The organism is Chryseobacterium sp. HNCC26DJ238, from assembly GCF_057180465.1.
Genome location: NZ_JBXUGI010000007.1, coordinates 1 through 57,671 on the forward strand (window position 1 = coordinate 1; position 57,671 = coordinate 57,671).

The window sequence follows — 57,671 nt, forward strand, 5'->3', positions numbered from 1 at the left end:
GATATGACAAAGTTTGATCTGTATTCTCATTGATTGTTACATTAAAACGATTGATCCATTATTACACTATTGTATTCTGATGAGTTGTTTCACCTACCCATTGATTGTTACATTAATATGATTGATCCATTGTTACACTATTGTTACACTATTGTATTCTCTTGAGTTGTTTCACCTACCCATTGATCGCTACATTAATAAAATTCATCCATTGTCACACTATTGTATTCCCTTGAATTGTTTCAACTAATCATTAATTATTACATTAATATGATTGATCCATTGTTACACTATTGTTACACTATTGTATTCTCGTGAGTTGTTTCACCTACCCATTGATCGTTACATTAATACGATTGATCCATTGCTACACTATTTTATTCCGATGAGTTGTTTCACCTACCCATTGATTGTTACATTAATATGATTAATTCATTGTTACACTGTATCAGATATAAGCTTAAAGAGCACTTATCGTAAAAACAATTCTGCTGTTATAGTTTGCTGCCGGTATAGTTACTGACACCCCGCTGAGTTGTATCTGTACCGGAATATTGCTATATGATGCTAAAGCTAAAACAGCCTGAATTCTGAATAATTCTACAGCAGTCTGCGTAAAAGGAAGATATGTTGTCCCTCCTGTTATTGTGCAGAGGGCACAGACTGTTGTACCGTTACCATTCCTTCTGGCAGATAAAATCAGTGCACTATTCCAATTTGGGTTGGGCTCATAATGAACCGTTACTTTTGCATTTCCCAATAGTAGAGGGACAGTGGCTGCTAAAATAATCTGATTAGTCGAACTTTCATATGTTCCGGAATAATTACTTCCAGCCTCGGTAATAGAGGGTAAGGGAACAGTCCAGTTCGCTCCGGTTACTATAATCGTCTGAGATTTGATTTGTACCGCAAAAATCAGTAAAATAAAAAAAACTGGATTAAATATAGGTGATTTTTTAATCTGCATGATTTCTGTTATTCGGTGATGGTATAAGTAATTACAATAGGAGTATTTGTTCTTGCAGATAAATTAGCATAAGTGTTTGCTGATAAACTGATCGTAAGACGATGTCCGTTATTTGCTCCATTACCTGTAAATGCACCTCCAATTCCACTGATAACTGTCTGTGAAGTTGCTGAAAGTGTAACCGCTGCAGTCGGTATTCCTAATATTCCCCCTCCTGTCCCGCTGGAAGCAGCTGCCTGTATCCTTATGGTGATACCGGGTATAACCTGATTTACAGACGCTGTAATTCGTCTGCTGACTCCGCCGGAGGTAATAGCTGATGTATAATTAATCCATTTGGTGGTATTGGGTGCAGGAACAATTATTGGGCGTCCTGCATCTGCAGGTGCTGTAAAACTCATTGTAATGTTTCCTGCAGGCTCAATATCCAATAAAGCAAGTACAGGTAATGTAACATCAACTGCACGGTTTCCTGTAGTTTGTGGAAAAATAAAGCAGGAAAATAATAAAAAAGGAAAAAATAGTATATTAAAATAATTCATTTTTGCTTTTTAATTTCGTTATAGCTTACTTTAATGCTCTCCAGCTGATATTTTATTTCGGTATGCTGCCTGATTACATTGATGGTTATTTTTTTTGATTCTGAATCTTTTAAACTGATGTTAAACTGGTCAATCGGAATTTTATATTTTTTATCTAAACCGTTTCGGTATACTTTAATTTTCCAATCACCGGGACGCAAATACAGGAAATCAAAACTTTCTCCTATAACTGCCATTTTTCGTAAAGTCTCACCTTCGCCGGAAATCTCAATAATTAAATTTTCTTTTTTCTTTCTGTCTCTTTTTGGAGGTAAATGTTCAAAACTTACGTTATCCTCGGGTTCTGTGTACTCTATTTTGCCCTGAATGTTTGCTGCATGGGTCAAACCAAAATTAAATATATTCTCTTTTTCATTGAGAGCCAATGAAACCGGTAATATGGTATCAGGAATATCATTGATCTCAGTAGTTGATCTGTCTATTTCCAAAACATATTCTCCCGGATTAATGTTTTTAAATGTATAATTGCCGTCTCCGTCAGTAACAGAAATATGATTGCCCAGGATCAGCCGTATGCCGTCTGTTTTTTTTACCCCCAGATTACTGACTGTTCCTGAAAGTGTTACGTAATCTGCAGTTTTTTGTGTAGGGACATTTATTTTTAATGTATAACGCAATGAAAAAATAAAATCTTTATTTCCAAATTCTCCACGCTGCAGATTATACCGGGCTGACAGATCAAGGTCATGATTTTTAAAAAACTGTTGATGAACAATCAGCTCAAAAAGATTTCTGTCTTTATAATAGTCTTCAGGCATATAATTGTTCTGATAAAACAAACTTAAATAGTTTCGGTCCGAAAATCTGCTCATAACCCTAGCACCATAATAAAATTGTTTCTGATTTTGCATCTGATATCGTGAAGTTACTGCATAGCTTCCATATAGATTGAATGATGTTTTAAATTTTTCGAGTCCGATGTTTGTTGTATAAAAACTTGAATTACCCGAAAAACCGGAGAGAAAATTATCTGTTTTACCAAACTGTCCCTCAAAATTCAATTGGAAAATTCCTATCTGCTGATTCAGGCTGATCTTTAAAAATACTTCTTTGTAATCAAATTCTTTCGGCATCAGACGATCTTCAAATCTTTGATATCCATTATAAAACATGACAGAACCCCTTTCCAGATATTTATATTGTATTCCATACTGTAAATATTTTCGATAGGGTGCTGCCAAAAATAAAGTATCTCTCCGGAAATTTCTTGCATCTTGGGTATATGTTGAATGAAAATTCAATTTATCAGATAATTTTAATTGTATATTTCCATTCAGTGTACTTGTGTTATTAAAATACCCGGCAAAGTCAGGACTTACTTTCATATACATCAGGTTTCCGTTAATTTTTTTAAAGTTTGCAGTGGTCTGCAGCATAAAAGCTATACCCTCTGTTTTTTGGGTCTTACTGTAGGAGGTCTCTCCTGAAACTTCGATATGGTCTTTGATCTTGATTTTCCCTGTGATATAAGGTAAGTGCGCATTAGAATCTAGTGCAATATTGCTAAAACTAAGATTTACGTTTTCTTGTCTCGGGATTTTGTAAAGGTATCCTGCTGTGAATTCCGATTTGTTGGCAATTTTAAATTTCGCATAAAAATTAAATTCATCTTTGATATCCCTGAAAAATCTTGGATGGTTGTAAAAACCACCCAAACTTATTTTTTTAAAATCGAAACGGATTTCAGCTCCTCTGCCATATCTAGCATATTCTGTTAAAAATGAAGAAGAATAATTTTTGTCTCCAAGATGAATCGATAAATTATCACGTCTGTAATTCACAAAATATTCTTCATATTGTGTAAAAGAATTCAATTCTACCGGATTTTTTGTGACAGCGCGAAATTCGAGAAGATTTTTATTTTCCGCATCTAAACTTCCTTTTGCATATATCTCTCCCTGAAAACCGTCTCTGTATTCACCTCTGTTTTGCATGCCTGTCATAGAAATCGAAGCTGAAATAGGCAACCTGTGGAAAATGTCATTTTCTACCGGTTTTACAGAGATGATTTTTACGCTGGTGTAAGCGGTTTGGTATTCTTGAGTATCTTTTTCAGAATACACTGAAAGATTCAGGTTTATATATTCATTTTGCGGTAATTCGGGATTGGTCATCATTGTGACTTTTATTAATCTGCCCTCACCTGGTAACAGATGTAAAGATGCTCCTTCACTAATTACTGCATTTTTGCTTTCTAAAATTAAACTTTCAGGAATGTTACCGTTATTTTTTATAAGAAAAATAGATTCTATGATTTCTCCGGCCTTAACAAATTCAGCTGAATGAATTGTGGTTAAGTCGACTTTTTTATTTTTTGAAACAATAAAATCAAAGGTCTGAAAGAGAATTTCGCCAGTATTATTTTCAATTCCTTTGAGAATAATTGTATGGTGGCCCTGTGGAGTTTCTGTGGAAATTTTTAAAGGAACGATATAAATTTTGGTTTCGTGAGGAGCTATTTTTATCTGACTATTTTTCAGAATAGGAATAATTGATGGGGTGGTAGACTCAACGGTTGATTCATATATTTTAATTTCGGCAGTCCTGTTTTCTATAGTAAATGAAATAGAAGATGAAGTTCCCGGAAGTATACTGTCTTTTTTTTGTGAAAAAATAAATATCGGGAATAAAGTCATTAGATATATTATCCATTTTCTATTCATTTTTTATTTCCAGCTCAACATTGAGCGCAAATGCATTCTCATCTTCATCAGTAGCTATCACAACTGCGGTATATTTTTCAGGTGGCATTTTGCTGATATCAATATAAAAAGACTTTGAAGTATTGGGAAGTAAACCCATGGCCTGGCTTGAAAAATTTGCGATCTTCTCCCCGTTTTTTTTATTGTAAATTTCAATTGTGGCGGTAGGCTTACAGTAGAGATTTCCTTCATTCGCAATGGCAACTTTCAAGACCTGTCTCTTATCTTCCTTTTCGATTTTGATTTCTTCAAATTTTAAATCCGGTCGAGCTTTTTCAGAATCAATATCAGTAATTACCTGAATAGCGTAGCGGACAACAGATGTTATATTCACACCTTCCCTTTCGTTACTTGGTTTAATATTATCTAAGGGTTCTACAATAATTACACTCCAATAGCTTCCTGCACCGTCTACAGTTTTAGGAACTAGAATTTCATACATAACTTCCGTCTTCTGCTTAGCTTTTAAATTAATAAGATTGGTATTTAATGTAATCCATTCCGCATTGGTTTTTACATTTGTACCAGGAGTGGTATACAATATTGATCCATCTGACTGATAGCTGAAATCATGCAAAAACAATTTGACTGTCTGTAGTTGATCACCTGTATTCTCTATAGATATTTTTCCTTTATAAACCTGACCGCCTTGTACATTATATTGATGTGAAAGCCCGTTAAGTATTACAATATTAGACTTAGCAAAATAATAAGGTAGCATCAGAATAAGGAACAAAGTTATACGCTTTAACATAATAATGTAAAAGTTTTGAAGTTAAATGGCAAATGTGAAATATGGAGAATCCTGAATTTTTAAGCTTTCTCCCTCTTATTTACAGACTGGAATTTTTCAGAAGTTAATTATCTGAAATGGTATATGTTACTGTTGCTACCGCGGTGGTAGTTGCCTGTAAGTCTGCATAAGCAGCAATGGTTCCCGCACCACTTCCTGCTGCAAGTGCATAGGTTAGATTATGACCGTTGTTAGCTCCGTCTCCTGTGTATGCACTACCAATTCCTGAAATAATAGTCTGGTCTGCTGCGCTCAAAGTAAGTTGTGCAGCCGGAGTTCCTAAAGTTCCTCCACCTGCGCCTGTTGCTGCAGCTGCAGTTACCCTGATATCGATACCGGGAAGTAATGCATTCACTTTTACCGAAACTGTACGGGTAGCATCTGCGACAGATTTAATAGATGAATAATTGAGCCAAAGCGTATTATTGGTACCGCTCGGGATAATGGGAAGACCAGCTTCTGTCGGAGCTGTAAATCCTAAAGTGATATTTTTCGTAGCTGCAGGTTCGATGTCAACTAAAGCAACTTCAGGAATTGTGATAGCAATGGTGTGATTGTCTGTGTTGGTGTCCTGAGCCTGTACAGTTGCGCATAAAGCAAAAGCGGCTAAAGACAACATTAAGTTGAATTTTGTTTTTTTCATGGTGGTTATTTTTGTAATTTGAAACTGATTAAAATTTAAATTATGTGAAATAGGCAATAATAATTTTTTATCATTATTTATTGCATTTCAATAATTTAAAATATTTAACAATATTTTACATAGGTAGTAAAATTTTATATTCAAAATACATGACTTCACTCAATAAAGAAAAAAGTCTTGAACCGAAAGAGAAAAATATTTATTTTTTGAGGATCAGTACAAAAGAAAATGACTGTCGCTCATTATTAAATATAAAAAAAGAAGCCCCGGATTTCTGAGTATTTTATCATTTACAGAAATAATAAATTGAGTTCGATTAGAATCTGCTCAGTATTCCCCAATGGATTTTAATGTCGTTAAACTTAAAAGGATTTCCAAATTCATTACCATTGGATAGCTGAAAACTCATAAGGCCTATAGGAATAAAGAAATTAAAGCCAAGTCCTACACTGTACAATTTAGGTTTTACGTTAAGCGACTTGTTGTTGAGTTGTCCGTACTGTCCGAATACATCAAAAAACGCCTGATTGCCGATCAGATAGCGGTACTCTAAACTCCCGTAATAATAAAAGTCTGCAGCCAAAGAGCTTTCATTGAAGCCCCGCAGTGAATTCCAGCCTCCAAAACGGTAGAGTTCATTAGCTGAAAATTCGACCTTCGAATCCATCATGGCGCCTTCTGCTTTAATATTGAGAAAATGATTTCCATTGATGTGATAATTGTGTTCTCCGAAAAAGTAAAATTGATTTTGAGGAGCTGTAATATTATCTTTTGTATAGATGGTTGTCAGGTAATCATAGCCGGCATTGATTTTTGTTTTATAAAGAAACAGATCTATATCTGTAGGTTCTATCATTTCAAACCAGATTCCAATCCCTTTTTTGTTATAATCCTTACCCTGAACATATAGTGAATCGATGATCGTAGAGCTTTCGAAAGTACCCCGAAGACCAATTTTGTTACGGCTGTTCATATGATAATATAAAGCAGGAAGGGCTTTTACATTGGCAAAAGTTGAATCCTGTCTGAAAATGTTTACTTTCATATTCAAACCTACATTCGATTTGAAAAGATACGGGATGTCCGTTTGTAAATCAAAATTCTGTCCTTTGTCCGGATTACGCTGCCAATATAAATTAACCGTTTCAAAACCGTTAAACATATTTCTGAAATTGACATTCAGCGTTCCATTTAAAGTAAATTTCTCTGTTTTATCATTTCCAAACCCAATCACACCATCAAAACTGTTCGTCTTTTTCTTCTCCATAAATAGATAGATTTGTGTAGAATCTTTCGTGAAGAGTGTTTGTGGGGGACGCTCAAGGCTTACAAATGCATGGCTCTGAAAGTTTTTATTGATGGAAACCAGGTTTTTATCATCATACGTTTTTCCTTTAAACTCCTTTTCCAGATTTTTCATAAACCTTTTGGGAACTCTTGAGTAACCTTTCACAATAAAACCGTCAATTGTTCTTCTGTCATTTTTGTTAATGTCCAGCTCTACAATAGGATAACCATTCTTTTGACCTTTATATTTTGATTTGATCCTGCTGAATGCAAAGCCGTCATCAATATATTTTTTGTTGATAACTTTTTTCGTTGAATCTAAGTTTTTAGTAAAAAAATCTCTGTCAGTTTTTTGTCTTTTGACAATAGAATCAGAAAGTGTGACGAAGGTTTCGTTAAAGTTTTTTCCTTTGTCATATATGATTTCTGTACTGTCACCTTTTATTCTGACATCTTTTAATTCTGTGAAAAAGTAATTGCTCTGTGCCAACGAATCCAGAAATTTTACGGCGGAAACAGAATCTTTTACTTTTTTTCTGATCTTGGTTTCAGAATCGATCAGAAAATAATTTTTCTTCTGCGCTTGTGCAAAAACGCAGAACAGGAGAAAAAATATGTTTAAAAATAACTTCAATTACGATAAATGCTGTTTTCTTTTAAAAGATCTAAAACTTGTTTAATAACTGAATCTAATCCAGTTTATTATACTTCTTCATTAAATTCTCGTAAGTCCCCTGAGGCAGGATCCATTTTAGAGGCACACCAATTTTCTGCCCGAATTTACCGAAATAATAATGAGCTTTCCACTTGTTTTTAGCTAAAAGTACATCGATGTATTCTGCAACTTCCAAAGGTTCAGTTCCGTCTCCTACATGTGAATTCATCAGAGCATAGACTTTATCGAAAACATTTTTATAGGGTTCGGAAACTTTGGTTTTGAGTCTGTTCTCTGCAATATTGGTTTTAATATCTCCTAAATGAAGCGAACATACATCGATATTCCATGCATAAACTTCATATCTCATCGCTTCAGTTACCTTGTCTAAAGCCGATTTAGATGCAGAATAAAATCCCCGGAAAGGAAGGCCCATTTCACTTCCGATACTGGAAATATTGATGATCTTCCCATATCTATTTTCACGCATTTTGGGGATTACTGCACTCATCATCTGAACGGCACCGACAAGATTAAGATTGAATAACTTTAAAATATCCTCTTTGGTAGAATCTTCCACAGAACCTACCATTCCCATCCCTGCATTGTTGATCAGAACATCAATTCTTGTTTCTGTTTTTAAGATTTCAGCAATCGTACTGAGCACTGCCGTGTTATCTGTAATATCGGTAGGGATCGATTTGAAATATTGGCTCTCTGTGAATTTCCGGCTTAAACCGTAAACGCTGTAACCTTTCTTTCCGAAATATTCTGCTAATACGAAACCAATTCCTGAAGAAGTTCCGGTGATGATGATTGTTTTTGACATTTAATAATAAAAATATTTATTTGAATTCGGGATCCTGAATTTATTTTCACCAATCCTGAAATTATTCATCTTTTTGAGGGGTGTAAATTTATGGATAAGCTCCGTATGATAATCTTTTGGTATTGTTCTGTTTTCATCTCCGTCACATTCAGAATATTGCTCATCAATGATCACTTTTCCTGTTGAGAAATTGATTTCAGTTGAAAAATTATATTCACAAGTGTCATTCATCTGATAATGTGCTCCAATCAGATAGAAATCTCCATTTTGAAAGCGAAATGTGTATTTTGAAGCATCCGAATGTCTGGAGTTGGTGAAAAAAAGTTGAGAAATAATAAGACAGTTATTTTTTATCTTTACATCAAGCTGATTGTCATTTGGATAAAATCCGTATTGGCTGTTAATAATTACTGATGAGTTTTCTTTCCAGATTTTCAGATTTCCCTCAATATTCTTTAAAATATAAAATATTCTTTCAAACCCTTCGGTTTTTGTAGGATTGTTGCTGTTAAAAACAATGACGGTTTCATCCTGCCCGTCTTTATCCAGATCTCCCTTTACCTCCATGATTTTTTTATATTCGCCGGGAATAACAAGGTTTTTCAATTCCTGTGAATGAAAATTTGTGAAAACTAAAATAATGAGAAGGGAAAAGCTCTTTTTCATTAATGATGATTAAAAACTTAATCCAATATCTTCTTTCTGAATCATTCCTGTTTCTTCCAGGTTACAGATACATCCTTTTACTGTTTTGTAGTTCCCCATAATTCGTGGTCTCTTTACCTTTACTGTCTTTGATCAGTATGCCAGCAGAAAAGTCTTCGCCTTCGGCATGATATGTTCTGAAAATAACATATTCATATCCGTTGTTTTTAAATAAAAGATTGTCGACTGCCATTCCGGCATTATCTTTTCCGCCTCCTCTCATATAGGAATTGTAATGGAATTTTTGCCAGCTTTCCTTTGTTTTTCTGGCTGGGAATTCCATTTCAACTTTGTTTTTTGTTCCAAATCGGTACTGAATGTATTGATTTGCTTTATCTTTCACTAACGACATGATCCGTCCGTTTTTGGTTTCAAATGAATAAACAATTTCTTCATTGGATAAAAGATATTGCGCCCAGCAGGTAACCGGAATCAGAAAGATTAAGATCAGAAGGTATTTTTTCATATTTTAAAATCTGTCAGAATGGTATTCAGATCGTTCCAAAACATCGGATACGATTTTTCTACAACATCCTCGTTCTCTATATTTAATTCGGTAATCAAACAAAATGGAGCAAAACTCATCGCCATTCTGTGATCTTGGTACGTTTTGACCGATATACTGTCTTCCGGATCATTAAAGCGAATCGATTTAATCGTTGAATCAGTAATTTCAGTTTCCGTACCCAGTTTTTTCAATTCATTATATAAGGCCAGAAGCCTGTCGGTTTCCTTTACTTTTAAAGTTCCTAATCCTGAAATTTCGAAGGGTATTTTTAATGCTGCCGCAGTTACACAGAGGGTCTGTGCAATATCCGGGCAGTTATTCATATCCAATACGATTTTATCCGGATAAGAAAAGGACGGATCAGGTTGAAGGGTCAATTGATTTGCGTTTTCTGAGAAAAAAGTTTTAATTCCGAAAAACTTTTCATAGATATCCACGATCACAGAATCTCCCTGAGTCGACTCTCTGTAAAAACTTTTAAGATCAATAGGTTTTCTTCCTATAGCGGAAAATGAATAGAAATAAGATGCGGAACTCCAATCGCTTTCAACTTCATAATGAAAGGTTGATGCATGATGGTTGATGAATGGTTTTACTGTTATCGTATTTCCGCTAAAACTGTTTTCAATTCCGAATCTGGTTAGTATATCCAAAGTCATCTCAATATAAGATCTTGATGTAATTTCTCCCACCAGATTAAGTTCCAGTCCGTTTTCTAATTTCCCGGCAATCAGCAGGAGGGAAGTGATAAACTGGCTTGAAATATTGGAAGGGACATTTACTTTCGACTGAGTGATTTTTTTTCCTGTAATTTTCAGAGGCGGAAAACCTTCATTTTCCAGGTACTCAATTTCCGCACCCAAATTCTGTAAAGCAGTGACAAGGTTTTTAATCGGTCTCTCTTTCATTCTCCCAGAACCGGTAAGAATTGTAGTTTTTCCTTCCCGAATGGAATAGTAAGAAGTCAGAAAACGCATTGCTGTTCCTGCGTGATGGATATCAACTGTTTCAGATTCTGAAGATAATGCCTTTTTAAGTAATTGAGTATCCTGAGAGTTGGATAAGTTCTTAATTTTTATATTTGAAAATAAACTTTCCAAAATCAATAAACGATTCGAAATACTTTTTGAACCGCTGATTTGAATAGTTTTATTTTCCTTTAATTTTGATTTTTCTAACTTCATTATTTATTCACATTTTCATAATTCAGACATCATATTTCAGACTTTAATAATCCAGTGTCTGAAATCTGAAATCAACAATCTTATTTTAATTTTTCATTATTCTGATGGCGATCTTTGTCACGGTCAGTTTTTATCTTCATTTTTTTGTCAAAAGCTTCCTGTAGATTGGTTCCTGTCTGATTTGCCAGGCATAGGGTCACAAATAATACATCAGCCAGTTCCTCGCCTAGATCTTTGCCTTTATCACTTTCTTTTTCGCTTTGTTCACCATATCTTCTTGCAATAATTCTGGCAACTTCACCAACTTCTTCGGTCAGCATTGCCATATTGGTCAATTCATTAAAGTAGCGGACGCCAACAGTTTTTATCCACTTGTCGACTTGTTGCTGCAGATTGATAATTTCCATATTTTATTAGCGGGATTAGAGTTTAAACAGATCAACTGAGATAATAAAAGATAGTGATGTTACTGATAAGCTCCCAAAGTTGGGCCTGCAGTTCTTGTAACGCCTACAATATCCGTAGGAACAGTTGCAGCAATCGACAATGCTCCTTTATTTCTTGCAGGAGAATCTGTTTTTACCCTTAAATTCATCTGCGCTGCAAAATAATTGACAAATTTCGGATCTTCGTTTTTTATACTCTGTATAACATTCATAGGATTGTTATCAAAAGTGAATCCTGCTCCGGAAGCTCCGGCATATTTTATAGATGAATTTTGAATCAGATACTGAAACTGTTGTCCGGGAGTCTGCTCAAAATTGACAGAATTATCACGGTCTGAGTATACAATACTGTTGAGTATATTCAGGTTTTGTAATGCTCCCTGTTCGGTTTGTCCGCTTTCATTTTTCCATTCATTGGTTGCGAAAATTCCCATCCTGTTACGGGAGCCCATCGTTGCCGAATAGTTGGCAATGGTAGCATGTGTGTAAGTATGATTTCCGCCTTTGAAAATTCCAATTGCAGATTCTCCGCAATTATTCATGACCAGATTACTGCCGTTTATTGTGGAAGCTACTGCGTAAATGCCGTAATCCTGAAAAGTATGGATAAATGAATTTTTGATCGTAGCACTGGCTTGTTTCATGTCGAGACCTACCGTGCCTCCAAAGAGCCTGGTGTGATTCATATTCAGAATAGAAGCAGGCTGCATTTTAATAGAATTCCAGTTTCTTGGAATCGTATCATAATAAGAATCATTTCTGTCACCGCGGATAATCACCTGTTCATTCTGGGTTCCGTTGATATTCAGTGATGCTCCCGCGGCTATTTTCATTCCGCTGTTTTTATGAAAATAAACTTTTGTTCCTGCCTGGATATCCAAAGTTACGTTCTGATCAACTGTAAGATTACCATAAATGATTTTTGCTTTATTTTTCGTCCAGACTGTATGACTGTTTAATACATTGGGATTTGTAGGAGTCTGAATGAAAAATTCAGCGTCCTGAACCACAGAAAACAAAGTAACGTGTTGCTGACCTGCCGGGCCAGTAAAAAGTATCCGGTCTTCAGCAATCGCTTCAGGACCCGTCGCCTGAGGGGCAATTTCAACAAAAATAAACAGACTGTCTTTTTTTCTCAAAGGCACATTGGTGAAATCATGACCCGCTTTTCCATCTACATTGATTTTATATAAAGAAGCAGCACCTTTTTCAAGGCTTATTCTTGGGATCAGTATATCTTTATCTTCATTATTGAAAACCTTTACAGCGTAAGTTTCTGAACGGACCTGATGATAAACGGTATCGCAGAATACAGTGTCTCTGGAAAAACTGAGTTCCTGAGACTGAGCATCAAAGAAAATCTCGTCTTTATTACAGGAAACAGCAAGAATGAGCATCCAGAAAGAACAGAACAGTAATAATTTGAATTTCATTAGTAATGAAGTTTTATATAGATTCCAAATTTAACTAAAATACTTTAATTTTTCATAGGTTACTAATATATTGTTTTTTCAGGGCTTACCATCTTGCTGTGTTTATGATAACAGTTTTCAATTAAGATTATCAAAGTAATTCCTTGTCCTTAAAAAATTATTGTATAAGTATTTGTATATTATAAAAAATATTGTATTTTTGCAACCTAAAATTTAGCAGAGAAATACCATTACTATTTCGAAAGCAAAACTTTAATTTTTTTAAAAAATTGTATTATGAAAAAAGGAATTCACCCAGAAAATTATAGACTTGTTGTTTTCAAAGATATGAGTAACGACGAGGTATTTGTAGGAAAATCTACTGCTGAAACAAAAGACACTATCGAGCACGAAGGTGTAGAATACCCATTGATCAAAATGGAAATCTCTTCAAGCTCTCACCCTTTCTACACAGGAAAAACTAAATTAGTTGATACTGCAGGTAGAGTAGATAAGTTTATGAATAAATACAAGAAATTCTCTAAGTAGTTTTTTGTTTTAAAATATGTAAAGTCTTCCAAATTCTGGAAGACTTTTTTTGTGATAAAAATTAATCAGAATAAAAATTCAGATAGCAGAAATTTATTCAATGATTTGTACTTTTGTAATAATCGGATTTTGGAACTATACAACATCGTTTTAAACAGCAGTCTCTATCATCCGGCTTTCAACTTAAAAAACTTTACTCAAATGCAGCTAGTATTTTCAGATGCGCAATACTGGGAAGATTTTCTTCCTCTTACCTTTACCCGTCCTGTGGCAGAAATGCGATGCGGAATTTTAACATTTTCGGAAAGATGGCAGAAGATATTGGAAAATAAGGAAATTTCTTTTTTCACTGAAAATTATCTTCAGGGTAAATTTAAAAATCCTGAAGATGTTGAAAGTCTTTTTTTAGTGACCAACTTTTTGCCTACTGAAAAAGTCATTCAGCAGATACAAGATTTAAAACTAGGTGAAGCTCTGGTGTATGAAGATGAATTGATTGCTGCAAAAATCAATATGAAGGGTTTTTCTCTTAATCAGATTGAGAAAATGACTGATATTAAGGAGGAATTAATATTCTTTAAAAAGGCAACTGATCTTTTTACTTATAACGAGAAAGCTATTAATTTTGATTTTGAATTAATGACGAAAGGAAAGACTTCACAGACATTGTCTCCGACCAATGGGTTTTTAGGTGATCCTCAGGATCTGTTTATTGAAGAGGGGGCTCAGATTGAATTTTCTACCCTTAATACAAAAACAGGTAAAATCTATATTGGAAAAAATGCTGAAGTGATGGAAGGTTGCAATCTTCGTGGTCCAATAGTATTGTGTGAAGAATCCAAATTTAATTTAGGATCCAAAATCTATGGAGCAACAACCATTGGTCCGTATTCTAAAGTGGGAGGAGAAGTGAATAATATTGTTATTTTTGGATACTCCAATAAGGGGCACGATGGTTTTGTAGGAAATTCTGTTATAGGAGAGTGGTGTAACCTGGGCGCAGATACCAATTCTTCCAACCTTAAAAACAATTATGCAAATGTGAAACTCTGGAGTTACAGAACTAAACATTTTGAAGATACAGGTTTACAGTTTGCCGGACTTATTATGGGGGACCACTCAAAAACAGCCATCAATACGCAATTGAATACTGGAACGGTAATCGGGGTAGCTTCAAATATTTTCAAAGAAGGCTTTCCTCCGAATCTGATCGAAAATTTTTCTTGGGGTGGATTTAAAGATGATGAAAGATTTAGATTAGATAAAGCTTACGAAGTTGCCGAAAAAGTGATGGCAAGGCGAAAAATGCCTTTAACGGACGATGACAAGGGTATTCTCAGACATATTTTTGACGAATATTAAACGAATATTACTGAAACTTCAAACTTTTTTGAAGTTTTTTTGTTTTCGATGTAATAAATTTCAGTTTTCAGATGTCATACTTATAGAAACAAACTTATGACCCACGATACTTTTAAGAATACGGTTTTCATTCTCAAAGATGAGATGTATCGTTTTGCAAAGAGATTTGTCATGAGCAGTGATGAGGCAGAAGATGTGGTGCAGGATCTGATGATTAAGTTTTGGCAGAAAAAAGATGAGCTGGCACAATTTGGGAATTTAAAATCCTATGCATTAAAATCTGTGAAAAATGAATGCCTCAACCGATTGAAACACCACGATGTGAAGTTAGGGTTTGCAGATCTGCAGCTTCACCGGTCGGAACTCTACAGCATGGATATTAATAATCTGAAGGAGCATATTATTGGTTTTATCAATCAGCTTCCTGAGAAACAGAAAATGGTCATCCATTTGAAAGATGTAGAGGAGTATGATGTGTCTGAAATTTCTGAAATGCTGGAAATGGAAGAAAATGCAGTAAGAGTCAATCTTATGCGGGCAAGACAAAAAGTAAAAGAACAAATCTCTCAACTGATGAGCTATGAACAACGATCAATATCAGAATAAATATAATAAAGTCATTAATGACTTAAAAGAGGAAAAAATGAACTGGGATTTTGAAGATTTTCTTCAGAAAGCAGAAGGTAATTTAAATAATGAGGCTGAGATTATTCCTATAAGAAAAGCTAAACCTTCTTTCCCTAAAACCTTTTGGATGGCAGCCAGCGTAATTCTCCTCTTCAGTGTCGGATTTATTTTTAACTACACTCAAAATGACAATGTTGAAAATCAGGCACAGTTGGTGGCCAATGAAATTCAGAAGCAGAAATCTGATTTTATTAAAGAAAACCACGAGCATCAGGCTCAGGTTGCAGTACTCAACAGCGACTCGATCTCAGGAGCAAAAAAAGATTCCATATTTGAGGAAAGCTCTTTGGCTGAAGTTGATGTTTTAGATAAAATCCTTTCTAAAAAAAGCAGGATTAAAAAGCAGACAAAACCAAGATATGTCAATAATACCGAAGTTAAAAGCATAAAAGATTCAACCGGATACAGGGATTCTTATGTCATTGTAAACGGAAAAAGAATTGATAATATGGAAGAAGCAATCAATGTTACAAAATATTCATTTCAGGTAGTTGCCAATAATGTCAGTCAGGCATTGACGCAGCCCAAAGTAATGGACAACGTAGAATACTAATAAAGCAATAATAGATTACGCAACTGATCAGGCTTGTAGTCAACTAAATTTAAATTAAAGTCATGAAAAAAATATTCATCATATTTGCGCTCGCATTTACTCATTTTTTCAATGTGTACGGGCAGAAAGAAAAATTAGACCAGCTTTTTGACAAGTATCAGGAAGTGGAAGGAGTTACCTCTATCAAAATTGCAAAACCTATGTTCGGGATGCTCAGCAACCTAAATATTGCTGATTCTGAATTAGATCAGATTAAACCTCTTCTGGCAAAAATCAACGGACTTAAAGTTTTGATTACTGAAAATTCTGAGGGTGGAAAAACTCAGGATAATCTGATCCTGCTGAATAAAGAGATCTCCTCGTATCTTAAAAACATGAATTACAGCGAAATGATGTCTGTGAAAAATGGAGACAGCAAGATCAAATTTCTTTCTTCCGAAGCAAAAAACGGAATTCTCGAAGATATTCTGTTAAGAATTGACAGTGGAAACGGTGAAAATATCCTGGTCATGCTTGATGGTAAACTGTCAATGGATGATGTGAATAAAATTATCAATTCCAGTGAGACCAAAACAAGTTCGTCAAGTGCATCAACTGTTCGAAGCAGTTTTAATTCAGGAAATGATTCGTCGTATTTAAATGGAGAAACCAGAAATGTGGGTGAATTTTCAGGGATTGAAGTAAGTACCGGTGTGAATGTAGTTTTCAAACAGGAAAATCAAACGAGTCTGAAAGTTCTGGCAGATTCTGATAAACTTCAATATGTCATCACTAAAGTTGAAAATGGTGTATTGAAAGTATATATTGACAACAAAGGCGCTAAAAAGGTAAAATTTAAAAACCTGAGTGTCAATATTTCTTCTCCGAGAATGGATAATATTAAAACATCATCAGGAGCAAATTTCACCGTAGTGAATTTAATTAGAGAAAATAATATGAGAATTGATGCATCTTCAGGGTCAAGTGTATCAGGAAATTTTACAGTCAATAATACATCAGATTTAAATGTAAGCTCAGGATCCAATTTGAAGTTGAATGTTACTTCAGGTAAGATTGTATTAAAAAGTTCAAGCGGCTCCGGTGCCAATATCGAAGGAAATGCTGACATCGGAATGATTGACGTAAGCAGTGGAGCTACTGTTAAAGCCGAAAATCTTCATTTCAATGTAGTTGAAGTGGAATCTACATCAGGAAGCAGTGCTTCAGTCAGTGTAAAAGATAAAATGAGCGTAAAGGCGTCTTCTGGCGGATCAGTCAGATACAGAGGAAATCCTAAGATAAATTCTGATATCAGTAAAATGTCCGGCGGAAGCCTTTCTTCAATCAACTAAAAAAATATAATCATGAAAACTTTTAAAATACTTTTTTTACTGATCGGTGCAATTTTTATGACGCAGTCCTGTGTTGTATCGCACAGACCTAATATGGCATTTTTCTCAAATTCAGATTATGATTACAGGGGAGCAAGGTTTATAAGTTTTAATGTACCGGTATTTTTAGCTAAGCCCTTTATTAAAAAAGCATTGAGAGAAGATAAAGATGGCGAAGCTGTTTATCAAATGGTTAAGAAAGTATCAAAAATAAAAATACTAACTGTAGAAAATGGAAATAAAGCAATGCTGAATGATTATGCCAATTATCTGAATGATAACAGTTATGAAGATTGGGCAACGATAAAACATGACGGGAATAATGTGAACATCAGGGTAAAGCAAAAAGGGGAGTCCATCAGGAATATGCTGATCACCGTAAATTCAGATAAAGATTTGGTTTTTGTCGATGTAAAAGGAAATTTCACGCCTGATGATATTTCAAAGATGATCACCAGCGTTTCAGACAAATAATTTCATCATATCCTATTTAATATTGTAAAGCTGAAATCTACAAAGATTGCAGCTTTTTTAATGAAATTTATTGATTGTTAAGTTTTATTTAAACTATTAAAAAGGATTTTTGTATCTCATTAAAAAGCCTTAATTTTGCAAGAAAGTAAAGATGTCTATTCATAACAAAATTGTAGAGACAGCCATCACTTTCGATGACGTTCTTCTCGTACCTTCTTATTCAGAAGTTTTACCTAATCAGGTTTCTTTAAAATCAAGACTTACCGATAAAATCACGCTTAATGTTCCAATAGTTTCTGCTGCGATGGATACTGTTACGGAAGGCGAACTGGCTATTGCACTGGCAAGGGTCGGAGGTTTAGGTTTTATACACAAGAACATGACGATCGCCGAGCAGGCTGCGCAGGTTAACCGTGTAAAACGTTCAGAAAACGGGATGATCTCTGATCCTGTGACTCTTACAAAAGATCATACTTTGGCCCAGGCTAAAGAAACCATGGCTAAATATAAAATTTCCGGTCTTCCTGTTGTAGATCCGGATAATGTTTTAATCGGAATTATTACCAACAGAGATGTGAAATATCAGGAAAATCTTGATATGAAGGTTGAAGAAATCATGACCAAAGAACATTTGATTACTTCTGATAAAAGTACGAATCTGGAAAAAGCAAAAGAAATTCTTCTGAAAAACCGGGTTGAAAAGCTTCCGATTGTAGATAAAGAATATAAGCTGGTTGGTTTAATTACTATTAAAGATATTGATAACCAGTTAGAGTACCCCAATGCAAATAAAGACGACAACGGGCGTTTAATCGTAGGTGCCGGAGTTGGAGTTGGAGAAGATACAATGGACAGAATCGCTGCTTTGGTGAAAGCCGGCGTTGATATTATTGCTATTGATTCTGCGCATGGGCATTCTAAAGGCGTTTTAGATAAAATTTCAGAAATCAGAAAAGCATATCCGGATCTGGATCTTGTAGGAGGAAATATTGTAACAGCGGAAGCTGCAAAAGATCTGATTAAAGCCGGAGCCAATGTACTTAAAGTTGGTGTGGGGCCCGGATCAATCTGTACAACGAGAGTTGTTGCAGGAGTAGGAGTTCCACAATTATCCGCAATTTACAATGTCTATGAATATGCTAAATCTAAAAATGTTACCGTAATCGCTGACGGAGGGGTTAAACTTTCAGGAGATATCGTTAAAGCAATCGCTAGTGGGGCAGGAGCGGTAATGGTAGGTTCACTTTTAGCCGGAACTGATGAATCTCCGGGAGAGGAAATTATCTACCAGGGAAGAAAATTCAAAGCTTATCAGGGAATGGGAAGTCTTTCTGCAATGAAGAGAGGTGGTAAAGAAAGATATTTCCAGAGTGAAGCCAAGAAGTTTGTACCGGAAGGTATTGAAGGAAGGGTTCCGCATAAAGGAAAACTGGAAGATGTAATTTTTCAGTTGACAGGAGGTCTCAGAGCCGGAATGGGATATTGCGGAGCAAAAGATGTTGAAGCTTTACAGAAAGATACCAAAATGGTAATGATTACAGGAAGCGGGCTGAAAGAATCTCATCCGCATGATGTTATTATTACTTCAGAGGCTCCAAATTATTCTTTGTAAAAACTTTCATAGAAATTACAGTAATAAACAGTTTTAAACCAATAAAATCGCCGGTCGCATTGCAACCGGCGATTCTTGTTAAAATACGTAATTAACTGATCTTTTCGTTTTCTTAAATATCTGGTTTTTATTATGTTTTTATCAAAAAAGTCACACTTTTGTAAAATAAATTTTGACTTTCAGTTATTTAGTCCTTTTCTGTGTCTGAAATGAGTTGTCCCAAAATCACAAACTTGTGGTATTTTGGATAGTATATTTATTACATATATTTACAAAAAAAATATATGAAAAAATCTTTCCTTTCTTTAGGAATTTTATTAGGTCTTCAATTTGGTTTTTTGCAATCGGTCGATACTAATTTTGGAAGTAATGGCACCGTAACACATGCAGAAAAAGGATCGTTTTTCTAAACTACTCTTTTACCGGACGGAAAAATGATTTTCAGTGGAAGCTTTGAAAGCGCTACATCCAAAAAAGCAGTTATTTTAAAATTAAATGCTGATGGATCTTTAGATCAAACCTTTGCAACTGCTGGTGTTTTTACCAAGGATCTTTATGCAAATACCAATTATTTTGAAGGTTTCTCCAAGGTTTTAGTTCAAAACGATGGTAAATTATTCTTTGCATACGGAAGTCAGCTCGATAATGGTATTGATCCTGAATCCCTTACATTAAATTTAATGAGACTTAATGCCAATGGTACCCCAGATACTTCTTTCACTAATCCATGGACGACAACGACTACTGATATTGATAATGCTCCTGCCGACTTTAGGCTTTTATCATCAGGAAAATATCTTACTTATGGCCCTAACTACATGATGAGATTCAATTCAAACGGAAGCCTTGATACAACTTATGGAACAAATGGAATCAGAACAATTACATTTGAAATTAATGATGTGTATGTAAATGGAGATACTATTTATATCGATGGACATCCGGCAAATAACAGTAGCAACAGGACTTTATATAAGCTGATAAATGAAAATGCAGGTATTTCGGGTTCAAATAATTATGTGACAGGAAGAGTTTATCAAAATAATTCATCTTTTTACATCGATAAGAATAATTCTTCCGTTCACGAATTGCTGAAATTAGATTCCAATCTTGCTCCCTCTGCAGGGTTCGGAACCAATGGGAAAGTTTCATTATCTACCCAGCTTTATCCTGCAGATATACTTTTTCAGCCAGGAGGAAGTGTAATTCTGTATGCCAATAACAGTTCAGGTTCGCAAACTGATCATACTTTTACAAGATTGAATTATAATGGTGCTGTAAATACAGGATTTGGACAGGGAGGTACTTTTACAATGACGATTCCAAATTCGGCTGGTTTTCAGTCATATTCAGATGCTTTGGTGCATCCCAATGGAAGTATTTATAATTTGTTTTATGGAAATAATAATACGAATAATATTTTCCTTAAAAAGATTCTCCTTCCAAATGAAGTTCTTTCTGTACAAGATAATCTTAAAACAAATGATAAGATTTATATTTTAGAAAATCCTGTTGGAAATACACTTAAATTATCTGCTGATTTAGAGAATGGTAATATTTACGATGCATCAGGAAAGCTTATTCTGAGCAACCTTAAAGGGCGTGAACATACCGTAAACTCACTACCTAAAGGCGTTTACATTATCACCGATAAAGGGAATAATGGACAGGTAAGTAATAATCTTAAGTTTATAAAGAAATAAGTTTGATTTTAAACATTATTTAGCGGACATTCATCTGAATGTCCGCTTTCTTTTTGAATTGTTCTTTGTAATATTTTTTATTTTAATTTATCTTTAAAATCATCAATCCGGAAATCGGTTACAGCGTTTCCTTTTTCAATTTTCTCCTTGGAATACAATCTGAAATCGTTTTCAGTTTTTTCAAGAAGGTAATCATAGGGGCCAACCTGAGAGATCAGTTTAACCAAAACCGGTGAAATTTCAAGGCAGATAAAAAGACCCATAATAAATGCAGCCGCAGTTGCAATGATTGCAGAATTTTTCCCTAATTCATCCAGTGCCTGAAGCCGGGCTGCAAATCCGTTGAATTTATCTTCGATGGATTCGGTAGATTTTCTTTCTTTTTCGAGATTAGTGTACACCTTTGATATTTCTTTGTCCAGATATTCCAGTCGCGGAGCACTCTGTTTCTGGTAGTTCTCAAGATCTTTTCTTCGCTGTTCTTTCAGTTCCTGTTTACGTTTTGCATTTGAACCGAAACCTTCTTTCCCGCTTGTTAATCCTGATTGCTTTCCCAGGATTTCTTTTTCCAGTTCAACGGCGGCGGAATCATACGATTTCTGATATTGCGCAACTTTATCAGTAATTTGTTTTTTTTCTGTATCGAAGGGGCCGCTTTGTTGTAAGATCCTTCCATTCATTTCACCCTGAAGCTGCTTTTTATTCCTCTGAATAATTGTATTCAGCTGTTTATTAACTTCTTTTTCAAATATTTTGAGCTCTAGAGGTTTAGAGATTATAATTCCTAAAAAAGTTGCCAAGATAAGTCTTGGAATTGACATTAAAATCTGATTCCACCATGTTCCGGTTTTTTTGATGGATGAAACAATATAACGATCCAGATTAAAGATCATAAGCCCCCATAAAATTCCAAACCCTACGGAAATCAATAGATCATCAAAAACGGTATACATTGCATATCCGGCAGAAAGGGTTGCAAAAATTGCCGTGAAAAGTACAATTCCTCCGATTCCTGAAAATTTATTCCATTCACTGGGTGTTTTTCTGAGGATGTGAATATTTCCTCCTGAGCAGATCATCAGGAATTTCTGAAACCCATTGATTTTATGACTGCTCTGATTTATAGTTTGTTGGCTATTTTTCATTCTTGAAAATTTATACAAAATTAGTATTAAAAACCATACCAATGTTACAGATAGTAATATGTTTTACCAAGTAATTCAAATTTAACATATAGTGTTTTGATAATCAGTATATTGTCATATTTAAATTGTATAAACTAAATAATTAATCCTTTTAATAAAATTATTCTATGATTGTTCATAAAAAAATAATACGTTTGCAACGAAAAATTTAAAAATAATAATATGAAAAGAATCAGTACATTTTTAGTCGTTCTGTTTTTTATCAATGCATTTTCACAAAATCATGATAAATATTGTGGTTTTGATGATGTCATGAAAAAGATGGATAGAAAATACCCTGAATTAAAAAAGCAGAGAGAAGAGACTGAGATAAAATTGGCTGCAATTGAAAAGCAGTCCTATCTGAATAAGGTTGGAGCTACCACTTCATGGAACGGGTTATATACAGGTCAGCTTTATGAGATTCCTGTCGTTGTACATGTAATCGAATCTCAGGCAACTGCCAATTCAAATCTGACAGTAACTGATTTGGAAATAACGAATTGGATTAACAGGGCTAATAAAATGTATGCGACAACATTTGGTAACGGGTTTTATGCTGAAGGCTCAGGACCAACCGGGGGCGCCGTCATCCCATTCAAACTTGTTTTGGCTAAAAGGTCGCCTGATTGTCAGTCTACTACAGGAATCATAAGATATAATGGAAGTACGCTTGCCGGATATGATACTGCAGGTGTAGGGGCTACAAGTAATAGCGGTGTGAGTGATTATGAAATCAAAACACAGCTTGCACCACACTGGCCGGAAAACTCTTACTTTAATATTTATGTTGTGATTGGATTTGACGGTCAGCAGCAACTTTCTTATGGACTGATGGGATATGCAAGATTTCCAAATTCATATGATTTCGATTATGAAAGCTTTATGAAGGTTGCCACAATCAAAAATACAAATGATACTACATTAACGCACGAATTAGGTCATGCTTTTGGGTTATACCACACTTTTGAGGGAGTGGATTATTCAGTTCAGAATGCATGTCCTGTTAACAATAACTGTACAACTAACGGAGATAGAGTCTGTGATACATCGCCCTCAAGAAGTATGTATGGTGTTTCAGTCCCTACGAACAACAGTATAGATCCATGTACAGGAGTAAACTATGACGGGACCCAGTATAATATCATGAATTATACAAATATCGAACGTAAATTCACGGAAGGTCAAAGGGACAGAGCAGTACTTTTAATGATGGAAAACAGAAAAAATCTTCTGAATTCCACTGCAGGAAAAGATATTTCAACAGTGATTACTTCTCCGGTTTCGGTAATTGCTGCTCAATGTAATCCCGCAGGAATTCTACATCCAACCAATAATAATTATGCAGTGGGGCCGTATCGAGTAGTTATGGGTTCAATCAGCAGTCTTACCAATGGTTATGATTCTGATGAGGCAAATCCTAAGTTTTATGAAGATTATGCAAATCCTACCTGCATAAGACCTGCCTACTTTACAGATCTGTCATCCACCGTAGCAACACCTCTGAAAATTACTTTTATGAACGGTTTTGCACAAAATAATCAGTTCAGAGTTAAAACCTGGATTGATTATAATAACAACGGTGTTTTTGAGTCTTCCGAATTAGTCGTAAATTCAACGTCGTCAGTAAATGCCGGTGCAGCAGTTACAAGTACCAGTAATATTACTCCGCCTGTAGCAGCGGTTAAAAATACGTACCTGAGAATGAGAATTGCAGTAGATGCAGCAACATTCAATGGAGTATCCCTACCTGATTTTACAGCATGCTCTCAATTGCAGTATGGGCAAATGGAAGATTACGCAGTAAAGATTTTAGATGTTTTGGCAACTTCTGAAACTTCAGGCACCAAGGAAACTAAAATTATTTATTTAAAAAATGAAAATAAATTGCAGCTTGTAGGAAATCAGAATGAGATTTTTGGAGATTATCAGATTTTTGATATGAGCGGCAAACTCATTCAGAAAGGAAACTCGAAAAGCAACAACGTTCAGATCAATCAGGAGTTGCAGAAGGGAGGCTATATTATCAATTATTCAATCAAAGATAAAAGTACTTCTAAAAAATTCATGAATAATTAAATTCTAAAATTTTAATCAAAACTGATGGATATGATCCTTCAGTGTTCAGAAGAAATAGTAAAGAGTCCGTTTCAGGTAATTCTGAAACGGACTCTTTCTTTTATAGATTTTACTAAATGATTTTTCTTAAGCAATCTTTTGATCAGCGGAAACAATCTATTTCAACCGATCAGGATTCTGTTTCAAAAAGCTTTCCCAGCCTGTATAAGACTTAGTATCAGCGATTGTGCCAGAATTAAAGTGATGACATACGGCCACGGCCAGTCCGTCAGAAGCATCAAGGTATTTTGTAGGGAACTCTTTCAGATTAAGAAGGCTCTTCAGCATCCCTGCAACCTGTTCTTTACTGGCATTACCATTTCCGGTGATTGCCATTTTTATTTTTTTTGGAGAATACTCGGTAATCGGGATGTCTCTATGTAGACTCGCCGCCATGGCAACCCCCTGAGCGCGTCCCAATTTAAGCATCGACTGTACATTTTTACCGAAAAAAGGAGCTTCCAGAGCAACTTCGTCAGGATGAAATTCATCAATCAAAGCTAAAGTTTTATCAAAAATATATTTAAGTTTTGTTTCATGGTTAGGATATTTTTTCAGAATCAGTTCATGAATGGAGATCATTTCCATTTTACCTTTCTTTACTGAAATAAGTCCAAAACCCATAATAGCAGTTCCCGGGTCAATACCTAAAATTATTTTTTCTGTTGAAATCATTGCATCAAAGATAAGGGTTTCTGAATTTTAATAGAAGTTTATTTAAAATATGACTCAATGAAATTGATGTCAGCATTTCTTCCGGAAACCGCAGAATTAAAAGATCTGAATAGCAGGCTGAAAGATTCTGAATATTTAAAAATTAAATTTAAAATATTTCGTACCGGATTGATGTGTTTAAATGGATCATGAATGATCTAATTTTTTTTCATCAATAGTAACCCATTTCCCATCGTGCCGGAGCAGTGAAATCTTGTCAACGGTAAATTTCGTTTTGAATTCTTTATGCTGATAAATTTCCCATGCCTTCAAATAATTTTCCCATACGAGATCGCTATATCCTACAGTTACATGAGGGTTGAAAGGATGATTTTGAAAGTTGAATTGTTCTTTCACTTTTATATATAAAGTTTTAAGGTGCTGGTTATTTTCAGGTTTTATATAAATTACAGGATTTTTCGGATTGGCAAAACTGCCGAATCCATTTAATGTAACTTCAAAAGGTATAATATCTGTGTCTATTTTCTGAAATGCTTTATAAATATCATGTTCTGAAGTTACTTCTCTGTCGAAGGGAGGGATCAATGTAAGATGAGCATCATTTTTCAACGCCTTGGAATTATTAAAATTTAAAGAAAGGTCTTCCTTGAAAACCTTAACCTCATCAGTGATTTCCTGTGGAGGATAAATGGCGATGAAATACTTTTTCTTCATATCGTAAAAATAAATTAAATATAAGAGACTCTTACATTAACTCTCCATTAGATCTGAAAATTCTTTAATCTCAATATGGGGTTTGAAGATGGCATTTTTACCTTTTGATTCATCAGCAATGTTTGAAAGAATAATTACCGACGTTTTTGTCTCCGGATAATAAATATTCAGGGACGGTGAGCCCTTTATATATCCGCTGTGAAAATAAACCGTGGGATCTCCGATGTTCATCATCATCCCATATCCATAACCCATTTTGCCAAAAACAGGATGACTTCTCACGGCACTTTTAGCTAAGAATTTTTTTAAAGTTTCAGGTTGTATTACTTTTCCTGAGAAAAGAGAGAGGTTCCAAAGATGCAGATCATCTACTGTTGAAAGGATTCCGCCTGCCGCAATTCCGATTTCTCTGTTTCCCAGTCTTCCGGGCATATTAAGGATTTTGTCGTAATTTTTTTTATCTCCCAGGTATGCGCCTGCAAAGTTTACATTACTAAAATGACTACCTGCTGACGAACTTTTCATTCCGGTTTTTTTAAATAAATCCTTTATATTTTCATCATAGGACCGGCCGGATACGACTTCGATAATTTCACCTAGAGCATTAAATCCCTCATTGGAATAATAGAAACCTTTCCCGGGCCGGAACATCAGTTTCTGCCCCAAAAAACTGAGGCCTGAAGTATGATTTAAGAGCTGATGGATGGTGATGTCTTCGTAATCTTTGGTTTTAAATTCCTTCAAGTATTTTGAAACTTTATCTTCAGGAGTAAGCCTGCCTTCTTCCATTTTCTGTAAAATCAAAACAGCAGTAAACTGTTTACTCACTGATCCGATGGCAAAAATGGTTTGATTATCAATTGCTTTTTTGTTTTCAAAGTAAAAAAGACCACTGTTCTTCCGGTATATTTCTTCAGAGTCTTTAAAAATGGCAACACTTCCATTGAAATTATACTTTGCAATGACAGAGTCAATCTGACTTTTATACAGTTTTTTCTGATAGGCAGTTACTGCGGAATCTGCTACAGCCTTTTTATCTACAGGTATTGTAATTTCCTGTTTTTGACAGGCAGCCAGGCTGATGATGAATAAAAGAAATAATAAATGCTCAGAGATTTTTTTAATCATTTTGTGTTGTTTGAAAATAGGAATTTGATCATCTCAAAAATAAACAAAACCTCTCAATTTTACTTAAGAGGTTTACAAAAAAATGAATGAAAATATCTGTTAAAATGAAACTGTATTTACTTTAGCAGTTGCTGAAGATGTAAACGTACTCTTTAAAGTTCCACCTGTTGCTGAGTAAGTTCCTCCCGTATACATTCCCCATCCTGTAGAGCCTCCTGTAAAATTTCCTCCCGTATAGGTTCCTCCGTAATAGACCTTATAAGTTGTGCCCTGTGATAAGGCAGGACTTGAAAAATGATAATAGTAGACCCCGTTTTTAGGTTTAAATGTTACCATTTCTGTTCCTGCAGCATTCTCAATATGTAGAACTGACGCTGCTGAAAGCTGAGCTGTCGATTTTAAGAACATTCCTACCTGGGTAGAAGATGTGCTCATTGCTTTGGTCATATTGGAATTTGATCCTGCAGAGATAAGCAGTCCGCCATTCATCAGGAAGGTTCCGTTATAATCGATTCCTTCTTCAGGCTGGCTGGTTGGCCCGTTCACGATGGTGGTACCACCGGTAATGGTAATATTTCCGTTGCTGTCAATAGCATCACTTCCTGCAACAATTACAATTCCTCCCGTGATGTACAGATGGCTGTTGTCATTGGCTTCCGTTCCGCCAGCAACCGTTCCGTAAGTTGCATTGATGCCGTCATTGGAAGCTGTGATATTGCTTACGCCGCCTGTAAAAGTAATAATCGGAGCTTCTACGCCTTCACCGACTCCTGATGTTGAAGAGATCGCTGAAACCGTATTTGTTCCACCATTGACAGTGACCGATGCATCAGAGTGAATTCCGTCATCTGTAGAGTTGAATGTATTATTTCCATTATTAATCGTAATAGCTCCTGTTGATACCAGAGTTTTTGGATGGCTGTAATCTGTTCCTGAAACCAGGAATCTTGTCCCTGTTGTTTTAATCAGCAGAGTAGGGTTACCTGTTGTGCTTCCGATCGTAACCGTTCCGTCTGCTTTTAAACCTTTTCCTCCTGTTCCCGAACTTGTAGTGGTAACCGTGCCGGCATTGATCAAAAGATTTCCATCAGCAGAGATTGCAGAAGATGAGTACGAGTCTAAGGCTCCTGCCGCATTGGTATAGGTTGCTCCGTTACCTGCCGTGGTAACCGTTACAGATCCTCCGTTGACTGTTATGTTCTGATCAGCTGAAATTCCTTTTCCACCATTTGCAGTTGAAGCTAAACTTATATTTAAGACTCCACTGTTGATGATCACATTTGCATCACTTTTTACGGCTGTAGAATAGGAAGGGTCAAAACCGCTTCCTGAAGCTGTCAGAACAGCTGCTCCGGAGAGAGTTGCCGTAATAGTTCCGCCATTTACCGTAATGTTGCCTTTTGCACTGATTGCTTTGGACTGGGTTCCGGTCAAAGTAAGATTAATGGTTCCTCCTGAAATGGTAATGGTCGAAGTACCTGTTTTAACAGCTTTTACATCTGCTGACGCTAAATTGGCAGTAACATTGCCTCCTGATATTGAGATCGCAGTGTCTCCCGCATCGATAGCGTCTCCCGTAGCGGTAATATGTACTGCTCCACCAGTCATAGTAAAGCCTTCGGAATGAAATCCGTCTGACGCTGCGGAAATGACTTTCACCGTTCCGTTCTGAACTTCAATTGATGTCGGAGTAGAAATACCGTGTTTTTTTACACCTTTTATATTTAACGTTCCTGTTCCTGTAAAAATTATTTTTCCATCTGTCTGTAATGTCCCGTTTTTTGTGCTTGAAGAACCATCTGTCAACGAATTTATTGTGCCTGCCTGAATGGTAAAGGTATGGGTCTGTCCACCCGTAATATTAACTGCAGGTCCGGAAGTATTTGTAATGTTAAGATTATTCATTACAAAACTCGCAGGGAGAGTAGAGCTCATTGTTAAACTTCCTGCTGTGCTTGTACCCAGTAAATTATATTCTAAATTACTAATCGATGCCGTTGAAACCACATTTACCATTCCCCCGACAGCCGTGATATTTACTCCCTGAGCTGCATAAGGATTGATAATGGTTGCATTTTCCGTCCCTTTATAAATGATATAAATTTTAGTCATTGTGACCGTATTTGAGGTAAAGGTCAGGCTGTCAATAACAGTTTTGGGGATATCTAAAACTGTAGAATTGCCGGAAAGTTTAAATTTAGAATAGTTGGTGTCTAATTTAATACTGTCTACTGCAGAAGCCGATGAGGTAAACATCACATTTCCGGAATTATGAACGACAATATTCTGCTGTGCTTTTAATCCAAATGCTAAAAGAAGTGCTATGATGAGATAAAATTGCTTGCTCATTTTTTGATCATTTTAAGGGTTGTCTCATTCACCTGTACCAGGTAAAAACCTGGAGTAAGGCTACTGATATTGATTTCTTGATCAGGCTGAAAAATTCCGTTTATAACCAGACTCCCTGTTGATGAATATATTCTTACATTCATTTTTTCTTTTCGAATAGAAGAAACTTTTATAAAATCAGATGCAGGATTCGGATAAAGTCTGATCTGCGGTTTTTTCTGTCCGGTTTCCTCAGTGGCTAATGAAGCATTGTTGAAAGTTATTTTTCTGATAATGTTGGTAGGGATCAGAACATTATTTGCCGTTGAGCTTGTCTTAACCATAAGACTGCTGCCGGAAAAATATAATTTTCCGGTAGTGTCTATGTTGTAATCCTGAGTTGTTCCGGTGTAGTAGGTGATTTTAATTGCGGTCTGCGCAAAGGAAAAAATGACAGACAGTAGTGAGAATACTGAAAGTATTTTTCTGAAAAGATTGAAATTTTTCATTGTTATATTATTTTACACAACAAATGTAAAATCTATAGCAAGATCAAAAAATATTTTGAGGTAAACGGGGTTAATGTGCAGGTAAATATGAAATAAATTCAAAGATTATCAGTGAATATTGCTAATTGTGTTTATCAAAGTTGCTCAGGCTTTACAAAAACAATGTAAAGGTCTTTCATTGATTCTTTGCCTGTAAAAAACTTTACAAATTCTCTGGGAATATAATACAGGTCGTATCTTTTATAATGCATCCAGTAACTCTGGTTGAATAATTCTGGATCTATTTTTTTACCGTCCAAAATAACAAGAGACTTTTCCGTAGCATTCGGTGGGCTAAGTACTATATCGCCCATCATTTTATCAAGGCCATTATAATCTAATCGTACTGACTGCTTTTTTCCAAGATTTTCGATGGTGTAGATTGCCAGTTTTCTGTCATAGATGTAATCTTCAGGACTAAACTCCAAAAGGCTTTCATATTTCAATATTTTTTTAGGAACTTCTAATGAGTAATTTCCGTCTTTATCTGTCTGAGTAGTGTAAACCTTCAGAATAGTGACAAAACTTACTGTCGCAGCAATTGGCTTCTGTTTATCACTTGAAACAACCCTGCCTGAAATAATAAAATTCCCTTCATCGGTTTTAGTTTTTTCTCTGTCGTTTTGCTTTACTGACTTAGTGGAAGCCAGCAATTCTTTTTTTACAGGATGTTTTATTTGTGCCGGATAAGAATTTATAATACCTGCGGTCAGAGCTAAACCGGCAGCAATTGTAGAAAAGCTTTTTTTTCCTGAATAAGCGGGAATTTCTTTTACTTCCTTTACGGGATTCTTAAATGGGCTCTTATAAAAAAACCACAGATTTTTTCATCCCGGTTTTCTGCTATAATTTTTGAGATCTCAGAATTATTCAGATCCGAAAAATCAATTACTTTTTTTGAGCACAGGTCACAAAATTTTCCTTCCGGGATCTCATGCATATTTTCCGGAGATTCTTCACAGGGATTTTCAATTTTCAGATAAGGCCTCATCGTTTTCAGTTTAAAAGAAAACGGAATCTTTTAATTATTATTTTGAGATCAGATCACGAAACCAGAAAATATAGTCTTCATCGTCTTTATTTTCATCAGATTTTGGTTTTGGATAGGTTTTCTTAACCGATTCTCCAATTTCAAATGCGATCGGATTTGTAAAGATAGGACCGTCAAAAGTGAAAGTATGAAATTCTCCATTTTCTCCGCATGGGTCAACGTTTTCTGGCAAATCACGAATGAAATCATTATCAATTATTCTTCCTGCAAAACTTTTATCGAGGAATGATTCATTAACGCAGGTGATAATGGTTTTAAATCCCAGATCTAAAAATTCATGGATGAGGTCTGAAGTGTTTTGTTTCCAAAGAGGAAAAACAGCATTCATCCCTACAGAGCTCAACTGTTTCTCACGATACGTCCGCAGGTCTTCCAGAAAAATATCTCCAAAAACAGAGTGAGTGATCCCCTGAGATTTAACCTGTGACATTGTTTCAGACATCATCTTCTCATACTCTTCCATGGTTGGTTCTTTGGGGATTTCCATTTTGATAAGAGGAAATCCTAAGCTGTCGGCCTGCTTTTCCAGTAATGAAACCTGAACTCCATGCATTGAGACCCTTTGGAAGTCACTATTGATACTCGTCAGCAGAGCTGCGATCTCAAAGTGGTCTTCTTTTAAAATTTTATATAAGGCAAGGGCAGAGTCTTTTCCACTGCTCCAGTTGAAGACGGCTTTTTGTTTCATACGTTAAAAGTAATTCCGGGTAATAGCTGGGTCTGAAATTTAATATCTTTTACTCTGAATTTCTTTCATAGGAATAAACCCACCATTGATATAGTCAATTTTCTGTTCAAAAGGATATGCAGGATTAGAGGCAATCAATGCTCCCATCACACCGAAAAACATTCCTATGGTAACTTTTCCCACATTAGATCCGGTTGATCTTATCTTCCCTGTAAAGTAATAATCATTATCTCTTTTCTCGGCTTTGGTAAAAAGATTTTCGATCGGAAGGTAAATATAAGGTTCACCCTGATAAACAATAGCGTAAATATCATCTTTCCTGATCTCCTTCTCTCTTCCGTCAGCAGTTTCGAATATTTTATGAATTTTCGGCTGATTCCCGTAAAATTTTACATTGGTAATTTCCTGCTGAGGCTGCTGGTTTTTAAAAGAACAGTAATCCCTGTAAAGACCGTCTTTCAGTATCGCAGAATTATATAAACTGATTGCCTGTTTATCGATATTATCATAGTTTTTAAGTTCCTCAAAAGTATAATGATTCGTTGTTTCCGGTTTCTTGCCTGCATTTTTTACGATAAAGTCGCTGAGCATCTCACTTCCTTTTCTAAGTGTTTCTTTAGTGACATCCGCAGCTTTGTGATCAATAACCGTGTCGGTTTTATCAAGCAGCGAATAGGTGCCGTCGTTGTTTTGTGAAAACAGAAAACCCTGGAAATAGCAATATCCATGCTCGGTAAATGCTGAAGTCACTTCCGCAAAATAGAGCTGCTTAAGATATAAAACCAAAGTCCCACCCTCTGCATTTTCATTATTAATGCCGTTTAAAATGCTCTGAAACTGGCTTGATAAGCTTGTTGAAGGAACTACGCGCGCTTTGGCATTTAACCCTCCCTGCTGAACAATTCCCAATGAAGTTGTATCTGTCCTTTCATCAATCAGCCTGATGTTTTTGTAATAGCTCTTATCGATCTTTTCAGAAGGAACAGTTATGGTGAACGCTTCGGTTCTTTTCTGAGCGGATAAAAATGAAGTCAGACAGACTGCTAGTGAGACCAGTATTTTTGTAAAGCTATCTTTCATAGGTTAAATTTAATATAGTACTAACGGATAAATTTAATCATTAGTTTGTGAGAACTAAAAAAACCTCAAAGAATTTTTCTGAGGTTAAAAGGTGTTTTTTAAGTAAAAAAAACAATTTATTTTGCTTCTGCCATTTCTGCTTCTATCTGTGCTAATCCGGCCTTCATACTTCCTTTATCTGTTGCTTTCTGCCATTCTTTTTCAGCTTTCGTTTTATCTCCAAGAGTATAGTAGTAGCTTCCTAAAACGGTATGTCCTTCAATTTCACCCATACCTATAATTTTCTGTCCCAATTTTATGATTTCAGGATTCTGTTGAGGCTTTTTTATCTTATTGCTGAGTACGGCTCCCATACCGCCAAGATCATCCATTACCATCAATCCGAATTTTTCCATACAGGCTTTGGCAAGACCTCTGTTACACAAATCATCAATGATCTTTTTGTAATTTTCCATTGCTTTTTCGTCAAAAAGTTTTTCAAGATCATTGTTTTTCTTTCTTGTTTTGCGATAATATTCAGCAAGGAGTTGTGCGTTTTTTTTCGCCAGAGCATCATCTTTCCTGTTGTTTTCGGCGATACTGTCTTTTTTCAGGTCCCATTTAGTGTTTTTTACCCATACAGAGTTCCCCGTCAAACGGTTTTTAGAAATTTTAAATATAAAAATGTCTTTATCAGGAAAAACCACGACAGAATCATTTTTTACAAAATAATCGCCTTTCCCATATCCTGCGATATCCACTTTTCCGTTACCGTCAAAGGCAAAATAAGAATATAAAGATTCTTTGGATTGGGTCATGAAATAACCCTGAAGGTTATTGTCTGCCTCCTGGGCATTAAAAAGTCCGACGGAAATAATTCCTACGATAAAGAAAATGTATTTTGTCATTTGAAATTTATATGAGAGTAAAATTAAGTAAAAACATCAGGTAAATTTCCTTACTGTTTGATTTGTTTTTAAAATATTAAATGCTAATGATTATCTATGCGGTTATGGATATTGTTTAAACAAAGTATGTATGATGGATGTTTATCAGGATACCAATCAATATAGTGGATGATGTAAATAATTTAATTTTGAATGATGATGCGGTATCGGATAAAAGCTTTCAAGGTGAAAACAGAATTAGAGTTAAATATTACCTGTTGCAAATGTCAACTGAAGAAAAAGTAAAATATAATATTATATCAGAATTGATATTGCTACAATAGCAGATGATGATGAATAAAAAGACCGTGGAGTGATTTCCACGGCCATTATTTAAAAAATGCCAATCCGGATACGGGCTACATGTTTCTTCTGTACTTACCACCTACCTCAAACAGGGCATTGGTGATTTGTCCAAGGGAGCAGTATTTGACCGCATCCATCATTACATGGAATAGATTCTGCTGATTGATAGCAGCATACTGTAAGGTCTTTAAAGCAGCCTCCGATCTGTCTTCATTAGATTTTTGGAAATTATGAAGGGTTTCAATCTGTACCTGCTTTTCTTCTTCAGTCGAACGGATAACTTCGCCAGGACGAACTGTTGGAGAACCGTCTTTTCCAAGAAAGGTGTTAACGCCGATAATCGGATATTCTCCTGTATGTTTGAGCCATTCGTAATGCATTGATTCCTCCTGGATTTTTGAACGCTGGTACATCGTTTCCATAGCACCTAACACACCGCCTCTTTCGGTAATTCTGTCAAATTCTGTGTATACGGCTTCTTCTACCAGGTCTGTCAGTTCCTCGATGATGAATGAACCCTGAAGCGGGTTTTCATTTTTAGCTAAACCGAGTTCTTTATTAATGATCAGCTGAATAGCCATTGCTCTTCTTACTGACTGTTCTGTTGGTGTGGTAATCGCCTCATCATAGGCATTGGTATGGAGTGAGTTACAATTGTCATAGATCGCATACAATGCCTGAAGCGTTGTTCTGATGTCATTGAAATCAATTTCCTGGGCGTGAAGTGACCGTCCGGAAGTTTGAATGTGATATTTCAGCATCTGGCTTCTTTCGTCTGCTCCGTATTTCAGTTTCATGGCTTTTGCCCAGATTCTTCTTGCAACACGGCCAATCACTGAATATTCAGGGTCAATACCATTGGAGAAAAAGAAGGATAAATTCGGGGCAAAATCATTAATGTCCATTCCTCTGGATAAATAATACTCCACATAGGTGAATCCGTTTGCCAAAGTAAAGGCTAGCTGAGAAACCGGGTTTGCTCCGGCTTCTGCAATGTGATAACCTGAGATGGATACCGAATAAAAGTTTCTCACCTTTTCTGTGATGAAATATTCCTGAACGTCACCCATCAGTCTCAGGGCAAATTCAGTAGAGAAAATACAGGTATTCTGAGCCTGGTCTTCTTTTAAAATATCTGCCTGAACCGTTCCACGAACCGTTGCAATGGTTTTGGCTTTGATCTCCGCATAGGCTTCAGCAGGAATTACTTCATCTCCTGTAAGACCTAATAATTTTAAACCTAAACCATTATTTGAAGGAGGTAATTCTCCGTTATATTTTGGTCTTTCCAAACCTTTATCATCGAATTTTGCTTTTAAGGCTTTTTCAACATTTGCTTCGAGCTTGTGTTCAGCAATATATTTTTCAACATTCTGATCGATCGCAGCATTCATAAAGAAAGCCAGCAGCATCGGAGCCGGACCGTTGATGGTCATGGAAACCGACGTCATTGCATTCACCAGATCAAATCCTGAATACAGTTTTTTAGCATCATCTAAACTGGCGATTGATACTCCTGCATTTCCAATCTTACCGTAGATATCCGGTGGCAGGGCAGGATCCTGTCCGTATAAAGTTACCGAGTCAAATGCAGTTGATAGACGTTTTGCATCCATCTCTGCAGAAACGTAATGGAATCTTCTGTTTGTACGTTCCGGGCCACCTTCTCCGGCAAACATCCTCGTAGGATCTTCTCCTGTTCTTTTAAAAGGGTAAATCCCTGCGGTGTAAGGAAATCCTCCCGGAAGGTTTTCCTGACCCTTCCATTTAATCAGATCTCCCCAGTCGGTATATTTGGGTAAAGAAATTTTTGGAATTCTCAGATGGGATAGAGATTCTGTTGAGGTTTCGACTTTAATCTCTTTTCCACGAACGAAATAGGAATAAAACTCAGCTTTGAAAGCCTCTTTCGTATCAGCCCAGGATTTCAGAAAGTCAATGTTTTCCTGTTGAAGGTCTTTCTCTGCCTTCTGATATTCATCGTCTAAAGTCTCGTTGGAAAGAAAACTTTTAACCCCTTCAATATGATACATCTTTCGTGCTAATGCTGCCTGTTTTTCAACATTGGCATCGTACTGTCTGTTGTTTTCGACAATTTCAGATAGATAACGTACCCTTTTTGGTGGAATGATGGTTACTTCCTCTGTGATTTCATGCTCTATAAATCCCTGAAACTGTACAGCATTGTCACCACCGGTTTTTTTAACGGTTTCGTTAACTTTTTCAATTAACCGGTTGAACAGTTCTGTCGTTCCGTGATCATTGAACTGGGAAGCTTTTGTAGCGTATACAGGCATGTCATCCAACGGACTTTCCCAAAGAAGATGGTTTCTCTGGAACTGCTTTTTTACTGCCTGAAGGGCATCAAGAGCTCCTCGTTTGTCAGATTTATTTAAAGCTACCAGATCTGCATAATCTAACATGTCGATTTTTTCCAGCTGTGTAGAAGCTCCGTATTCAGGAGTCATTACGTACATCGAAACATCCGCAAAGTCTGAAACCTCAGAACCTGACTGTCCGATACCGGAAGTCTCCAGAATAATCACATCGGGGTGGGCTAATTTCAGTACATTCAATGCTGAATGAATGAACGGGGAAACAGAAACATTGTTTTCTCTCGTTGCCATAGAACGCATATACACTCTTGGATCATTGATGGCATTCATCCGGATTCTGTCTCCCAGCAATGCGCCTCCTGTTTTCTTTTTTGATGGATCAATGGAAATGATCGCAATTTTTTTATCTGTATTGGAACGAAGGAAACGTCTTACCAGCTCATCTGTTAAAGAAGATTTTCCTGCTCCGCCTGTTCCTGTAATCCCGATGATGGGGATATGCAGGTCTTTTGACTTTTCGTCAATAGCTTTTACCAGACCAGGTTTTTCTTCTGAGAAATTTTCAACAGCAGAAATGATTTTGGCAATACTGATCGAGTTTTCAAAATTAATTAATTCTAAGTCAGCTTCTGTCACCTCTTTCCCTGTTGCGAAATCTGATCTTTTAACCAGATCATCGATCATGCCCTGGAGACCGAGTTCCCGGCCGTCATCTGGAGAATAAATTCTGTCGATTCCATAAGACATGATATCTTCTATTTCTTCAGGAAGAATCACCCCGCCGCCGCCGCCGAAAATTTTGATTTGTGGTGAGTTTTTTTCTCTTAGAAGATCATAAATGTACTTGAAATATTCGTTGTGTCCGCCCTGATAAGAAGTTAAGGCAATCGCATTGGCGTCTTCCTGAATAGCAGTATTTACGACTTCTTCAGCGGATTTGTCATGACCAAGGTGGATGACTTCACATCCTGTTCCCTGGATCACACGTCTCATAATATTGATGGCCGCATCGTGTCCGTCAAATAACGAAGCTGCAGTCACAATTCTTACTTTGTTTGTTGGAGTATATTTTTGGGTTTCCATATTAATTGTAGAAAGTTTCTAAGCTTCCAAATATAATAATAAATTAAAAACTTATTTAAATATTCAAGGTGCTGATTTTTATATGCTTAAAGAAATAATCAGAATTATATATTTCCTGTTTAAGTTTTCTGATCATCAGGTGTGATTGGTAAAACTGGAATGCATATGAATTGAACCGTATCCTTCTCAAAATAAATTAGCTATTTTTGCATCATATAAAAAATGGTATGCAGAAAGCACTCATGTATTTCGCGATGGGAACGGTTCTCAGTTTCGTTATCAATTATTTTTTCATGAGCAGTGAAAATATTGCCCTGGATGTTTTTTATGCGATTGCTTTTGGCTTAGCCTGGGGTTTATCCTATTACCTTGATACGCCGAAGTTTACTTTGGTTCAGAAGCTGCTTGTTTCTTTTGCATCAATGGGATTATTGGTTTTGGTCGGCTCACTTATTTTTGATCTTGAGCTTGCAATCCCCGCCATTTTAAAATTCTCAACGGTTTTTGTTGCTTATTATATGATTGCGAGCTTCAGGGCAAGCAAATCTTTAAGAAAATAAATAAAACTTTTTCAAACGTAATCAATCCATGTTTTAATGAATCATCAGGAAGCTGATCATTGCCAGGGCAACTAGTAAAAAACAAAAGGCAAAGAAATTGATAAAGAGCAGAAAAGTTCCGATGATAAAACTGACTATACCATGGGAGTGATATACTCTGTGATGGGCAATGAAGAAATAGGCAACACTATATATTCCAAGCAGGTAATAAAATATGTTGATCAGACTGTTAAAAAAACCGCTATGATCTAATAGTCTTTGTAAGTGAATCAATACAGAGATGAGCGTAATCACAAACAACAGGAATGAGAAATAGTGAAGGGTAAAAACCCCATGGTCAAAATACCACCACTTTTTCTTGGTATGAAAGACCCACAGGAATAATGCAAACGCAGGAAGATAGAGAAACAGCGCTTTAGGAAGATTGTGAAAAGATACTTCATAGATTTTCTGGAATATTTCTTTCTTGGATATTCCGCTTTCTTTAAGTTCAAAAAATTTATGAACAAACGGGGAGGAAAGCTTGTAGCCGAAGGAGGGGTTTTTGGCAACAATTGAGTCATACTGTTTGCGGTTTTTAGCACCAGATATAACGGTTGACTGATCAATGCCATTATCCAGATTGATTTCATTGTTCAGCTCATTCATTCTGGCACTTTCAAGAATTGCTTTATTGATTTTCTCAGCCTGAATGGAGTCTTCTCCGGAAAAATTTTTCTGATTTTTTTTTATTGCTTCCTTTAATTTTACCGAAACGATTTTGTTAATGCTGTCTTTTTTAGCAGCATCCCTGGCTGTGGATACAGTATTTTCCTGATGTGCTGAGCTGAGATTGACCAGCGGAAAAATAGAAAACATAAAAAAAGTAACAAAACTTATAAATATATAGAGTTTAACCGGAGGGACAAATAATTGTCTCTTTCCCTCTAAATAGATTGCTGTTAATCTTCCCGGCCGGAAAAGGAGATTTTTAATGGTTTTCCAGAACTGTCCGTCGTAGTGCGTAAAATCTTCAATAAAGTGAGTAAAAAGATAATGGAAAGGCTGCTTTGGTTCAGTGTTTTCCTGTCCGCAGTGGCTGCAGAATCTGTCTTCAACTTTTTGTCCACAGTTCAGACATGTTTTGTCTTCTCTGGTTTTTCCGTGACTCATGATTATTGGATATGGACGCAAATATAATTATTTAATAACAGACATTAAGATTTAGCCAAAATGTTTAAAGAAATTTAGCATTGCGGTAACTTTGCTATTCAATATGTGAAATTATAAATTCTGTCTTTAACGGTCACTGAAATGTTATAGGAGTATGTGTGTGAATTTCTGATTGTTGAGAAAAAGCAGATGAGAATGCATTAAATGAAATATGTTTTCGTGTTCCAAAATTAATTTGTACCTTTGCACACCCTTATCGGGGAAATTATGTTTAATCTTTAACTAAAACGTGTGAATACATTAAGTTACAAAACTGTTTCAGCGAACAAAGCTACTGCAAATAAAGAATGGGTTGTAGTAGACGCTGAAGGACAACCTTTAGGAAGAATAGCTTCTAAGGTTGCAAAGATTTTGAGAGGTAAGCACAAAGCAAACTTTACACCTCACGTAGATTGTGGTGATAATGTTATTGTTTTGAATGCTGGGAAAGTTACCCTTTCCGGAACCAAGTGGGCAGACAAGACTTATATCTGGCATACAGGATATCCTGGAGGTCAGAAGTCTCTGACGGCTACTGAACTTCTAAAGAAAGATTCTTTAAAAGTATTGGAAAAATCTGTAAAAGGGATGCTTCCAAAAACTAAATTAGGATCTGCTTTGTTTAGAAACCTTTATTTATATGAAGGAACTGAGCACAAGCATGAAGCTCAACAGCCTAAAACACTTAATATTAACGAATTTAAATAATTAATATGTCTATAGTTCACAAAATTGGAAGAAGAAAGACTTCTGTAGCAAGAGTTTATGTAAGACCAGGTTCTGGAATCATTACTGTAAACCGTAAAGATGCTAAGGAATATTTCTCTACAGACGTAATGGTTTATAAATTAAATCAGCCGTTTATCCTTTCTGAGACTGTTGGTCAGTATGATGTTACCGTAAATGTTTTCGGTGGTGGTAATACAGGTCAGGCAGAAGCAATCAGATTAGGTATTTCTAGAGCACTTTGCGAAATTAATGCTGAGTTCAGATTAGCATTGAAGCCTGCAGGTTTACTTACAAGAGATGCAAGAATGGTTGAAAGAAAGAAACCAGGTCAGAAAAAAGCAAGAAAGAGATTCCAGTTCTCAAAACGTTAAAAAAGCGTATAGCTATTGGCTTATGGCAGATAGCTTTAGAAAAATTTTTAAAAAATTATTTTTTAACCCAAGCTGGGAAGCCAGTTGCCAAAAGCAATCAGCGAACAGCAACTTTGCCCGTTACGTTTAGCATCCAAACACTTCTCCCATCTAAAGAAGTTGTTGATTGTTTAAGAAACGGAAAGTAAACTAACAAAAACAGAAAACATGGCAAAAGCAAATGTAAAAGACCTTCTAGAGGCTGGTGTACACTTCGGTCACATGACTAGAAAGTGGAATCCAAATATGGCTCCATACATTTTTATGGAGAAAAATGGTATTCACATTGTAGACTTACATAAAACAGCTGTTAAATTGGATGAAGCGTGCAGCGCTTTGGAAAAATTAACTTCTGCAGGTAAAAAAGTTCTTTTCGTAGCTACTAAAAAGCAAGCGAAAGAAGTGGTTGCAAAGCACGCTGCTGAACTTAATATGCCTTATATTACAGAAAGATGGCCGGGAGGTATGTTAACGAATTTCGTTACAATCAGAAAAGCTGTAAAGAAAATGAACTCTATCGACAAAATGAAAAAAGACGGTACGTTCGAAACTTTATCTAAAAAAGAAAGATTACAGGTTGACAGACAGAGAGCTAACTTAGAGAAAAACTTAGGGTCTATCTCTGACATGGTACGTCTTCCTTCTGCAATCTTCGTTGTAGATATTATGAGAGAACATATTGCTGTAACTGAAGCTAAGAAATTAGGTATTCCGGTATTCGGTATTGTTGATACAAACTCTGACCCAAGAAAAGTTGACTTCGTAATCCCAGGAAACGATGATGCTTCTAAATCTATCGATATGATCTTAAACGTAGTTTCAGATTCTATCAAAGAAGGTCAGTCTCAGAGAAAAGCTGATAAAGAGAAATCTAAAGAAGAAGGAGAAGTTGTATCTGCTGATAAAGATGCAGATTTCGATGCTGCTGCTGAATAATTAAAGATCATCTTTAAAAATAATAATCCGCTAAATTTTGTTTAGCGGATTTTTTTGTCTGCATTTATTAAGTTTTAATCTGAAATTTTGACAGAATAAGGACTTGTGATAAATTTTGATGTTTGGTAAGTGGATTGACAAATCATTCCCGACAATCGATAGGTCTGATTTTTAGGAATCATGACTGCCCCTGTTTTTCCGGCCGCAATCGGAATCTTCTTAAAATAATTATTTGAACTGACCGTTAAAACCATATTGCAACGGGAGATATTCTCGACAGTCAGAGCTGTTTTCGGATCTTCCTGCGAAATTTCGTTGAGCAGATAGGTTAGTACTTCTGCGGTTTCAGATTTATAGGTTTTAGACAATTCTCTATACTCCGACTCCGGTTCTGAAGAGTTATTTTGAGGAGTATGTCTTTTATAGGTTGCTTCACAGCTGTTTAAAAGCAGAATAACGACAATCCCCATGCATGCTTTTCTCATTTCAATTTTTTTTTTAATAAACCTATTTATATATCCCTAACTAATCAGTATTCGGGATTATTAATCACAATCTGAATGTTTTTACTGATTTGTTTCTGAGAACTGTAAGTTACATCGCATACATTCCCAGAGATAGAATATTTATCCTTTTCCAAAACGATGAAATTTTCATTTTTTGCAGGTACTGCAAGATTATAAAACTTTTTTCCACTGATTTTCAATACCAGATTGCAGTCAGAATTATTCCTGAACAAAAGTATGGATTCATTACTTTTTACATTTTCATTAAACATAGTATTGAGCAGCATTAAAGTCTTTTCCTTGTGTTCTCCGGAAGATTGTGACATCAGTTTTTTAAATTCTTCAGAATCTCCAGAGGAAGATCTATTTCTGAAATTTTCAGGTATTTCTGAAATGACAGTCCGTATCTCCATAGGTTTTGCATTGGCCGCACCTTTTGTCCATTCTTTATTTTTTAGGGCAATCAGTTTAGACTTTAAAATGCCTCGTTTCGGGTCTTCGGGGTGTGCGTTTTTCAAATATTCTTCAATCTCTGTAATGTTTGTGTTTTTTAAAATATCGCCATGGCTCATTTGAGTAGAGCATGACAAGGTAAGAGAGAAGAATAAAATGATGAGGGAATTTTTTTTCATCAGATTATTTCTTTTAATTAGTTAATTTTAAATTTTATATAAGTAATTGTTTTTCCTTTTGCCGAGAAAAGGGATTCATAGTAAGTTTTAATGTCACGTAAGTGAGGAGTTTCCGGATCATATTCAGCTGCACCGTAAATGTCATGATGCGCACTGATAATTTCGTAACCTGCTCCCTGCAGATATCCTAAGGTATAGCCATGAAGGAACTCTGAATCTGTTTTAAGGTGAATGATCCCACCGGGTTTTAGGAATTTTTTGTACCGCTCAAGAAAATCGGGATGGGTAAGTCTGTGTTTGGTACGTCTGTGTTTTATCTGTGGATCAGGAAAAGTAATCCAGATTTCATCTACTTCATTTTCTGCAAAAAAATGATCGACAAGCTCAATCTGAGAACGGATAAAAGCAACATTTTTCATGTCGTTTTCTACAGCTTCTTTAGCCCCGAACCAAAATCGTGCTCCTTTGATATCTATTCCGATAAAGTTTTTCTCTGTGAATGTCTTGGCAAGACCTACCGTATATTCGCCTTTGCCACAGCCTAATTCCAGAACAATGGGCTGCTCGTTTTTAAAGAAATCTTTTCTCCAGTTTCCTTTCAGTTCAAAGCTGTTGATTGCTTCCTCTCTTGTTGGCTGGATGACGTTTGGTAAAATTTTGTTCTCTGCGAATCTTGCTAATTTGTTCTTGCCCATGTACGATGTATGAATGAAATCTTACAAAATTAGCAAAAATTACGGTATAATCCTTTACGTTTTACAGTGAAACTCAGGCGGAACTCATGTTCCTGGCATATAAATATTATTTTGAAGCGCTGCCCAAGGCTACCATCAAAGGCTTTTGAATTGTTTTCTGAGAAGCATACTGTGCACCACAGACAATACTGGTGAGTAAATAATCCCCTTTCTGTACTACCATGGAATTGTCTCCGTGTGCAGGAACAGGAAGTCTGTATTTGATGTTTCCTATTCCTTCAATTCTTACAATAATATTGCAGTCTGATTTGTTTTCAATCATTACGATGCATTCTTTTGCATTGGGATCATTGTCAAAAAGCGAATTCAGGATTTTTACGGTTTTATTTTTATGTTCAACAGGATTGTCGGCCATCAGCATATTAAATTCGGATGCTTCGGTATCAGCAATAGCTACTGTAGATTTAACGGTAGAAGAGGCTACATAAACGTTTTGAGGTGAACTGGGTGTATAGACTACTGCGGACTGACCAACCTGCAATTCCTTCTGATATCTTGCAATCTGTTTCTTTCTGATGATTGCATTCATCTCCTCAAAGGTAATCTTCGTTGATGATTTTCTTTTAAGCAATGCAAGCCAATCCTGCATCTGTCTTACTTTGGTGTCTCCCGGCGGCGCATTTTTTATATAATCAGTCATGAGTGCCATTACCTTGGGTTTAAGGACAGATCTCCGGGGATCATCAGGATGGGCATCTCTCAGGAAAGCATTAATCTCGTAGATGCTTTTACTTTTAAGAATATTACTGTAATCTTTCCCCTTTTGCTGAGCTGAAAAAGATATGAAAAATAAGATATTTAATAACAGAAGTAACTTTTTCATTTAATATAAAAATGAGATGGTTTACATTTAAAAAGACTGTTTAAAAAAGCCAATAGATTGAGATTCAATCTCAAAAGTAGTTGTTTCCTTTATGATAATCAAATATTTTAAATAAATTAATTAAAAGAAGCAGATGTATATGAGTGATGATTTACTTTAAAACATCCTGCAAGTGGGAATTTCTCAATCTTCTCTGATAGATAGGAAGGTACTTTTCGATTGGTATTTTTACAGCTTCAATATTTCCGCTTTGAACATATACTTCAATATTCTCTGAGGTGTAAACAAACTGAAGGAAATTATCAATAAGATTTTCAGGAATTTTGAATCTTGTGAAATAATCTTTTCCCAAATAGTTTTTGATATCAGTAACCGATTTATTCATTCGCTCGTACGCAACGTAGCGTTGCTTTTTCTTTCTTTCGCCTGAAAGAATATCAAAGATACTCTCTAAACTGAAAGTAAGTCCGCCATCTCTGAAACCTGCAACAGGAAGTTCTGGTGGAGTTCCGTCGCCCTTCGGTTCCGGCAGTCCGATCACTTTTTTCAGTGCATAGGCTTTATCTTCTTTTCTCAATGAATTGACATCATACCTCAGGTTACCCGTTGGCCTGAACCTGTTAATGACTACCTCCTGAATATCATGATAAGCAACTTTTAATTCAATAAGGTTTCGAACATCGAAACTTTTTTCAGATAATTTTACATCTTTTCTTTCGGTAATAATTGAAGTAAAACGAATCACATCTCCGGGACTTGCCTGGATCGTATAGTCTCCGTTGTAATTGGTGAGAACAGTTTTGTATGTTGTCAGATTCGTAACATACACCTGATTGAGATACAATACGGAATTGTCTCTTAAAAATACCTGCCCTGTAAAAATCTGTGCATTAATTTTAATAATAAAAATTAACAACAAAAGGATAATCGCTTTCTTCATATAATTTGCAAAATTACACAAGAAATGCATCATTTTCTGAATTTGAATATCTGAAAACAGGTTAAAATTATATTAAACTTTTATATAAACTGTTAATGAATGTTATAAATAGGTTGTGGAATTCAGCAGATCAGAATTATTTATCCCACAGACTGTTGTTTCTGTGTTTCACTAACAGCCAGCTTGTATATTTTACCGTAGTTACATTTCCAAATTCTGTCCAGCTGATAAAATACCAGTAGGTTGCTGTTGGGACTGGCCTTCCTTTCATATTACCATCCCAGGTGAATTTATTGGCAGGCGAACCGCGAAAGAGCTCAGCACCATATCGGTCGAAGATTCTGAATTCAAGATTATCTTTATTCATTAGAGCAGAATAATTGATTTCATCATTCCTTCCATCTCCATTTGGTGTAATGGTATTGATCAGATTTATAATAACAAAGCTTTTTTCAACAAAGTCACATCTCTGGGAATCTCTGATATAAATTTTATGATTACCCTGAGTCACATTATAAAAAATGTTGGAATTTTGCCAGGTAATATTGTCAAGAGAGTATTCATATGGCGGAACGCCACCGCTTACCCCTATCGTAACTGTTGTTCCGTTAATATCAATGGAAGTGATTACAGGCAATACAGATTCGGATACATTTACGAATTGCCTGTAAACACAACCGTCAAAAGTCAGGTCTACCCAGTAATTGCCGGCTCCGACGTTTGAAATTGACGGTGTTGTAGCTCCGGTACTCCAAAGGTAATCTGAAAAACCGGGTCCGGCATCTAAAGTTGTTTTCGTTTTCGGACAAATTAATTTGTCTGATAAAATATCTGATTTTTTAGGAATTTTTAAAGTAATTCTTATTGAAGCAACGTTCGGACAGGATCCGCTTTTTTCAAATCTTATAAAATAGGTCTGTGTTCCGGTTAGTGTTACTGCGCCGCTAATAGGAGCAGTATCATTTTGAGCATCAGACAGCGTTGCGTGGTAGCTCACTGAGACGGAAGAATCGGTTGTAAACTGAGGAATAAATTGTGAGAGGTTTACCGGTTTGGATCCATCCAAATCATCATCACAGAAATTAATAATCAAAGATGTTGTTAACAATGGAAGCCTTGTTCCAACTGTAAAATTAACAGGTTGAATAACGGCCGCACATCCATCAGGAGAATCTACTCTTATATAGATTGTAGTATTAACGGTATAGCTCCAGTTATTGGGAAGGGTATTCGCATTTCCCAGATTGGCATCTGCCAGTAAAGCATAGTATTTTACATTCGTAAAGTAGGCAGGGTTATTAAGTATTAAAGGGGTAATATCAGACAGAATGACATTGACGGTACCATCAAGATTTTCGTCACACGGATTTGAGAAATTTCCCGGAGTAACTATGGCTACAGGAAATAAATTCAGTGTTATCTGAGCAATATTTTTACAGCCTGTTGGATTCTTTACCAAAACGTAAACAATCGTCCCTGAAGGAGCGGGGTAGGTGAGTGGAGTAAGGATTTCTCCGGCTGCATTTTCAGTCTGTGCTGCCAGCAGACTGGTATAATAGTTTTTAGTAACAGGCGAATTACTGGTTACATTTGCAGTTGTGAGGTTGAAGGTGCCTATGCCATTGACACTGCATGAAGTTAATGATGTATTCATTACAGTAACAGGTTGGATATTAATGGTTACCGTTACTGATTCACAATCCGGAAATTCGGGGTCATTACCGCAGAATGTGTAAGTAAATGTATCTGTTGCTGCAACAGTGGGATTATTGGCTGTATAAGTAATAATTCCGGAAGTCGTATTAATAACTGCCGTTCCAAGAGTTGGAGGAGTGGTGACAGCGATCGTAGAAACTACAGGTGTTTGTGAAGATGACGAAAATGCGGGGGTGATGATTTTGTTTTCACAAATGTTAAAACTTGCTGTTGTTTGCTTTAGGCAGTTTAAAACTTTATAGACTGCCGTTACTAAGGGTGCACAACTTCCCATGGTTACAGAGCATGTGTAATTCCCGGACTGAATTGGCGTAAAAGATGTTCCAACAGCACCTGGAATAATAAAGCCGTTTCTGTACCATTGATAGGTTTCGTAGATTATCGGATCAACTGTTAAAACGATCCCGGGTACACAGTCTCCGCCTGATTTCAAGATGACTGGCTGCGTAGAGAAGCCCGCAAAGAAGCCACCGTATCCCACAGCATCACTTCCTGCGGTAATTCCCGCAGTAATTGCTTTTGTTGAGATCACTGTAATTGTTCCAACAGTATTGGGAATACCATATGTTACCCATGGAGTAAGACCTGTCATGTCAAAAGGTCCTGTACCAGGAGGGGGTGGTGCGCCGTTCACTGTTACAACTGCACCGCGTTCAGTAACAAGGTTTAATTTTGTAGGGATATTTAGAATCCCTGAAGGATTGGCATTTGAATGAACAAAGTTTTCATTAATCAAACCAATTTCATTAATTTGTTTTGGAAGATAACAGCTCAATGCCGGGATAAAATTAAAACCACCGGTTGCCGCTTCAGTACCACTGACAGAATCTCCTGCAAGGAGCTGATAAACATATGCGTTTTTTGTGGTTCTGACATACAGGTTATAATGATTAGTTCCCTGAAGCTGATATTTCGTATCAGGAACGATATAGTATTGACCGGTGTTGAGTGTAGTGATTGGTAAGCCTTCATTATTCAGAAAAACTTGAGTATTGTCTTGGGTTGCAATTACTAACGCTCCCTCCATGTTGTTGCCGATGCTTCCGTTACCTTTTACCAGAGCAAACTGAGTTCCGAGCTGTTCTACAGGAACTGACTGATCCATTAAAATATCTGAACTCATAGGGACATTTCCGGAATACTGACCATTAAAATTTCCATTGGTAATATTCACCGGTTTGTCAGCAGTGATCTTGGCACCGATAAATCCGTCAAAATTCCCTGCAATATTTCCTATGCCGTCAATGATATACGACTGACCTTTGTTGAGGATAAAAGTCATTGTCGGATTTGTTAAACCTGTTGTTCCATTAGAAAACTGCACGGCAGGTTTATATCCTGATACGGTAACTGTTGTGTTGTTTTCGGTTGCAAGAATACTGGTCATGAAATTCAAGATAGAATTACTTACCGTGATAGGGGCATTCGCTGCATGAAAGTTTTTTCCGGTGGAAGGGATTCCTTTAGAAGTTATAATCTCTGCGTGGTTATAGACTGAAAATCTTAAATTGGCATAAAAAGGAAAATCTGCCTTTAGATAAAGGCCTTTTGAAGTAGGTATAAATAAGTCTGTCTGAGAGGTGGTGATGATATAATCTCTTAATACGTCAAATTTCTGAGGATTATTTTTGCTGATGGTGACCGATCCAATAATATTGTTATTATTATAAATATTTACTACAAAAGGAGTGGTGCGGTTAGTTGATAAATAAATTTTTTGATATGGATTGGGATTTCCGGTTCTGTCTACCATCGGTGCAAACCAATGTTCTCTATCCAATTGGGCAAAAGAAATAGAGAATATGCAAAAAATAAGAAAAAAAGATAGAAGTTTCTTCATTCTGTATTCGATTTTATCACAAATTTAATAATAAAATATCTTGAATCATTTAAAAATAAATAAAAAAACCACGATCTAAAGAATCGTGGTTTTAATCATATAATTAAAAGGATGCTATTCCCTGTTTTTAACCATTACCCATCCTGAGAATTTGACCGGCGTTTGATTTTTATTTTCGTTCCAGCTGATACTGAACCAGTAATTTCCGGTTGATATTTTTTTTGTCTTATTGATGGTGCCGTCCCATTTGAATCCGGTATCTTTATTTCCTTCGAAGATTTTAGTGCCATATCGATCAAAAATCCCCAATATGAGGTTAGATTTTTTTGCCAGTGCAGAATAATCCAGGATATCATTTATTCCGTCACCATTTGGGGTAATAACATTAATAATATTTGGAATGGTAACAGTCACCTCTAACGGAGCACAGTCATAGCTGTCTTTAACATATACCTTTATATCACCTCTTTTAACATCTGTGAATACATTGGAATCCTGCCAGTTAATATTGTCAACAGAATATTTGTAAGGTGCTGTACCTCCCACTACAGATACATTAATCGTACTGTTCGTGACTTCAATATTTGAAATTACAGGCTGCTGTGTAGGGTAAACTTTTACAGTCTGTTTTGTAAAACAATCTCCTGTTTTTAGAATGACCCAATAGGTACCGACTGTTACATCATTAATAATCTGAGTCGTCGCCCCGGTACTCCATTGATATCCATCAAATCCTGGACCTGCATCAAGAGTGGTTTTATTTTCGATACATATTTCTTTATCAATCAGAAGGGCAGATTTTACAGGAGGAAGGACAATCAGCGTAATGACAGCGACTTTGTAGCATCCGTTAGCATTACTCACCCTGACGTAAACCACTCCGTTAGGCGCAATGTAGCTGCCAGGATTCATAATCTCATTGGTTTGATTGTTGGCATCCGTTAGTGAAGGATAATATTTTTTTGTTGTTCCGGTCTGATTATTTACGTTGGCATTATTTAAATTAAATAGAGCCGTTGCTACATTTTCTTCCAGAAAGCATGATCTCAGGGTCGCATCAATTACGGTAGGGCTTTCAGATATGGTCAGAGTCAATGTGATCTGTTCACAGTCGACAAATTCAGGTGCATTTCCGCAAAATTTATACGTAATGGTATCTGTGCCTGAAAAACCAAAGGCAGGTGTATATCCGATTACACCTGTAGTGGGATTTACGATCGCTGTACCGTTTGCCGGAGGTGTGATGATCTGGACAGTGCCGGGTAAGAATGTTTGTGTAGATGATGTGAAAGCTGGAGCAATAGCTAAGTAACCTTCACAAACCGTTTTTGCGGCGGTAGTTTCCTGAAGGCATGTAAACACTTTATAGACAGGAGTTGTTGCAGGAATACATGATCCCACAGTAATCTTTACTGTGTAATTTCCTGATTGGGTTGGGGTGTAGGAATTGCTGTTAGCACCCGGAATAGCTACATCATTTCTGAACCACTGATAGGTATCATAGCTGTCATCGACTTCCAATATCAATCCTGGAATACAATCTCCGGTTTGTTTTGCTATAAGGGGAATAGAAGAAAAACCTGCAAAATATCCACCATATCCGGATGTGCTGTATCCGCCGTTGATGCCTGCAGTAACAGCTTTATCTGAGGCAATGGTTAGGTTACCTGAAACACTTTCTACAGCATACGTTACCCAATTGGCATTTCCGGTGAGCGGATAAGGCCCCTGTGCAGCGGTTAGAGCAGCTCCATTTACAGTCACTGCAGCACCTGCTTCTGTTAATATATTTAATTTGACAATAGTTCCTGATGCAACGGTGCTTGCACCTCCTGTACCAAGTGGCATTTCATTAATTTTACCGATTTCATCAATTTTTCTGGGTAAAAAACAGCTTAACGGCGGGATGTAATTGTATCCACAGGTTGCACTGCTGTTATTAATGGCAACAAACTGGTATAAATATACATTCTTTGATGTACTGATAAACATATTGGCATGAGTACCTCCCTGAAGAATATAATTGCTTCCGGAAATCCGGTACCATTCTCCCTGATCTAAAGTTGCCGCAGGAGTTGTCGCTCCGTTCAGAAAGACATCTGTATTATTCTCAGTTGCGATTATGATTCCTCCTTCTACATCGGGTGCAGTAGATCTCGTTCTTACCATCGCAAATGTATTCCCCAGTCTTTCAACAGGTACAGACTGATCTAAAACGGCATCTGATCCAAGATTACTTACAAGGCCAAAGTTGCCGTTAACATTGCCGTTAGTCAGTGTAATAGGTTTATTGGATACAATTTTAGCACCGATAAATTTGTCCATATTCGTTGCAGTACTGCCCAAGCCGGCAAAAATAAAAGATTGCCCTTTGTTTAAGGTGAAGGTATGGGTATTGTTCGCAGGGGTTGCGCCAATAAAAGTTATTGTTGAAATTGCACTCCATGTAGCAGTTACCGTAGTGTTGTCTTCTGTAGCCAAGATTCCGGCAGTAAAGTTATTGCCTGTAATATTGTATTGAGAAGGTGTATTAGCAGCAAAAAATTCTTTACCGATACCTGCTTTACCTTTGCTGGTAATGATTTCAGCATGGGTCGTATTGCTTACCATTCTCAAGGTACAGTAAAATGGTTTTGTTCCATTGAGGTATAAACCTTTATTTATTACTGTAAAAGCTTCTGATACAGTGTTTACTGAAATGTTTCCCGGTGGTACAGTGTAGATCTGGGGGCTCCCCTTACTGATGGTTACTGTTCCTAATGCTGTATTATTGCTGTAAATAGTAACCGTAAAAGGAGTGACAGAATCTGTTGATAAATACAGTGCCTGTGTGTAAGCCGTTGATGCATAAAATGGTGCTATCCAATGTTCTGTGTCTCTCTGTGCAGAAACAGTGATGCCCGAAATCATGAAAAGAAAAATAAGTAAAAATTGTTTCATAAGCATAAATTAATATTTTTTAGATACTGCTTTGTTTAATATATTTTGTAGTGCGTCTGAATTATTTTATAGAGAGGAAAAAACCACGATCGAGAACCGTGGTTTTTATTTATTTACAATTATTCTCTGTTCTTTACTAAAATCCAACCGGTATATTTAATTGGAGTTTTCTGTATGTTAGGTTCAGTCCAGTTGATATGGTACCAATAGGTTCCTGTGAGGATTCCTTTGCCGGAAGCCTTACCATCCCACTTATAATTATTTGATTTATCACCTGTAAATAATTTGTTGCCATATCTGTCATAGATGACAAATGTAAGATTTCCTTTATAAGCCAGTTCACTGTAATCTATAAAGTCATTTACATTATCTCCATTCGGAGTGATTGCGTTGACCAGGTTTGGGACTGTTACTTCTACAGAAACAGGAACACAGTTCGCAGCGTCCTTCACATAGAATGTATGCTGACCTCTTGAAAGATTTGTAAACACATTAGAGCTCTGCCAATTTAGCGGAGCATCTACTGCATATTGATAAGGGGCATTCCCTCCCTCAACATTTACTGTAGCTGTATTAGTCGCAATCTCTATTGAGGTAATTACTGGTTCAACAGTTTTTTTAATGCTTACAGACTGTTTTAAAAAACATCCGTTGTTTTCCAGAATTACCCAGTAATCACCTACAGTGAGCCCATCAATAATCTGAGTGGTTGCGCCTGTACTCCATTGGTAAGACTGATACCCGGCTCCGGCATCTAAGTTTGTTCTGTTATCTATGCAGATATATTTGTCTACTAATACCGTTGATCTTTTCGGAGGAGTCACTTTAAGATTAATTTTTGCAATGGCATAACATCCGGTTGAACTAAATACTCTGGCATATACAGATCCCTCTGCGGAAATATATATTGTTCCGTTCATGATCTCATTAGTGCCGTTGCTTGCATCAGTAAAGGTTGGATAATACTTTTTAGTGACTGGTGTTTCACTGGTAACTGCAGCAGAGGATAAATTAAACTGTCCCTGAGTTTCGTTATTCGCAATAAAACATGCGGTCAGCACTGCTTCATTTACTACGGGAACGGGATAGAAGTCCAGGGTTATTTTTGCTGTTCCAACGCAGCCTTCTGCTGTGATAACCTGAACATATACTGATCCGGCTCCCGAGAAATAATTTGTTGGGTTGCTTATCAGATTGGTATTTGCAGTCAGATCAGCCAGAGTAGGGTAGAATTTTTTTGTATTTGCAACTGAATTGTCAATCACTGCAGCAGTAGTAAGGTCAAAAAAACCTTTGCCTGAATACTGACATGCTTTTATAGTCTTATCAGGCAATATTAATGGCACAAAATTAAGATTTAAAGTAACCTCTTCGCAATCTATAAATTCTGGTTCATTTCCACAGAATTTATAAACAATCTTATCAGATCCAGGGCTTGAAGGATTAGGAAGGTAAGTTATTATTCCTGTAGCAGCATTCACAGAAGCTGTACCGTGTAACGGAGCTGTCACTATCGTTACAGTACCAGGTACAGGAGTCTGAGTAGAACTTGTAAATGCTGGTGTGATTACTTTTGCTCCACAGAAATCCAAAGATTTTGTAGTGTTTTTTATGCAGGTAAATACTTTATAAATTGGGGTGGTTACAGGAGGACAGCTTCCCATTGTTACTTTTACAGTATAGTTACCACCGGTTGTCGGAGTATACGTATTTGATACAGCTCCTGGAATGATAGCGCCGTTAAGATACCACTGATAACTTTCGTAACTGTCGTCAACCTCCAGGATAATCCCCGGTACACAGTCTCCTGTCTGTTTTGCAATAACCGGGATAGAAGAAAATCCTGCAAAATAGCCTCCATATCCGGCGGTTTCGTACCCTCCGTTTATTCCTGCTGTTACTGCTTTATTTGACTCAATGGTAACGTTTCCGGTAATTCCTGTAATGCTGTATGTTACCCATGCAGCATTGCCTGTAAGTGGATATGGGCCGTCTGTTGCAGCAATAGGATTGTTATTTACCGTTACAACTGCACCAGCTTCTGTTAAAATATTCAGTTTTAAAGTAATTGCAGATGTGATGCCGGGCATCTCATTGATCTTTCCGATTTCATCTATTTTTCTTGGTAAAAAACAGTTGAGCGGCGGAATATAATTGAATCCGCAGGTTGCATTGCTTGTACCTACAGCTACCAATTGATAAAGGTACACATTCTTTGAAGTTGAAACCAGCATGTTTGCGTGACCTGATGTCCCCTGCGGCAGATAATTACTTTCTTCAATTCTATACCATTGTCCTGCATTTAAAGTTGCAAGAGGTGTCGTGGAACCGTTGACAAACACCTGTGTGTTATTTTCTGTAGCAATGACAATACCGCCCTCAAGATTAGCACCACTGGATCTTGTTTTTACCATCGCAAAAGTGTTTCCTAATCTTTCTACAGGAACAGATTGATCCATGATCGCATCGGATCCTGAACTTCCCCCGGAACCAAAGTTTCCATTACAGTTTCCATTGGTTAAAGTAATTGGTTTATCAGAAACTATTTTTGCACCTATAAAGGCTTCCATATTGGCCGCCGGAGATCCGCTTCCCGCAAAAATAAAAGACTGGCCCTTATTTAAAACAAAAGTATTTGTTGTACCTGTCGGTGCGCCGCCAATAAATGTAACGCCTGTATTCCATGTAACTGTTACAGTAGTATTGTTTTCAGTTGCTAAAACCCCTGCTGTAAAGTTATTGGAAGAACTTGAAAATGGCGAGGGGGTATTAGCGACATAAAATTCTTTACCAATGCCGGCTTTACCTTTACTGGTGATAATTTCACCATGTGAAAACTGTGCCATTCTCAGAGTACAGTAAAAAGGCTTGCTTCCCTGAAGGTATAATCCTTTATTGATAATATTAAAAGCATCAGCTGATGCATTAGCAGAAATTATGTTTGCAGGAACATTAAAAGTTATCGGGTTACCTTTGCTGATCGTAACGGTTCCTCCTGTTAAAGGTACATTGTTATTATATATAGTAACAGTAAACGGAATTGTAGAATCAGTAGAAAGATATAATGTATTGGTATAACCTCCTGTTGATGCGTAATAGGGCGCAATCCAGTGTTCAGTATCTCTTTGGGCAGACAGAGATCCGAACGAAAGAAAAAGCATTACTAAACCAAGTAGAAATCTTTTCATAAAAATTGAATTAGGATTTCTACAAAATTAGCATATTATTTAATATATAATTAACAAATACTATAGAAAATATGAAATTTATTCTCTATTCCTAATTAATAGCCACCCCGAATACGAAACTGGTAATTTAGTGTCTGGTTCTGTCCATTTCAAAATATACCAATAGGTTCCTGTAGAAAGTAATCTGCCTTCGGATTTCCCGTCCCAAACATAATTTTTACCTTTTGACCTATAGACAGATGATCCGTATCTGTCAACCACCTCGATGCTGACATTTTCTTTTAATCTGAGTTCAGAGTAATTAAGAGTGTCATTATGGCCGTCTCCATTAGGGGTTATGGTATTGACGAGATTTAGGATAATAAAATCTCTGGTTACCGGCATGCATCCGTCTTTACTCAGTACATATACTTTATAGGTTCCTCTCGAAAGTCCGGAAAAGGTATTTGAAGACTGATAATCCATTCCATTTAATGAGTATCGGTACGGAGCATTTCCGCCTGTTACATTTACAGTGGCATTTGATCCTGATACCTGTATACTGGTAATGATCGGTGATTGGACTGCTGTAACAGTGACTGTCTGCCGGTAAATACAACCGTTAAAAGTCAGGTCAACAAAATAATTCCCTGTAACTGCAGTAATTGATTGGGTCGTGGCTCCTGTGCTCCATAAATAAGAAGTAAAACCGGCTCCCGCATCTAAAAATGCTTTGTTATCAGTACATATAATCTGGTCTCTCAGTATATCTGATTTTTTTCCGGATTTTAAAGTAACTGTCAGTTTTCCTGTATTGGGACATGCATTATTACTTGTAAACCTTATGTAAAAGATTCCTGAATTGGTGATGATCTGCTGTGCCGAAATCGGGTTTGTTCCGGCTTGTGCACTTGCTAAATCAGAGTGAAAAGTCAAAATAACTCCCGGATCCGTTGTGAACAGATTTTTATAATCACTTAAGTTAACAGTTTCAACCCCATTAAGGTTGTTGTCACAGACTTGTGTACTTATTGTGTTTGTGATGAGGCTGATCTTGCTTCCGATCGTAAAGTTAATCTGTCCGAAGGCTGGTGGACAAGTGCCGGTACCTTCTGCTCTGACGTAGACTGTTGTATTTGATGTATAAGTCCAGTTTACAGGTAAGGTATTAGTATTTCCGGCGGTTGCATCAGTTTGATTTAGATAATATTTTACAGTAAAGTTGGAAAGATTTACTGTAATCTGAGGTGTTACACTATTAAAATTAATATTTATACTTCCATCAAAATTATCATCGCAAATATTTGCATTAAAATTAGTTGTATTGATATTTGGTACTGCATTCACCTTGACAGATAAATTTCCGGTGTTAAAACAGTAAGCTGTGTTTGTAAATCTTAAATAATAAGTTCCTGTTGCGCCGTTATTAATTGTCTGTGTTGATGAAACAGCATTTATTCCTGCCTGTGCATCAGCTAATGTACTGTGGAATGTCACAGCTGTTAAAGGATCTGTTGTAAATACGTTTGTGTAGTTATTCAGATTTACGGTTTCAAAACCATTATTGTCTGTATCGCAAATTTCTAAAACCTGATTTGTAGTGAGTAGAGGAACCTTACTTTTAATTTTAAAATCAATCTGTCCAAAAGCGGGCGGACATCCGTTTATGCTTTCAACCCGTACGTAAACTGTGGTATTAGACGAGTATGTCCAGTTTACAGGTAAAATATTAGTGTTTCCTGAAGTTGCATCAGCTTGGCTTAGATAATATTTTACGGTGAAACCTGCCGAATTGCTTACAATTTGTGAAGTAACAGCAGTAAAATTGATGGTAATCATTCCATCGTAATCATCATCACAAATGTCTGCGTTATAGACCCCTGTATTAATGTTCGGACCGGAATTTACCGTTAGGTTAATCTGCGCTGTTTTTGAACAGCCGAAGGCTGAAGTTACTTTAACATAGACAATTCCGCTATTTGAAACATAAGCACTGGGAGTAGTGATTTGTGTTGTTAAAGCAGCATTTGAAAAGTAAGCAGAGCTTGTCCCTGAATCCAGTGTTACTATAGCTGTTGTCAGATCAATGATACCTGTGTTTCCATTAGAAGTGCAGGTTGTTAAGGCAGCATTGTTAATCTGGAGAACATCAGTATTGATGATGACTTTAAAATATTCAAAATCTGCAGGATTTCCGCTTCCCTGGATATAATAAATGAAATTGTCAGTAGTGTCTGATGTCAGTCCCGGGTTTGGTGTGTAAGTAATCTGTCCGTTTGTTGGGTTTATTAAGGCTGTTCCTGATGCGGGAGAAGTTATAATTGCAGTTTGGGCAGGAATAATAGTTTGAAAAGAATTAGTAAAAGCAGGATTAATTATTTTTGTATTACAGGATCCTATATTGTAAGTAGTTGTTGAAATAGGCGGACAGAGAGTGTATGTATAAACAGGGGTTAATTTAGTCTCGCAATTATTTTTTGTTACAGAACAGGTGTAATTTCCTGTCCCATACAATTCAGGATTGATGGAGTAGGTAACTGCTCCTGGAATAATAGTTCCGTTGAGGTACCATTGATAACCATCATAAGTATTGTCAACCTGCAGAAGTATTCCCGCATAGCAGTCTCCAGTCTTAGTAATTACAGGGACAGATGAAAATCCTGCAAAATATCCGCCGTAGCCTACTGCTCCGCTTCCTCCAATGATTCCTGCTGTAACAGACTTTGTAGAGCTTACCGTCACATTTCCGGTAATATTAGGAACAGAATAAGAGACCCAGTTCGGATTTCCGGTTACCTGGTAAGGTCCGTTAGCGGCAGCTATCGAATTTCCGTTCAGGGTGACTGTTGCTCCACTTTGAGTGATGATGTTTAATTTTGTATTATAGGTTGTATTTCCTATCCTGTTAATCATGCCTATTTCATCGACTTTATTAGGTAGAAAACAGCTGAGGGGCGGTATATAATTAAAACCTCCTGTTGCATAAATCGTTCCCGTCGCAACACCTGCCAATAATTGATAGACATACATATTCTTATTGGAAGAGACCCCCATGTTAAAATTATTATTCCCTTGGTTGATATACGAATTCCCAGGAATCAGATAATATTCCCCGGCATTTAAATTTACTCCGGAAGCGACACCATTGACCGTAAATGTAGTATTGTTTTCTGTAGCGATAACCAATATAGTCTCCATACCGGAAGTTGCAGGCCCGTTCCCTTTTACAATAACAAAATCTTTTCCCAATCTGTCAACAGGTACAGCCTGATCCATAAGAATGTCATTATTGGTAAAGTTTTGATTGGTATAAATTGC

Annotated in this window: 47 protein-coding genes and 1 pseudogene (1 of these 48 running past the window's edge); 14 read left to right on the forward strand and 34 right to left on the reverse strand. The window is 36.4% G+C overall.

Annotated elements, in window-relative coordinates; translation table 11 throughout:
* Positions 1–460: 460 nt before the first annotated feature.
* The 12 genes from AC2A07_RS08040 to AC2A07_RS08095 form a co-directional block, all read right to left on the reverse strand.
* Entirely contained in the window at positions 461–967 is a 507-nt protein-coding gene (locus AC2A07_RS08040) for a hypothetical protein (protein ID WP_484049976.1), read from the reverse strand.
* 8 nt (positions 968–975) lie between these two features.
* Positions 976–1,509 (reverse strand): hypothetical protein, encoded by a 534-nt coding sequence (locus tag AC2A07_RS08045; protein WP_484049977.1) that lies wholly within the window; start codon positions 1,507–1,509, stop codon positions 976–978.
* Positions 1,506–4,232, reverse strand: a complete 2,727-nt coding sequence (locus AC2A07_RS08050) for a COG1470 family protein (protein WP_484049978.1) — start codon at positions 4,230–4,232, stop codon at positions 1,506–1,508. The genes AC2A07_RS08045 and AC2A07_RS08050 overlap by 4 nt, the downstream gene beginning before the upstream one ends.
* Positions 4,225–5,025: a WxL protein host-binding domain-containing protein gene (locus AC2A07_RS08055; RefSeq protein ID WP_484049979.1), complete on the reverse strand. Its 801-nt coding sequence runs from the start codon at positions 5,023–5,025 to the stop codon at positions 4,225–4,227. The genes AC2A07_RS08050 and AC2A07_RS08055 overlap by 8 nt, the downstream gene beginning before the upstream one ends.
* A 103-nt stretch (positions 5,026–5,128) precedes the next feature.
* Entirely contained in the window at positions 5,129–5,707 is a 579-nt protein-coding gene (locus tag AC2A07_RS08060) for a hypothetical protein (RefSeq protein ID WP_484049980.1), read from the reverse strand.
* A gap of 316 nt (positions 5,708–6,023) precedes the next feature.
* Positions 6,024–7,628 (reverse strand): hypothetical protein, encoded by a 1,605-nt coding sequence (locus tag AC2A07_RS08065; protein WP_314495225.1) that lies wholly within the window; start codon positions 7,626–7,628, stop codon positions 6,024–6,026.
* Positions 7,629–7,683: 55 nt separating this feature from the next.
* A complete protein-coding gene (locus tag AC2A07_RS08070) occupies positions 7,684–8,478 on the reverse strand; it encodes an SDR family NAD(P)-dependent oxidoreductase (protein WP_484049981.1) in 795 nt (264 codons plus the stop codon).
* Entirely contained in the window at positions 8,479–9,144 is a 666-nt protein-coding gene (locus AC2A07_RS08075) for a hypothetical protein (RefSeq protein WP_484049982.1), read from the reverse strand.
* Between the two features lie 61 nt (positions 9,145–9,205).
* A complete protein-coding gene (locus AC2A07_RS08080) occupies positions 9,206–9,649 on the reverse strand; it encodes a hypothetical protein (RefSeq protein WP_484049983.1) in 444 nt (147 codons plus the stop codon).
* On the reverse strand, positions 9,646–10,875 hold the full coding sequence (locus tag AC2A07_RS08085; RefSeq protein WP_484049984.1) for a 3-phosphoshikimate 1-carboxyvinyltransferase: 1,230 nt from the start codon (positions 10,873–10,875) through the stop codon (positions 9,646–9,648). The genes AC2A07_RS08080 and AC2A07_RS08085 overlap by 4 nt, the downstream gene beginning before the upstream one ends.
* An 80-nt stretch (positions 10,876–10,955) precedes the next feature.
* Positions 10,956–11,282, reverse strand: coding sequence for a MazG nucleotide pyrophosphohydrolase domain-containing protein (locus tag AC2A07_RS08090; RefSeq protein ID WP_314495234.1), 327 nt, complete (start codon positions 11,280–11,282; stop codon positions 10,956–10,958).
* 59 nt (positions 11,283–11,341) lie between these two features.
* Positions 11,342–12,754, reverse strand: coding sequence for a hypothetical protein (locus tag AC2A07_RS08095; protein ID WP_484049985.1), 1,413 nt, complete (start codon positions 12,752–12,754; stop codon positions 11,342–11,344).
* 276 nt (positions 12,755–13,030) lie between these two features.
* Here AC2A07_RS08095 and AC2A07_RS08100 point away from each other — a divergent pair, with 276 nt between their 5' ends.
* The 9 genes and pseudogenes from AC2A07_RS08100 to AC2A07_RS08140 all read left to right on the forward strand — a co-directional run bounded on the left by AC2A07_RS08100 (position 13,031) and on the right by AC2A07_RS08140 (position 21,043).
* A complete protein-coding gene (locus tag AC2A07_RS08100) occupies positions 13,031–13,282 on the forward strand; it encodes a type B 50S ribosomal protein L31 (RefSeq protein WP_129535844.1) in 252 nt (83 codons plus the stop codon).
* Between the two features lie 201 nt (positions 13,283–13,483).
* On the forward strand, positions 13,484–14,644 hold the full coding sequence (locus AC2A07_RS08105) for a GlmU family protein (RefSeq protein ID WP_484049986.1): 1,161 nt from the start codon (positions 13,484–13,486) through the stop codon (positions 14,642–14,644).
* A 96-nt stretch (positions 14,645–14,740) separates the two neighbouring features.
* Positions 14,741–15,250: an RNA polymerase sigma factor gene (locus AC2A07_RS08110; protein ID WP_484049987.1), complete on the forward strand. Its 510-nt coding sequence runs from the start codon at positions 14,741–14,743 to the stop codon at positions 15,248–15,250.
* The gene (locus AC2A07_RS08115; RefSeq protein WP_314495240.1) at positions 15,225–15,884 is read left to right on the forward strand and encodes a hypothetical protein; all 660 of its coding nucleotides are present in this window, start codon (positions 15,225–15,227) and stop codon (positions 15,882–15,884) included. Before AC2A07_RS08110 ends, AC2A07_RS08115 begins: the two co-directional genes overlap by 26 nt.
* Before the next feature lie 62 nt (positions 15,885–15,946).
* Positions 15,947–17,215, forward strand: a complete 1,269-nt coding sequence (locus tag AC2A07_RS08120; protein WP_484049988.1) for a GIN domain-containing protein — start codon at positions 15,947–15,949, stop codon at positions 17,213–17,215.
* 12 nt (positions 17,216–17,227) lie between these two features.
* Complete coding sequence (locus tag AC2A07_RS08125; protein ID WP_484049989.1) at positions 17,228–17,728, forward strand: DUF4252 domain-containing protein; 501 nt, start codon at positions 17,228–17,230, stop codon at positions 17,726–17,728.
* A 151-nt stretch (positions 17,729–17,879) separates the two neighbouring features.
* A complete protein-coding gene (gene guaB / locus AC2A07_RS08130) occupies positions 17,880–19,340 on the forward strand; it encodes an IMP dehydrogenase (RefSeq protein WP_484049990.1) in 1,461 nt (486 codons plus the stop codon).
* Positions 19,341–19,765: 425 nt separating this feature from the next.
* Positions 19,766–20,059: pseudogene (locus tag AC2A07_RS08135) on the forward strand (hypothetical protein); the annotation flags it as partial.
* A 30-nt stretch (positions 20,060–20,089) separates the two neighbouring features.
* A complete protein-coding gene (locus AC2A07_RS08140; protein ID WP_484050107.1) occupies positions 20,090–21,043 on the forward strand; it encodes a T9SS type A sorting domain-containing protein in 954 nt (317 codons plus the stop codon).
* Positions 21,044–21,120: 77 nt separating this feature from the next.
* On the opposite strand, the gene AC2A07_RS08145 is transcribed toward AC2A07_RS08140, so the two are convergent.
* Positions 21,121–22,188 (reverse strand): DUF4407 domain-containing protein, encoded by a 1,068-nt coding sequence (locus tag AC2A07_RS08145; RefSeq protein ID WP_484049991.1) that lies wholly within the window; start codon positions 22,186–22,188, stop codon positions 21,121–21,123.
* Between the two features lie 222 nt (positions 22,189–22,410).
* Here AC2A07_RS08145 and AC2A07_RS08150 point away from each other — a divergent pair, with 222 nt between their 5' ends.
* Entirely contained in the window at positions 22,411–24,306 is a 1,896-nt protein-coding gene (locus AC2A07_RS08150; RefSeq protein WP_484049992.1) for a zinc-dependent metalloprotease, read from the forward strand.
* Between the two features lie 156 nt (positions 24,307–24,462).
* On the opposite strand, the gene ruvC is transcribed toward AC2A07_RS08150, so the two are convergent.
* The 11 genes from ruvC to AC2A07_RS08205 all read right to left on the reverse strand — a co-directional run bounded on the left by ruvC (position 24,463) and on the right by AC2A07_RS08205 (position 37,208).
* Positions 24,463–25,017 carry a crossover junction endodeoxyribonuclease RuvC gene (gene ruvC / locus AC2A07_RS08155; RefSeq protein WP_314495586.1) on the reverse strand — a complete coding sequence of 185 codons (555 nt, stop codon included), beginning with the start codon at positions 25,015–25,017 and terminating at the stop codon, positions 24,463–24,465.
* Positions 25,018–25,206: 189 nt separating this feature from the next.
* Positions 25,207–25,734, reverse strand: coding sequence for a 2'-5' RNA ligase family protein (locus tag AC2A07_RS08160; RefSeq protein WP_484049993.1), 528 nt, complete (start codon positions 25,732–25,734; stop codon positions 25,207–25,209).
* Positions 25,735–25,770: 36 nt separating this feature from the next.
* A complete protein-coding gene (locus AC2A07_RS08165) occupies positions 25,771–26,862 on the reverse strand; it encodes a serine hydrolase domain-containing protein (RefSeq protein ID WP_484049994.1) in 1,092 nt (363 codons plus the stop codon).
* Between the two features lie 99 nt (positions 26,863–26,961).
* Positions 26,962–29,211, reverse strand: a complete 2,250-nt coding sequence (locus AC2A07_RS08170; RefSeq protein ID WP_484049995.1) for a carbohydrate-binding domain-containing protein — start codon at positions 29,209–29,211, stop codon at positions 26,962–26,964.
* Positions 29,208–29,699, reverse strand: coding sequence for a T9SS type A sorting domain-containing protein (locus AC2A07_RS08175; protein ID WP_484049996.1), 492 nt, complete (start codon positions 29,697–29,699; stop codon positions 29,208–29,210). The genes AC2A07_RS08170 and AC2A07_RS08175 overlap by 4 nt, the downstream gene beginning before the upstream one ends.
* A gap of 134 nt (positions 29,700–29,833) precedes the next feature.
* The gene (locus AC2A07_RS08180) at positions 29,834–30,391 is read right to left on the reverse strand and encodes a carboxypeptidase-like regulatory domain-containing protein (RefSeq protein WP_484049997.1); all 558 of its coding nucleotides are present in this window, start codon (positions 30,389–30,391) and stop codon (positions 29,834–29,836) included.
* Positions 30,392–30,519: 128 nt separating this feature from the next.
* Positions 30,520–30,729 carry a hypothetical protein gene (locus AC2A07_RS08185; RefSeq protein ID WP_314495263.1) on the reverse strand — a complete coding sequence of 70 codons (210 nt, stop codon included), beginning with the start codon at positions 30,727–30,729 and terminating at the stop codon, positions 30,520–30,522.
* A gap of 37 nt (positions 30,730–30,766) precedes the next feature.
* Positions 30,767–31,477, reverse strand: coding sequence for a Dph6-related ATP pyrophosphatase (locus AC2A07_RS08190; RefSeq protein ID WP_484049998.1), 711 nt, complete (start codon positions 31,475–31,477; stop codon positions 30,767–30,769).
* Between the two features lie 39 nt (positions 31,478–31,516).
* On the reverse strand, positions 31,517–32,557 hold the full coding sequence (locus AC2A07_RS08195; RefSeq protein ID WP_484049999.1) for a hypothetical protein: 1,041 nt from the start codon (positions 32,555–32,557) through the stop codon (positions 31,517–31,519).
* A 116-nt stretch (positions 32,558–32,673) separates the two neighbouring features.
* Positions 32,674–33,444 (reverse strand): hypothetical protein, encoded by a 771-nt coding sequence (locus AC2A07_RS08200; protein ID WP_484050000.1) that lies wholly within the window; start codon positions 33,442–33,444, stop codon positions 32,674–32,676.
* Positions 33,445–33,842: 398 nt separating this feature from the next.
* Positions 33,843–37,208 carry a methylmalonyl-CoA mutase family protein gene (locus AC2A07_RS08205; protein WP_484050001.1) on the reverse strand — a complete coding sequence of 1,122 codons (3,366 nt, stop codon included), beginning with the start codon at positions 37,206–37,208 and terminating at the stop codon, positions 33,843–33,845.
* A 227-nt stretch (positions 37,209–37,435) separates the two neighbouring features.
* On the opposite strand from AC2A07_RS08205, the gene AC2A07_RS08210 reads away from it, so the two are divergent.
* Positions 37,436–37,768, forward strand: coding sequence for a hypothetical protein (locus AC2A07_RS08210; protein ID WP_484050002.1), 333 nt, complete (start codon positions 37,436–37,438; stop codon positions 37,766–37,768).
* Positions 37,769–37,801: 33 nt separating this feature from the next.
* Here the strand turns inward: AC2A07_RS08210 and AC2A07_RS08215 are convergent, their stop codons facing one another.
* Positions 37,802–38,923, reverse strand: a complete 1,122-nt coding sequence (locus AC2A07_RS08215) for a DUF3667 domain-containing protein (RefSeq protein WP_484050108.1) — start codon at positions 38,921–38,923, stop codon at positions 37,802–37,804.
* 288 nt (positions 38,924–39,211) lie between these two features.
* On the opposite strand from AC2A07_RS08215, the gene rplM reads away from it, so the two are divergent.
* From rplM to rpsB, 3 genes are all read left to right on the forward strand, one after another.
* Positions 39,212–39,667 carry a 50S ribosomal protein L13 gene (gene rplM / locus AC2A07_RS08220; RefSeq protein WP_314495277.1) on the forward strand — a complete coding sequence of 152 codons (456 nt, stop codon included), beginning with the start codon at positions 39,212–39,214 and terminating at the stop codon, positions 39,665–39,667.
* 5 nt (positions 39,668–39,672) lie between these two features.
* Positions 39,673–40,059 carry a 30S ribosomal protein S9 gene (gene rpsI / locus AC2A07_RS08225; protein ID WP_314495279.1) on the forward strand — a complete coding sequence of 129 codons (387 nt, stop codon included), beginning with the start codon at positions 39,673–39,675 and terminating at the stop codon, positions 40,057–40,059.
* 207 nt (positions 40,060–40,266) lie between these two features.
* Complete coding sequence (rpsB, locus tag AC2A07_RS08230; RefSeq protein ID WP_047445142.1) at positions 40,267–41,034, forward strand: 30S ribosomal protein S2; 768 nt, start codon at positions 40,267–40,269, stop codon at positions 41,032–41,034.
* Between the two features lie 74 nt (positions 41,035–41,108).
* On the opposite strand, the gene AC2A07_RS08235 is transcribed toward rpsB, so the two are convergent.
* The 9 genes from AC2A07_RS08235 to AC2A07_RS08275 form a co-directional block, all read right to left on the reverse strand.
* Positions 41,109–41,519, reverse strand: coding sequence for a DUF6759 domain-containing protein (locus AC2A07_RS08235; protein WP_484050003.1), 411 nt, complete (start codon positions 41,517–41,519; stop codon positions 41,109–41,111).
* A gap of 44 nt (positions 41,520–41,563) precedes the next feature.
* Positions 41,564–42,172 (reverse strand): DUF6759 domain-containing protein, encoded by a 609-nt coding sequence (locus AC2A07_RS08240; protein ID WP_484050004.1) that lies wholly within the window; start codon positions 42,170–42,172, stop codon positions 41,564–41,566.
* Positions 42,173–42,189: 17 nt separating this feature from the next.
* Complete coding sequence (gene trmB, locus AC2A07_RS08245; RefSeq protein ID WP_314495290.1) at positions 42,190–42,867, reverse strand: tRNA (guanosine(46)-N7)-methyltransferase TrmB; 678 nt, start codon at positions 42,865–42,867, stop codon at positions 42,190–42,192.
* 106 nt (positions 42,868–42,973) lie between these two features.
* Entirely contained in the window at positions 42,974–43,750 is a 777-nt protein-coding gene (locus AC2A07_RS08250; protein WP_314495292.1) for a DUF6759 domain-containing protein, read from the reverse strand.
* Between the two features lie 151 nt (positions 43,751–43,901).
* Positions 43,902–44,690: a hypothetical protein gene (locus AC2A07_RS08255; protein ID WP_314495294.1), complete on the reverse strand. Its 789-nt coding sequence runs from the start codon at positions 44,688–44,690 to the stop codon at positions 43,902–43,904.
* Between the two features lie 136 nt (positions 44,691–44,826).
* Complete coding sequence (locus tag AC2A07_RS08260) at positions 44,827–48,246, reverse strand: T9SS type B sorting domain-containing protein (RefSeq protein WP_484050005.1); 3,420 nt, start codon at positions 48,244–48,246, stop codon at positions 44,827–44,829.
* 114 nt (positions 48,247–48,360) lie between these two features.
* Entirely contained in the window at positions 48,361–51,186 is a 2,826-nt protein-coding gene (locus tag AC2A07_RS08265; protein ID WP_484050006.1) for a T9SS type B sorting domain-containing protein, read from the reverse strand.
* 119 nt (positions 51,187–51,305) lie between these two features.
* A complete protein-coding gene (locus AC2A07_RS08270; RefSeq protein WP_484050007.1) occupies positions 51,306–54,374 on the reverse strand; it encodes a T9SS type B sorting domain-containing protein in 3,069 nt (1,022 codons plus the stop codon).
* A 78-nt stretch (positions 54,375–54,452) separates the two neighbouring features.
* Positions 54,453–57,671: the 3' portion of a T9SS type B sorting domain-containing protein gene (locus AC2A07_RS08275; protein ID WP_484050008.1), read on the reverse strand. 684 nt of this gene lie beyond the right edge of the window; only the last 3,219 of its 3,903 coding nucleotides appear in the window; its start codon lies beyond the right edge, outside the window — the gene reads right to left on this strand; the stop codon is at positions 54,453–54,455.

Bases quoted from the DNA above. Each gene is read 5' to 3' on its own strand.
- AC2A07_RS08040 (WP_484049976.1), bottom strand. From the start codon at position 967: ATGCAGATTAAAAAATCACCTATATTTAATCCAGTTTTTTTTATTTTA.
- AC2A07_RS08045 (WP_484049977.1), bottom strand. From the start codon at position 1,509: ATGAATTATTTTAATATACTATTTTTTCCTTTTTTATTATTTTCCTGC.
- AC2A07_RS08050 (WP_484049978.1), bottom strand. From the start codon at position 4,232: ATGAATAGAAAATGGATAATATATCTAATGACTTTATTCCCGATATTT.
- AC2A07_RS08055 (WP_484049979.1), bottom strand. From the start codon at position 5,025: ATGTTAAAGCGTATAACTTTGTTCCTTATTCTGATGCTACCTTATTAT.
- AC2A07_RS08060 (WP_484049980.1), bottom strand. From the start codon at position 5,707: ATGAAAAAAACAAAATTCAACTTAATGTTGTCTTTAGCCGCTTTTGCT.
- AC2A07_RS08070 (WP_484049981.1), bottom strand. From the start codon at position 8,478: ATGTCAAAAACAATCATCATCACCGGAACTTCTTCAGGAATTGGTTTC.
- AC2A07_RS08075 (WP_484049982.1), bottom strand. From the start codon at position 9,144: ATGAAAAAGAGCTTTTCCCTTCTCATTATTTTAGTTTTCACAAATTTT.
- AC2A07_RS08080 (WP_484049983.1), bottom strand. From the start codon at position 9,649: ATGAAAAAATACCTTCTGATCTTAATCTTTCTGATTCCGGTTACCTGC.
- AC2A07_RS08085 (WP_484049984.1), bottom strand. From the start codon at position 10,875: ATGAAGTTAGAAAAATCAAAATTAAAGGAAAATAAAACTATTCAAATC.
- AC2A07_RS08090 (WP_314495234.1), bottom strand. From the start codon at position 11,282: ATGGAAATTATCAATCTGCAGCAACAAGTCGACAAGTGGATAAAAACT.
- AC2A07_RS08095 (WP_484049985.1), bottom strand. From the start codon at position 12,754: ATGAAATTCAAATTATTACTGTTCTGTTCTTTCTGGATGCTCATTCTT.
- AC2A07_RS08100 (WP_129535844.1), top strand. From the start codon at position 13,031: ATGAAAAAAGGAATTCACCCAGAAAATTATAGACTTGTTGTTTTCAAA.
- AC2A07_RS08105 (WP_484049986.1), top strand. From the start codon at position 13,484: ATGCAGCTAGTATTTTCAGATGCGCAATACTGGGAAGATTTTCTTCCT.
- AC2A07_RS08110 (WP_484049987.1), top strand. From the start codon at position 14,741: ATGACCCACGATACTTTTAAGAATACGGTTTTCATTCTCAAAGATGAG.
- AC2A07_RS08115 (WP_314495240.1), top strand. From the start codon at position 15,225: ATGAACAACGATCAATATCAGAATAAATATAATAAAGTCATTAATGAC.
- AC2A07_RS08120 (WP_484049988.1), top strand. From the start codon at position 15,947: ATGAAAAAAATATTCATCATATTTGCGCTCGCATTTACTCATTTTTTC.
- AC2A07_RS08125 (WP_484049989.1), top strand. From the start codon at position 17,228: ATGAAAACTTTTAAAATACTTTTTTTACTGATCGGTGCAATTTTTATG.
- guaB (WP_484049990.1), top strand. From the start codon at position 17,880: ATGTCTATTCATAACAAAATTGTAGAGACAGCCATCACTTTCGATGAC.
- AC2A07_RS08145 (WP_484049991.1), bottom strand. From the start codon at position 22,188: ATGAAAAATAGCCAACAAACTATAAATCAGAGCAGTCATAAAATCAAT.
- AC2A07_RS08150 (WP_484049992.1), top strand. From the start codon at position 22,411: ATGAAAAGAATCAGTACATTTTTAGTCGTTCTGTTTTTTATCAATGCA.
- AC2A07_RS08160 (WP_484049993.1), bottom strand. From the start codon at position 25,734: ATGAAGAAAAAGTATTTCATCGCCATTTATCCTCCACAGGAAATCACT.
- AC2A07_RS08165 (WP_484049994.1), bottom strand. From the start codon at position 26,862: ATGATTAAAAAAATCTCTGAGCATTTATTATTTCTTTTATTCATCATC.
- AC2A07_RS08170 (WP_484049995.1), bottom strand. From the start codon at position 29,211: ATGAGCAAGCAATTTTATCTCATCATAGCACTTCTTTTAGCATTTGGA.
- AC2A07_RS08175 (WP_484049996.1), bottom strand. From the start codon at position 29,699: ATGAAAAATTTCAATCTTTTCAGAAAAATACTTTCAGTATTCTCACTA.
- AC2A07_RS08185 (WP_314495263.1), bottom strand. From the start codon at position 30,729: ATGAGGCCTTATCTGAAAATTGAAAATCCCTGTGAAGAATCTCCGGAA.
- AC2A07_RS08190 (WP_484049998.1), bottom strand. From the start codon at position 31,477: ATGAAACAAAAAGCCGTCTTCAACTGGAGCAGTGGAAAAGACTCTGCC.
- AC2A07_RS08195 (WP_484049999.1), bottom strand. From the start codon at position 32,557: ATGAAAGATAGCTTTACAAAAATACTGGTCTCACTAGCAGTCTGTCTG.
- AC2A07_RS08200 (WP_484050000.1), bottom strand. From the start codon at position 33,444: ATGACAAAATACATTTTCTTTATCGTAGGAATTATTTCCGTCGGACTT.
- AC2A07_RS08205 (WP_484050001.1), bottom strand. From the start codon at position 37,208: ATGGAAACCCAAAAATATACTCCAACAAACAAAGTAAGAATTGTGACT.
- AC2A07_RS08210 (WP_484050002.1), top strand. From the start codon at position 37,436: ATGCAGAAAGCACTCATGTATTTCGCGATGGGAACGGTTCTCAGTTTC.
- rpsI (WP_314495279.1), top strand. From the start codon at position 39,673: ATGTCTATAGTTCACAAAATTGGAAGAAGAAAGACTTCTGTAGCAAGA.
- rpsB (WP_047445142.1), top strand. From the start codon at position 40,267: ATGGCAAAAGCAAATGTAAAAGACCTTCTAGAGGCTGGTGTACACTTC.
- AC2A07_RS08235 (WP_484050003.1), bottom strand. From the start codon at position 41,519: ATGAGAAAAGCATGCATGGGGATTGTCGTTATTCTGCTTTTAAACAGC.
- AC2A07_RS08240 (WP_484050004.1), bottom strand. From the start codon at position 42,172: ATGAAAAAAAATTCCCTCATCATTTTATTCTTCTCTCTTACCTTGTCA.
- trmB (WP_314495290.1), bottom strand. From the start codon at position 42,867: ATGGGCAAGAACAAATTAGCAAGATTCGCAGAGAACAAAATTTTACCA.
- AC2A07_RS08250 (WP_314495292.1), bottom strand. From the start codon at position 43,750: ATGAAAAAGTTACTTCTGTTATTAAATATCTTATTTTTCATATCTTTT.
- AC2A07_RS08255 (WP_314495294.1), bottom strand. From the start codon at position 44,690: ATGAAGAAAGCGATTATCCTTTTGTTGTTAATTTTTATTATTAAAATT.
- AC2A07_RS08260 (WP_484050005.1), bottom strand. From the start codon at position 48,246: ATGAAGAAACTTCTATCTTTTTTTCTTATTTTTTGCATATTCTCTATT.
- AC2A07_RS08265 (WP_484050006.1), bottom strand. From the start codon at position 51,186: ATGAAACAATTTTTACTTATTTTTCTTTTCATGATTTCGGGCATCACT.
- AC2A07_RS08270 (WP_484050007.1), bottom strand. From the start codon at position 54,374: ATGAAAAGATTTCTACTTGGTTTAGTAATGCTTTTTCTTTCGTTCGGA.